Here is a 57,671-nt window from a genome sequence, read left to right on the forward strand (position 1 = left end):
ATAAAGTTAGTTTGTCTAGCATCTAAAAATAAAAATTGACGTTTCACGTTGTTTGTTTCGTTTAGTTTTCAAAGTTCAATATCGCGTTTCAGCGACTTTTATAATATATCATAGTATATTATTTTCGTCAACAAGTTTTTCAAGATAATTTGTATCTCTCATTTGCTGACTCTGCCTATTATATAGACTTTGCTATCACTATGCAAGTATTATTATAAAAAAATAAGAGGGGGGAAAATCCACCCTCTTATTCTTCAGAAGAAACCTCTTCATTAGATTCTTCTTCTTCATCTTTCTGTGCTTTTGCTACTGTCGCTACCTCTTGCTCATCCTCTAAACGAATTAGACGAACACCTTGTGTATTACGTCCCATTTGAGAGATTTGATCAACCGGCATACGAATAATAACGCCTGCGGCTGTAATTAGCATGATGTCTTCTTCACCTGTTACAGACTTAACCGCTACTAACTTACCGTTTTTATCTGTAATGTTACAAGTTTTAAGACCTTTACCACCACGGCTTTGTAGTCGATACTCTTCAACTGGAGTACGCTTACCATACCCGTTTTTCGTTACAATTAAGACATTCGTATCTTCTTCAACAATTTCCATACCTACTACTTGGTCCTCTTCGCCTAATGTAATAGCTTTTACACCAGCTGCATTACGGCCCATAGAACGTACATCTTGTTCATTGAAGCGAATTAACATACCGTTGCTTGTCCCTACGATAATATCTTTATCGCCAGATGTTAAACGTACAGAAATCACTTCATCTTCTTCACGAAGCGAAATTGCAATTAAACCGTTCGTACGTATATTTGCAAATGATGAAAGTGGCGTTCTCTTAGAAATACCTTGTTTCGTTGTAAAGAATAAGAACTGGTCGTCACCAAATTCACGAATTGGAATAATGGCATTGATCCACTCACCCTTATCTACCCCTAATAGGTTAATAATTGGTAGCCCTTTTGCAGTACGACTATACTCTGGGATTTCATATCCTTTCGTACGGTATACTTTACCCTTGTTTGTAAAGAATAAAATATGATCATGAGTAGACGTTGTTAATAAGTGTTCAACAAAGTCATCATCATTCGTACCCATTCCTTGTACACCACGTCCCCCACGGTTCTGTGTTTTGTACGTAGAAGCTGGTAACCTCTTAATATAACCGTTATGAGTTAACGTAATTGCAATATTTTGCTCAGGAATTAAATCTTCATCTTCAATAAATTCCATACCGCCAATTGTAATTTCTGTTCGTCTCTTATCATTGAAACGCTCTTTTACTTCTGTTAATTCTTCACGAATAATCTCAAGAACTTTCTCTTCATCTGCTAAAATCGCTTTTAATTCAGCAATTAAATTCATTAAATCTTGATATTCTTGCTCGATTTTTTCACGTTCTAATCCAGTTAAACGTTGCAGACGCATATCTAAAATCGCTTGCGCTTGTTTCTCACTTAAACCGAAACGTTCCATTAAGCCTTGCTTTGCAATATCAGCCGTTTTTGAACTACGAATTAACGTAATAACTTCATCAAGATGATCTAAAGCAATTCGTAATCCTTCTAAAATATGAGCACGTGCCTCTGCTTTTTCTAATTCATACGCAGTACGTCTACGGATTACTACCTTCTGGTGCTCCAAATAATGATATAAGTTTTGTTTTAAATTTAGTACTTGAGGCTCTCCATTTACAAGAGACAACATATTAATACCGAAACTTGTCTGAAGTGCTGTATGTTTATATAGATTGTTTAATAGTACGTTTGCATTGGCGTCACGACGTACTTCCATGACAATACGCATACCATTTCGGTCTGATTCATCACGTAAATCTGTAATACCTTCAATTTTCTTATCGCGAACTAATTCTGCGATTTTTTCAATTAATCGTGCCTTATTAACTTGATAAGGTAGTTCCGTTACGATAATAGATTGTTTACCATTTGATTTCTCTTCAATTTCAACTTTGGCACGAAGCATAATAGAACCGCGCCCTGTTTCATAAGCTCTACGGATGCCACTTCGACCTAAGATTAAACCTGATGTCGGGAAGTCTGGTCCAGGAATATATTCCATTAACTCCGCTATAGTAATATCCGGGTTATGACTTAATGCCAACACACCATCAATTACTTCGCCAAGTTGATGCGGCGGAATATTTGTTGCCATACCAACTGCAATACCTGTCGTACCGTTTACTAATAAATTAGGAAAACGCGCTGGTAATACAATCGGCTCTCTTTCCGAACCATCGTAGTTATCTTGATAATCAATTGTATTTTTTGAAATATCACGTATTAATTCCATAGAAATCTTAGACATTCTTGCCTCTGTATAACGCATTGCCGCTGCTGAATCTCCATCTACAGAACCGAAGTTACCATGCCCATCTACAAGCATATAACGTTGACTGAAATCTTGCGCCATACGTACCATTGTTTCATAAACGGCTGAATCACCATGAGGGTGATACTTCCCGATTACTTCACCGACAATACGTGCTGATTTCTTATACGCTTTATCAGCTGTAATTCCTAAATCATTCATCGCATATAAAACCCTACGATGCACAGGTTTTAATCCATCACGAACATCTGGTAATGCACGAGATACGATAACACTCATTGCGTAATCTAAAAATGAGGTACGCATTTCATGACTAATATTAATTTCTCGAATTCGTGCTTGTTGTTGATTGTCTGACATCAACGAGCACCTCCTCTTACGTTTCCGTTATACATACATTGATTTATATGTAGAAGACAGGAATACTTAGATTCCTGTCATTACTCATTTAAATATCAAGGTTTTTCACGTATTTTGCATTCTCTTGGATAAAGTTACGACGTGGTTCCACTTTATCACCCATTAAAATTTCAAATGTTTCATCTGCTTCTATTGCATCTTGAAGAGAAACTTGAAGTAACGAACGTACTTCTGGATCCATTGTCGTCTCCCATAGCTGAGTTGGATTCATCTCTCCAAGACCTTTATAACGTTGAATTCCTGGTTTCGGCTGGGCTGGTAACTCAGCTAATATTTTTTCAAGCTCTTTATCATTATAAGCATATTGAATTTTTTTACCTTGTTGCACCTTAAACAACGGTGGCTGTGCTATATATATATATCCACACTCAATTATTTGACGCATATAACGATAGAAGAACGTTAATAATAGGGTACGAATATGCGCACCATCAACATCGGCATCGGTCATAATAATAACTTTATGATAGCGTGCTTTTTCGATATCGAAGTCCCCACCAATATTTGTACCAATCGCCGTAATAATTGTACGAACTTCATCATTTGATAAAATCTTATCTAAGCGTGCCTTTTCAACATTAATAATTTTACCCTTCAGCGGTAAAATTGCTTGAAAATGACGATCGCGTCCTTGTTTTGCAGATCCACCCGCAGAGTCACCCTCTACGATATAAATTTCACTAATTGCTGGATCTTTAGAAGAACAATCTGCCAATTTCCCTGGTAAACTTGAAACTTCTAAAGCACTCTTTCGGCGAGTTAGCTCACGAGCTTTTTTAGCTGCTACACGCGCACGTGCTGCCATCGTTCCTTTATCTACAATCTTACGTGCAACATTGGGATTTTCCAGTAAGAATTTTTCAAAAGCCTCAGAGAATACTGACTCCGTAATCGTCCTCGCTTCACTATTTCCAAGTTTCGTCTTCGTTTGCCCTTCAAATTGTGGATTTGGATGTTTAATTGACACAATTGCTGTTAAACCTTCACGAACATCTTCACCAGTCAAATTACTATCCGCATCTTTTAAAATGTTATTTTTACGACCATAATCGTTAATCACACGTGTTAAGGCAGTTTTAAATCCTACCTCATGTGTACCACCTTCATACGTATGAATATTATTTGTAAATGAGTAAATATGATTTGTATATCCTTCGTTATATTGAAGCGCAACTTCAACTTGAATACCATCTTTTGAACCTTCTACATATACAGGCTCTTCATGAATTGGTTGTTTTGAACGATTTAAATGTTCAACATATGATTTAATTCCACCTTCATAGTGGAACTCTTTCTTTTGCTTATGTTCACGTTTATCTTCAATTGTTAATTTAATATTACGATTTAAAAACGCCAACTCACGCATACGAGTCGCTAGCGTATCGAATTCATATTCTGTCGTCTCTTTAAAAATTTCTGGATCCGGTTTAAAGCGAGTTATTGTTCCAGTTTTATCTGTATCACCGATGACTTTTAAATCTGCAACCGGAATACCTCTTTCGTATTTTTGGTAATGGATTTTACCATCACGATGTACAAATACTTCTAATTCTGTTGATAAGGCATTTACAACAGATGCACCAACACCGTGCAAACCACCAGAAACTTTGTAACCGCCACCGCCAAATTTACCACCAGCGTGGAGGACAGTCATAATAACCTCTACTGCAGGACGTCCCATTTTTTCTTGTATACCAACTGGAATACCACGTCCATTATCCGTTACAAGAATACTATTATCTTCTTCGATACTAACGTTAATTTCATCACAATATCCTGCTAACGCTTCATCGATACTATTATCGACAATCTCCCATACAAGGTGGTGAAGTCCCTTTCCACTCGTAGATCCAATATACATACCCGGACGTTTCCGAACTGCCTCTAGTCCTTCAAGTACCTGTATCTGACTTTCATCATATGCATTTTCTTGCATTTGTTTTTGTTCCATTGACACAAAGATCACCTACTTTTCCATTTAAACAGGGGTTTATGCCCTATCTATTTCACAATCTACCGTGCCGTTCGTTACATGAATTGTTTTCGCATCTTTTAATGTTTCGTGTTCAATTCCGTCGACACTCGTCGTTGTAACAAATGTTTGCACCTTTCCTTGAATTGTATTTAACAGATGTGATTGACGATAATCGTCTAATTCTGATAAAACATCATCCAGCAAAAGGATTGGATATTCTTTAACCTCTGAATAAATTAATTCAATTTCAGCTAATTTTAGGGATAGTGCGGTCGTTCGTTGTTGCCCTTGCGAACCAAAGACTTGAACATTTTTACTATTAACGAAGAATTGTAAATCATCACGATGAGGACCAATTAAAGTCGTACCACGGAAAATTTCACGTTGTTTCACAGATTGAAAACTTTCATAGTATACTTCTTTTATTTTCGACAAATCCATTGATTCTGATACATCTACACTTGGTTTATAGACAATTTCTAACTCTTCTAATCCACGGCTTATACCGCGATGAATTGGAGCTGCCCATTCCTGTAGCAAATGCAAAAATTCAAAACGTTTTTGCAGTATTTTCGCACCATGCTCAATTAGTTGAAGTGTAAATACATCCAACATCGTTTCCTCATTCTTACTATTCCCTTGCATTTTTTTCAACAAGTGATTTCGTTGCGTGAGCACCTTTTGATATTGACTTAATTCATACAAATATATAGGAGCTATTTGTCCTAATTCCATATCTAAAAAGCGTCTTCTTACTTGAGGGCTTCCTTTTACAAGATTTAAATCTTCTGGGGCAAACATGACAACGTTCATCACGCCAATATATTGACTTAACTTTTGTTGTTCAAGTTGATTTAATTTTGCCTTTTTACCTTTTTTCGAAATATTTAATTCCAAAGACAAAGAACTGTTTCTTTTTTGTAATTTCCCTTTTATTTGACCAAACTCTTCATCCCAGCGGATAAGTTCGCGATCATTAGAGGTTCTATGAGATTTCGCCATCGCTAAAACATAAATAGCTTCCATCAAGTTTGTTTTCCCTTGTGCATTTTCGCCGATAATTACATTTACCTTATCTTCAAAGGAAAGCTCTAATTTTTCATAATTGCGATAGTTTTTTAATTGTATTTCTGAAATAAACAAAGGGCTCCCCCTTTATGCCTGAACTTGGAAAGTTCCGCTTCCTGGAATTTCAATAACATCATTCGCATATAGTTTGCGACCTCTTCTATTTTCAAGTTCGTTGTTCACGTACACTTCATATTCTTGTAAAAACCATTTTACAGCGCCACCTGTATCAATTACATCAGCTAACTTTAAAAATTGTCCTAGTGTAATATACTCTGTTGAAATTTTAATATGTTTCATAAAATCGCTCACTTTCTGAAAGTGTTCATTCTTTCATTGTACTAAATAAACTAACATTAGGAAAGTAATACCCAAAAATCAAATAAGGGCCACTAGCATCTTTAAACTAGCAACCCTTATTCCTTACCTAGTAAGTACGAACCGGTAAAATTAATTGAATAATTGAATCATCATTTACTGTACGAATTAAGAACGGTCTCATCGCCCCAGTAAAGCTAACTTTAATCTCTGTACTATCTAGAGCTTTCAATGCATCCATCATATATTTTGCACTAAAAGATATTTTTAACTCTTCTCCATCTACTTTTTCACATTGTACTTCTTCGACAACTTTTCCAATTTCTGGTGAATTCGAGGAAATCTCTAGCATTTCTTGCTCTAAAGTTGATAATTTGACAACGTTATTGCGGCCATCTCTCGCTAATAGTGAAGCACGATCAATTGCTTGTAGGAATTCTTTTGTATTTACAAAAATATCCGTTTTACTCTCTGCTGGAATTAAACGTGTCGTATCTGGATAATTTCCTTCTAACAATCTTGAGAAGAATAATAAATGCTTTGTACGGAATAATACTTGATACTCAGTTATTACAATATCTACCATTTCTTCAGACTCATCCAGAATTTTACTTAATTCGTTTAAGCTCTTACCTGGAATAACAACATTAGCTTGAAATTCATCTGCAATATTATGTCCTTCGATTTTCGCTTTTCGAAGTGCCAGTCTATGACTATCTGTTGCAATACAAGTTAACTCGCTGTTATATACCTTCCAGTTTACACCTGTCAAGATTGGTCTTGTTTCAGAAGTAGAAACTGCAAATACAGTTTGTCTGATCATATGTTTAAGTAAATCTGTTGGTATCTTAAATACATGATGTTCTTCAATCTGTGGTAATAACGGATATTCTGCAGAATCTAAACCATTTAAGTTAAACTCTGATTTTCCAGATTTTATTTTTGTCATAAAATGATTTTCCACAGAAATTTCGACAGTATCCTTAGGTAGTTTTTTTACAATCTCACTAAAATATTTTGCTTGTAAAACAATGCTTCCTGATTGAGCTATTTCTACGATTTCTTTTCCATCTTCTTCGACTGGAATAAACGATTCAATAGAAATATCAGCATCGCTTCCTGTTAATGTAACCCCTTCTTCAGTAGCTACAACTTTAATTCCCGTAAGGATCGGGATTGTTGTACGAGAAGAAACTGCCTTCATTACATCTTGTACACCTCTTACAAGATAGTCTTTTTGTATTGTAAAACGCATAAAGAAAAACCTCCGGTAAGTATAAGATTTTATTTAATTAATAAAGATAAAAAATAGTAGTAATAGTAATAGGGCTTGTGGATATGTGGATAACCCCTTTGAAGGATGTAAAAACAGTCTATCTACATGTGGATAGACTGTGCGTAAAACAAGGTAAGTTATTCACACTATTCAGCTACTACTTTAAAATACCATTAATTTCTTCAACTTGCTTTTGTAATTGCGTATCGGTTTTTAGTAGTTTAGAAATTTTTTCATGGGCATGGATAACTGTTGTATGATCACGTCCACCAAATTCTTCACCTATTTTTGGTAAAGAGGAATCCGTAAGTTCGCGTGATAAATACATTGCAATTTGGCGAGGAAACGCAACTGATTTTGTACGTTTTTTCGCTTTAAAATCTTCTAATTTTACTTGATAAACGTCTCCGACAGCTTTTTGAATATCATAAATAGAGATAATTTTCGGCTTAGAATTTGGAATAATATCTTTAAGTGCTTCAGCTGCTAAATCAGCATTAATATCTTTATTAATTAAAGATGAATAAGCTACAACTCGGATAAGTGCACCTTCTAATTCGCGAATATTTGAATCAATTTGATTTGCGATATAAAGCATAACTTCATTTGGTATATCAAGCCCTTCAGCTTTTGCTTTTTTGCGTAAAATTGCAATTCGTGTCTCTAAATCTGGCGGCGTAATATCTGTAATAAGTCCCCATTCAAAGCGAGAACGAAGACGATCTTCTAAAGTTGGAATTTCTTTTGGTGGTCGATCACTAGAAATTACAATTTGTTTACTTTCTTCGTGTAATGCATTAAATGTATGGAAAAACTCTTCTTGAGTTTGTTCTTTTCCAGCAAGAAATTGAATATCATCTATCAATAAAACATCTACATTGCGATATTTATTACGAAAATCAACAGCTTTATTATCACGAATAGAGTTAATAAATTCATTCGTGAATTTTTCTGATGATAAATATACAACTTTTGCATTTGGATTATGTTCAATTACATAATGGCCAATCGCGTGCATTAAATGCGTCTTTCCAAGCCCAACTCCCCCGTAAATAAAGAGTGGATTATACGCTTTAGCTGGCGCCTCGGCTACAGCTAATGAAGCTGCATGGGCAAAACGGTTACCAGAGCCGATAACAAATGTATCAAATGTATATTTTGGATTTAACATGCTCTGTGGTAAATGAGCTGAATCATCTTGTGCTGGATTCCGCTTAACTGGAGGAAGATCAATGTCCTCTTCCGCTTGACTTTGGGGAATAATAAAGCGAATTGCTAATTTTGCCCCTGTTAAATCGTATAGTGTTTCTGAAATTAGTTCTGAGTAATGAGATTCTAGCCAGTCACGAGCAAATTCATTTGGAGCTGTAATCGTTAATACGTCTTTCTTCAAGTTATGAGCCGTTGTTGATTTTAACCATGTCTCATAACTAGGCTTGCTTACCTTTTTTTCTAATTCTTTTAAGGCACTATTCCATAAATCAGAGATATTTTCCAAAGGTGTCCCTCCTTTACTAAGATGGTAAAAGAATAAGGCTGCGCAACAAATGTACAACCTAATAAATATAAAATGTATATTTATACGAAACGTATTTTAAAACCTAAAAACGTCGTTTGTATATGAGATAGGGTTTTCGACAAAAAAACCAAATGTGGACAACTGTTTACCCACATGTGATTAAAACTGTCCACATGTTATACACAAATTGTGGATAAGATAAAGATGTGGAAAACTTATTCAAAGTGAAAACACAACTATAATATCAAAAAAAAGTGGCTATAGCAATGAATTTAAGAAAGTTATCCACAAAATCAATACCTTGTGGAATAAACTTGTCCACAACACGATATACTGTGTAAAAGTGGGAAAAAAGTTTGTGGATATAAAAAACGTGAAAAAACATTTATCCACAAGGAAATATAGATGCTGTGAAAAAGTATGTGAATAGGTTCAAAATGAATATTTGATGAAAATTTCTAGAACCATTGACATTTTCCTAGTTGATTAACTATAATTTATAGGACTGTCTTTAACAGATATTCCTCAGGGAGGTGTCATATAATGAAAAGAACTTACCAACCAAATAAACGTAAGCGCAGCAAAGTACATGGTTTCCGCAGCCGTATGAGCACAGCGAACGGACGTAAAGTGCTAGCAGCTCGTCGTCGTAAAGGAAGAAAAGTATTATCTGCGTAGACCACTGATCGTTCAGTGGTCTTTTTTTCTAATAATAGTGAATTTCCGCTGATGAAATACAGGAGTGTCAATTGATATGAAGAAAAAACATCGTATAAAGAAGAATGATGAATTCCAGGCGGTTTTTCAAAAAGGAAAATCAAATGCGAATCGTCAGTTTGTTGTATACCAATTAGATAAAGAAGAACAGCCAAACTTTCGCATCGGCCTTTCTGTTAGCAAGAAAATAGGAAATGCAGTAGTTCGTAATCGAATTAAGCGCATGGTCCGTCAAGCTATTACAGAGTTAAAAGATGAGATAGATTCTGGAAAAGATTTTGTTATAATAGCAAGGAAGCCTTGTGCAGAGATGACATATGAAGAAGTAAAGAAAAGCTTAATTCATGTCTTTAAACGCTCTGGTATGAAAAGAATAAAAAAGTAGCGTAAGGAAATGAATTACACTATATACATACCGATACAAGGAGGAGTAGGCTTTGAAAAAGAAATTAGGTTTACTAGCCATGGTCGTTGCATTAATGGCGATTGCCACCGGTTGTAGTGAAACGGGTCAGCCGATTACATCGAAAAGTACTGGGATTTGGAATGAATATTTCGTATATCCGCTTTCTCAGTTAATCACGTATTTTGCCGACTTATTTAACAGTAATTACGGTTTAGCAATTGTTATTACAACTCTTATCATTCGTTTTGCATTATTACCATTAATGATTAAACAAACAAAGAGTACAAAAGCAATGCAAGCGTTACAACCAGAAATGGTGAAGTTAAAAGAGAAATATAGTTCTAAAGATCAAGCAACACAGCAAAAACTACAACAAGAAATGATGCAGTTATATCAAAAGAATGGTGTAAATCCATTGGCAGGATGTTTACCGATATTTGTTCAGATGCCTATTTTATTCGCGTTTTATCATGCGATTATGAGAACAACAGCAATTAGTGAACATACATTTTTATGGTTTGATTTAGGACAGGCAGATCCGTTCTATATCTTACCGGTTGTTGCAGCAATTACGACATTTATTCAGCAAAAGCTTGCAATGGCAGGAACAGCTGGTCAAAATCCGCAAATGGCAATGATGCTTTGGCTTATGCCGATTATGATTTTAATCTTTGCAATTAACTTCCCAGCTGCATTATCACTTTACTGGGTTGTTGGTAATATCTTTGGTATTGCTCAAATGTACTTTATCAAAGGGCCAGAGATTAAGGCTAGCAAAGCTGGAGGCTCAAGCAAGTGAGTATAATTACTGCTAAAGGACAAACAGTCGAGCTGGCAGTAGAGGATGCTTTAAGGCAATTAAATACATCAAAAGATCGAGTAGATATAAATATTGTCGATGAGGGTAAAAGAGGATTCTTAGGTTTATTTGGGAATCGTCCTGCAGTAGTAGAAGTTGTATTGAAGAAAGATCCAATTCAGGAATGTGAAGAATATTTAAGAAATGTTATTCACAATATGGGTGTGGAAGTTGAAATTAGTAAAGTTGTAAAAGGACGCGAGATCGAATTTACAATTTCTGGTGATGATGTAGGAGTTTTAATTGGAAAAAGAGGTAATACACTAAACTCTTTACAGTATTTAACAAAACTTGTTGCGAATCGTAACACGAAGCAGTATATAGGTATTACACTAGATGCTGAAAATTATCGTAGTAAAAGAAAAAGTACGCTAGAATCACTTTCTTATCGATTAGCGAAACAAGTATCTAATACGAAAAAAAGAGTTATTTTAGAACCGATGCCATCTTTTGAACGAAAAATTATTCATCAGGCATTATCAAATCATCAAGGTATCAAAACAACTTCTGAAGGAAATGAACCACATCGGCATGTTGTAATATCTCCTAAATGACCGGTTGCTCAAATGAGTGCCGGTTTTTTTGAGCGAAAAATAGATGTGGATAACTAAAAAACACTAAACTTATCCACTGTGAATAAGTTTAGTGTTTTTTACATGGGGATATAATAAAATGAGTTATTCTTCTTTTGTAGATAGGTTCGTTATGGTATCCTAATAATTTAGTGAAAGAAATAATCATGTTGAAATAGAGATAAATAAGCAAGTGAGGTGAAAGGACATGGAATTTGATACAATTGCTGCGATTTCCACAGCGCTTGGAGAGGGTGCAATTGCCATTGTTCGAGTAAGTGGGGATGATGCGGTTGAGAAAGTTGACCGTATTTTTAAAGGGAAGGATTTAACAGAGGTTCCTTCTCACACTATTCATTATGGTCATATCGTTGATTTAGATACAAATCAAGTTATTGAAGAAGTTATGGTGTCTATTATGCGCGCACCAAGGACTTTTACACGTGAAAATATAGTGGAAATTAACTGTCATGGCGGACTTGTTTCAGTAAATAAAGTATTGCAACTTATTCTAGCGCAAGGAGTACGATTGGCAGAACCGGGCGAATTTACAAAACGTGCTTTTTTAAATGGACGTATCGATTTATCACAAGCAGAAGCTGTTATGGATTTGATTCGAGCAAAAACAGATCGTGCGATGAATGTAGCAATTAATCAAATGGAAGGGCGATTATCTAAATTAATTGGTCGCCTACGTCAAGAAATATTAGAAACATTAGCTCATGTTGAGGTAAATATAGATTATCCAGAATACGATGATGTAGAAGAGATGACACATAATATTTTAATTGAGAAAGCGACGCATGTTCGTTCGGAAATCGAAAAAATATTAGAAACATCAAAACAAGGGAAAATTTTACGTGAAGGTATTGCTACAGCAATTATCGGTAGACCTAATGTTGGGAAATCATCGTTATTAAATAGTCTTGTTCAGGAGAAAAAAGCAATTGTAACTGATATTGCAGGAACAACTCGTGATGTTATTGAAGAGTACGTTAATGTGCGTGGTGTACCTCTTAAACTTATAGATACAGCCGGTATTCGTGAGACAGAAGATGTTGTTGAACGAATTGGTGTGGAGCGATCAAAAGAAATGATGAGCCAAGCAGATTTAGTATTAGTTGTTGTCAACTATAGCGAGGCTTTAACAAATGAGGATGAAGATCTATTCCATGCGGTACAAGGAAAAGACTTTATTGTTATTGTGAATAAGACTGATTTACCGCAAGCGATTGATATGGAACGTGTTACAGAGTTAGCTGCGGGAAATCGTGTTATTACAACATCCTTAATTGAGGAACAAGGAATAGATGAACTCGAAAAGGCAATAGCTGATTTATTCTTTGAAGGAACAATCGATTCTGCAGATATGACATATGTTTCTAATGCGAGACATATTGGATTATTAACACAAGCGGGACAAACAATCGGTGATGCAATTGAGGCAATAGAAAATGGTGTACCAATTGATATGGTGCAAATTGATTTAACAAGAACGTGGGAAATACTTGGTGAAATTACTGGTGACACAGTCCATGAAAGCCTAATTGACCAGTTGTTCTCTCAATTTTGTTTAGGAAAATAATATAGTGATGTTTTAGAAAGATAGAGATTATTAGGAGGAATAAACAATGGGATACAATGCCGGTTCATACGATGTCATAGTAATCGGTGCAGGTCATGCAGGATGTGAAGCTGGTCTTGCGGCAGCACGAATGGGCTCAAAAACATTAATGTTAACAATTAACTTAGATATGGTAGCTTTCATGCCATGTAACCCTTCTGTTGGTGGACCAGCAAAAGGGATTGTTGTTCGTGAAATTGATGCATTAGGCGGAGAAATGGGACGTAATATTGATAAAACTCATATTCAAATGCGTATGCTAAATACAGGTAAGGGGCCAGCTGTACGTGCACTTCGAGCGCAAGCTGATAAATTCTCTTACCAACATGAATTGAAGAAAACAATTGAAGAAACACCAAACTTAACGTTATTCCAAGGAATGGTAGAGCGTTTAATCGTTGAAGATGGTATGTGTAAAGGGGTAGTTACACAAGCTGGTGCAGAATATACAGCAAAAACCGTTGTAATTACGACTGGAACATTTTTACGTGGCGAGATTATCATGGGCGACTTAAAATATTCAAGCGGTCCAAATAATCAGCAACCGTCTATTACATTATCTGAGCATTTAGAGGAACTTGGGTTTGATCTTGTTAGATTTAAAACAGGGACACCTCCGCGTGTAAACAGTAATACAATTGACTACAGTAAAACAGAAATTCAACCGGGTGATGATAAGCCACGTTCGTTCTCTTTTGAAACAACGAAATTTATTATGGATCAAATTCCATGTTGGTTGACATATACAAGTACAGAAACACACCGTTTAATAGATGAAAATTTACATCGTTCAGCTATGTATTCTGGTATGATTAAAGGAACAGGCCCTAGATACTGTCCTTCTATTGAAGACAAAGTAGTAAGATTTAATGATAAACCACGTCATCAAATTTTCTTAGAGCCAGAAGGGCGTAATACACAAGAAGTATATGTGCAAGGTTTATCCACAAGCCTACCAGAAGATGTACAACGTGACATGCTTAGAACAATTCCAGGCCTAGAAAATGTTGAAATGATGCGCACAGGTTATGCAATTGAATATGATGCAATTGTGCCAACACAACTATGGCCAACACTTGAAACGAAAAAGATTAAAAATTTATATACAGCAGGACAAATTAATGGAACTTCTGGTTACGAAGAGGCGGCAGGACAAGGGCTTATGGCTGGGATTAATGCAGCATGCCGTTCTTTAGGTAAAAAAGAAGTTGTTTTAGGTCGTGAGGATGCTTATATTGGTGTCTTAATTGATGATCTTGTTACGAAAGGTACAAATGAACCATATCGTTTATTAACATCTCGTGCAGAATACCGTCTATTATTACGCCATGATAATGCTGATCTTCGTTTAACTGAAGTTGGTCGTGAAATTGGATTAATTAAAGAAGAGCGCTATGAGCGATTTACAAATAAAAAACTACAAATTGAACAGGAAAAGGAACGTTTAAGCAGCATTATTATTAAACCACGTCCTGAGGTTCAAGAATTAATTCGCAATATTGGCGGAAGTGAATTGAAAGATGGAATACGTGCGAGTGACTTATTACGTCGTCCAGAGATGACATATGAGCATATTCATCTTTTAGTACCAAGTGAAGTAGAATTAAGTGATGAAGTTACAGAACAAGTTGAAATTCAGATTAAGTACGAAGGATACATTGAAAAATCTTTACAGCAAGTAGAGCGTATGAAGAAAATGGAGAGTAAAAAAATACCTGTAGATATTGATTATGATGCGATTTCTAGCCTTGCCTCAGAAGCTAGACAGAAATTGAAAGATGTTCGTCCACTTTCAATGGGGCAGGCTTCACGTATTTCTGGCGTAAATCCAGCGGATATTTCCATTTTACTTGTTTATATAGAACAAGGAAAAATTGCGCGCGTATCGAACCAATAAATAGTAAGGAGATATTGCTAGATGAACATAGAACAATTTCAATCTATGCTAGAAGAGAAGGGGATCACCCTCTCTTCTAGACAGTTAGAGCAGTTCAAAATCTACTTTGAAACATTAGTAGAGTGGAATGAGAAAATGAACTTAACGGCTATTACAGAAAAAGAAGAAGTATACTTAAAACACTTTTTTGATTCTATTACAGCTGCTTTTTATTATGATTTTTCAAAACCGTTCTCAATTTGTGATGTTGGTGCAGGGGCTGGATTCCCAAGTATTCCTTTAAAAATCTGTTTCCCGCACTTAAAAGTAACAATTGTAGATTCATTGCAAAAACGTATTAATTTCTTAAATCACTTAGCACAAAAGTTAGAATTAAGTGATGTTGCATTTTGTCATGATCGTGCTGAAACATTTGGGAAAAAAGAAGGTGTACGTGAATCATACGATATTGTAATGGCACGTGCAGTTGCACGTCTTTCTGTATTAAGTGAGCTATGTTTACCACTTGTAAAAGTTGGAGGAACATTCATTGCAATGAAAGGTGCAGCAGCAAATGAAGAAATCGAAAATGGTAAGTATGCTTTAGAGGTGCTAGGCGGAGAGTTAAAAGAGATGTCTACGTTCCAATTACCGTTTGAAGAGAGTGAACGTAATATTTTATTAATCGAGAAAAAGCGCAAGACACCAAAGAAATATCCACGCAAACCGGGAACGCCCAATAAATTACCTATTGAAAAATAAATCTTATTAGACGTAAGATTAAATTATATAAATGAAAACGTAAATGTTTCATAGGAAACATTTTATGGAGAATAGTCAATAGGCCTAAAAGGTGGTGGAATATGTATGAAAAATACGTTTTCTCGTTTATTTGGCTTTGGAGATAAAGAGAGCGAATTCGAATTACAAGACGAAAGCCATGAAGAAATAGATAAAAAGGTATATGAAGAAATACAAGAAATTCCGATAGTAAATATTACCCCTAACCGTTATCAACCAAGAACAGTTTTTGATGATGCGCGTATTGATGAGCTAGCATTAACGATTCGTACACATGGACTTATTCAACCGATTGTTGTAAGGCAATATGAGGATGATAAGTACGAGATTATCGCTGGAGAAAGACGCTTTCGTGCGGCAACAAAGTTAGGTTGGGAAAAGGTTCCTGCAATTATAAAGAACTTAAATGATACAGAGACAGCTTCTGTAGCTTTAATTGAAAACTTGCAACGCGAGGAACTAACGGCAATCGAGGAAGCTGTGGCATATCAAAAGCTGATTGAGTTACATAATTTAACACAAGAAGCATTGGCACAACGACTTGGAAAAGGACAATCTACAATCGCAAATAAGTTGCGATTGTTAAAGTTGCCTGAAGAAATAAAAAGTGCATTATTAGAAAAAAGCATTACAGAACGTCACGCCCGCGCTCTCATTCCTTTAAAAAATGAGGAATTACAACTGAAGGTTTTACAGGAAATTGTGGAGAAACAACTGAATGTAAAGCAAACAGAAGAACGAATTGTGAAGTTACTAGAGGAAGCAAAACCGAAGCGTAAGGCAAAGCAAAAAGCAGTAAGTCGAGATACGAGGATTGCTATGAATACAATTAGACAATCTTTACAAATGGTTACTGAAAGTGGTTTGAATGTTAATTCTGAGGAAGAAGAATTTGATGAGTACTATCAAATTACAATTAAAATTCCAAAGAAAAAATAATAATGACGTGTTAGAGACCTTATCCTATTGGAGAGGTCTCTTTTACTATATTTTCTTGTTAAATGAAGAAGGAGTTTAGAAATAAATTTTGAAGTTTAATAAAGGACGTAAAAGAAAAAGTTTTATTTCATGTTACAATAAACGTAATTGTTATTAGAATAAGATAGAAAGGTTGAAAGTAGGTGACATCATGGGAAAAATCATTGCTATTGCTAATCAAAAAGGCGGTGTTGGAAAAACCACAACATCTGTTAATTTAGGGGCTGGATTGGCGCAAGTAGGTAAAAAAGTCCTTCTTGTAGATATTGATGCTCAAGGAAATGCAACGACTGGTGTGGGAATTGAAAAATCTGAATTAGATCAATGTATTTACAACGTTCTTGTGGAAGATGCAGATGTTCAAGGGGTTATACAGAAAACCGCAACGGAAAACTTAGATGTTCTACCCGCTACAATTCAATTGGCTGGTGCTGAAATTGAATTGGTACCGACTATTTCCCGGGAAGTACGTTTACAAAGAGCATTACAGCCAGTTCGTGATGAATATGATTATATTATTATCGACTGTCCCCCATCTTTAGGGTTATTAACAATTAATGCATTAACAGCAGCAGATTCTGTTATTATTCCTGTACAGTGTGAATATTACGCACTAGAAGGGTTAAGTCAGCTATTAAATACAGTTCGACTTGTACAAAAACATTTAAATAAAAATTTAGCAATTCAAGGTGTATTGTTAACGATGTTGGATGCCCGTACAAATTTAGGGATCCAAGTTATAGATGAAGTGAAAAAGTATTTTAGGGATAAAGTATATCGCTCGATTATTCCGCGTAATGTACGCTTGAGCGAGGCTCCAAGTCATGGGAAACCTATTATGCAGTATGACGCTAAATCAAGAGGAGCAGAAGTATATATAGATTTAGCAGAGGAAGTGATTGCAGGTGGCTAAGGGATTAGGAAGAGGAATTAATGTGTTTTTTCCTGATTTAGATGTGAAAGAAGAGGAAACAATTCAGGAGATTCTTGTAACTGAATTAAGGCCAAATCCATATCAACCGCGTAAACACTTTAATAAAGAGGCTATTCAGGAATTAGCAATTTCGATTAAGGAACACGGTATTCTACAACCATTAATTGCTAGGAAGAGTATTAAAGGATATGAAATCGTTGCAGGTGAAAGACGATTTCGTGCTGCAAAAGAGGCTGGTTTAGAAAAGGTACCTGCGGTTGTAAGACCATTAACTGAACAGCAAATGATGGAATTTGCTTTGTTAGAAAACTTACAACGAGAAGATTTAAATCCTATGGAAGAGGCAATGGCATACCAGATGTTAATGAATGAGCTAAATGTAACGCAAGAACAATTAGCGAAACGTCTTGGCAAAAGCAGACCTTACATTGCAAATTATACTCGGTTATTAAGCCTCCCTTCGTTCGTCCAAGATATGATTGCAAATGGTCAACTTTCAATGGCTCATGGGAGAACTTTACTTACGATAAAAGATGAAGAACAATTGAAGTCCTTATTGAAACGCATTGAAAAAGAAGGATTAAATGTTCGTCAATTAGAGAAAATCGTCCAAGAGATTAATCAACACGTTTCACGTGAAACAAAAAAAGTGAAAAAAGAGCGAAATATATTTTTCGTAGAACGTGAAACGTTCTTAAGAGAAAAGTTTGGCACAGATGTGAAAATCAAAGAGACGAAAAAAGAAAAAGGTAAAATCGAAATTGAATTTTTTAATAAAGAAGATTTGAATCGTATTTTAGAACTATTATCACAAAAAAAATAAAGAGCAAACCATCTTATTATTTATAGATGGTTTGCTTTTTTTAGTGCGGATAATTTTTGATCCGTCTCTTTTATACTTTGTGCGATTACATCGGCCATTTTCATAACTAAACTTAATCTTGTATTTTGAAGAACGAAAAACTCCATAAACCCATTTAGATTGACGATACCGTGTATATGCAGATCACCAACTGCAGGTAATTTCTTATTCATAGCAGCTCCAGGCTTACTAGGGCCCTTTCCAGTAGTGATTGACCCGATATTTTGAGACTTTCCTAAACATGCATCAACAGCAATTATAAATGCAGCAGGATATTCTTTCTGTATATTTTGAATTTTTTCTTCTAAATTTAGCGCATGTACTGGCTCATCTAGTGTACCGAATACTTGGAGGTTTTTGATGTCTATTTGTTCAAGTTTTGTACCAACTAACGGGCCGAGTGCGTCACCTGTAGAACGATCTGTTCCGATACAAACGAGAATGAGTGGTATATTAGTTTTAATAGGAATGTGGGTAAGTAAGAAATTACTGATTATCTCAGAGGCTTCTAGATCCTGGTGCATAACGTTTTGAGTTTCTTTCTCAAAAAATGGTAAGCGAAAACTTCCAATATTCATGAAGCACCCATCCTTTTAATAAATTTTCAATATATGTTATATGGTGAGAAAAATGGAAATCTATAAGTGCGTAATTTTTGCAAAATGTGAATGAAAACGGAAATAATAGTACTAGTATATATATATTCGTTCCATTTTATACCTGAATGGCGGGGGGGAAATAGGATTAAAATCATAAAATTTTTTCAGCAATTAGAGGACTTCTGATACAATAATAAGGATAACTAAAAAGAAATTTTAGCTAGAGAGGTAGAGGTACATGGATTTATTAACGAAGTGGTTTAATTCTACGAAACAGTATTTATTAGATGCTGATCGTTGGGCTCATATTGGAGTTGCGACATTAAAAATATGTATTATTTTAATAATCGGTGCAGTTGTTGTGCGAATTGCAAGAGCGGTTGTACGAAATGCGTTTCGTATGGGGAGTCGTTCTCCAATTCAAATTTCAGAACGTCGTACAGTTACAGTAGCGAAATTACTTGAAAATATTGTAGCGTACGTTGTTATGTTTATTATGCTGATTGCGATTTTAGGTGTGTTTGATATTAATGCATCAGGTTTATTAGCGGGTGCCGGGGTAATTGGTTTAGCAGTCGGATTTGGTGCTCAAAGTTTAGTGAAGGACGTTATTACAGGTTTATTTATTTTGCTAGAAGATCAGTTTTCAGTTGGCGATTATGTTAAAATCGGTCAATTTGAAGGAGTCGTTTTAGAAATTGGACTTCGTACAACGAAAGTAAAGAGTTGGACAGGTGAAATTCATACTTTACCAAACGGAAGTATTATTCAAGTTACTAACTACTCAGTTAGTAATAGTGTAGCATTTGTTGATGTATCTATTTCATATGAGGCTGATATTGCGAAAGCAGAGCAGGTTATTGAAGATTTATTAGTAGAGTTACCTTCAAAGTACGAAAAAATGGTAACAACACCTCAATTATTAGGTGTGCAAACGTTAGCTGCATCAGAAGTTATATTACGCGTTATTGCTGAAGTAGAGCCGATGCAACATGCAGTTATTGCAAGGGCACTTCGTAAAGAGATTAAAAATCGTCTTGATTTACATGGAATTGAAATTCCATATCCACGTATGGTTTTATATAATCGTGAAGAATTGGTTAGTGGAAAAGCAATTTAGTATGGAGAGGAGGAGTTTGAAGAGTGGAGCAAAAGGAATATAACTTGTACGATGTTGTGGAAATGAAGAAAGCACATCCATGTGGCGAGAATCGTTGGAAAATTATTCGTATGGGAATGGATATCCGCATTAAGTGCGAGGGATGTGACCATTCAGTAATGATTACTCGAAGAGAGTTTGATCGTAAGGTGAAAAAAATACTTGTGAAGCACGAAGAATAGAGAGAGAGTAACAGTTACAGTAGGTAACTGTTACTTTTTTTCGTTTGGCGGAAACTTGTCATTTTTTTCGTTACTATCTATAATGATGAAAGATTGAGACATAGGAGTGAAAAATATGGGATTAACGGCTGGGATTGTTGGATTACCTAACGTAGGGAAGTCCACTTTATTTAATGCAATTACACAAGCAGGAGCAGAATCTGCGAACTATCCATTCTGTACAATTGATCCAAACGTAGGGATTGTAGAAGTACCAGATGAGCGTTTAAATAAATTAACGGAATTAGTAGAACCGAAAAAGACTGTTCCGACTGTATTTGAGTTTACTGATATTGCAGGTATCGTAAAAGGTGCTAGTAAAGGTGAAGGTTTAGGAAATAAATTCTTATCTCACATTCGTCAAGTAGATGCAATTTGCCAAGTTGTTCGTTGTTTTGAAGACGAAAATATTACGCACGTTTCAGGGAAAGTAGATCCAATTGATGATATCGAAACAATCAACTTAGAGCTAATTTTAGCGGACTTAGAGTCTGTTGATAAGCGTATCGAGCGTGTTGCGAAATTAGCAAGACAAAAAGATAAAGAAGCTGTATATGAGCATGAAATTTTAGTTCGTTTAAAAGAGGCTTTTGAAGAGGGGAAACCGGCTCGTACTGTTGAATTTACAGAAGAGCAGATGAAGATTGTTAAAGGCCTTCATTTACTTACAACAAAAGAAATGTTATACGTAGCGAACGTAAGTGAAGACGATATTATCGATCCTTCGGAAAATAAATACGTACAAATGGTAAAAGAATTTGCAGAAAATGAAAATTCTCAAGTAATCGTTGTATGTGCAAAAATCGAATCAGAAATCGCTGAATTAGACGAGGAAGAGAAAAAAGTATTCCTTGAAGAACTAGGTATTGAAGAGTCTGGTTTAGATCAATTAATTCGTGCAGCATATGACCTATTAGGACTTGCTACTTACTTTACAGCTGGCGTTCAAGAAGTACGTGCTTGGACATTTAAACAAGGTATGAAGGCACCACAATGTGCTGGTGTTATTCATACAGACTTTGAGCGTGGATTTATTCGTGCAGAAACAGTTTCTTACGATGACTTAATGACAAACGGTTCTATGACAGCTGCAAAAGAAGCTGGAAAAGTACGTTTAGAAGGAAAAGAGTATATCGTAAAAGATGGAGATGTTATGCACTTCCGTTTTAACGTTTAATTTAATATTTCCTAGGAAAAATAAAGATATGAGCTTGGCGAATATATTATATGTTTGCCAAGTTTTTTATGTATTGGTGAGTTGATTCATATAACTTACTATGATATAATCTAAACTCGTGAGTAATTACTATAAATTAATTGCTCCTTGCCCATTATGGGCCGTTTAGACCAAAAGGAGGTGAAAGTGTAATGAGAAAGTACGAAATTATGTACATCATTCGTCCTGGCGTTGAAGAAGAAGCTCAAAAAGCTTTAGTTGAACGTTTTGCAGGTGTTTTAACAAACAATGGTGCAGAAATCATTAACACGAAAGAGTGGGGTAAGCGTCGTTTAGCTTACGAAATCAACGACTTACGTGAAGGTTTCTACATGATCTTAAACGTGAACTCTAACGCAGAAGCGATTAACGAATTCGACCGTTTAGCTAAGATCAACGAAGATATCCTTCGTCATATCGTTGTTAAAGAAGAAGAAAAATAATTGATATATAAGGGAGAGTGGTTCGATTGATGAATCGTGTTATCCTCGTTGGTCGTTTAACTAAGGACCCTGACTTACGTTACACGCCCAATGGTGTTGCAGTAGCTACTTTTACGTTAGCTGTGAATCGCGCATTTGCGAATCAACAAGGTGAGCGTGAAGCTGACTTTATTAATTGTGTAATATGGCGTAAACAAGCAGAAAACGTAGCAAATTATTTGAAAAAAGGAAGCTTAGCAGGCGTAGATGGACGTCTTCAAACTCGTAATTACGATGGACAAGACGGTAAACGTGTGTATGTAACAGAAGTTCTTGCGGAAAGCGTACAATTTTTAGAGCCGCGTAATGGCGGTGGGGAGCAACGTGGTTCATTCAATCAGCAACCATCAGGAGCTGGTTTCGGTAACCAAAGCTCTAACCCATTTGGTCAATCTAGTAATTCAGGTAACCAAGGTAATCAAGGGAACTCTGGATTTACGAAGAATGACGATCCATTTTCAAATGTAGGTCAACCGATCGACATTTCCGACGACGATTTACCGTTCTAATACAGTAAATTTGTTAGTTTTAACAAAGAATGGAGGGAAATAGACATGGCAGGACGCAAAGGTGGACGTGCGAAACGTCGTAAGGTGTGTTTCTTCACAGCTAACGGCATCACTCGCATTGACTATAAAGATGTTGATTTATTAAAACGTTTCGTTTCTGAGCGTGGTAAAATTTTACCTCGTCGTGTAACAGGGACAAGCGCAAAATACCAACGCAAACTTACAGTTGCAATTAAACGTGCTCGTCAAATGGCACTTTTACCATATGTTGGTGAATAATAGCGTATGAAATGCACAGTAGAGTCGGACTCTACTGTGCATTTTGCTATGCTTTTCTTTTTGAAAGAGAGGTTAAAATGTGAAACAAACAAAGTTTATTACAGAAGGTGCAGCGTTATTAGCTATATATGCAATTTTATTGCTTATATCTATGTATGTTCCGATTTTGGGTACTGTTGTAACTTTTGCTTTGCCGTTACCATTTATACTATTAACGATAAGACATAAACTATCTAATGTGCTCATGATTTTTGTAGCATCACTTTTTGTTACTATTATTGTGAGTCAACCTATGAATTTAGTGAAGACAATTATGTTTGGATTGATAGGGATTGTTTTAGGATATATGTATAAAACAAGAAAAAAGTCAGTAGAAATCTTAATAGCGGGGACGCTTGCATACTTAATTGGTTTTGTACTTATTTATGTTGCGAGTATAAAGTTTTTCAACATAGATATAATGAAGCAAATGCAAAGTATGTTTAGTGAAAGTATGGTGCAAAGTGAAAAGATAGTAAGTGCTACAGGTATGCCGATTAGTAAGGAACAAAAAGAGTTACTTACACAAATGAATGATATATTACAATCGTTATTTCCAAGTATACTTGTTCTAGTTTCAGTATGTTTTTCTTGGATTACAGTGATAATATCAGGTAGTGTTTTGAAAAAGTTAAAACATGACATTATACCTTGGCCTAAATTTAAAGATATACAATTACCAAAGAGTATTGTTTGGTATTACGTTATATTTATTTTGTTAGTAACTTTTATAAAAGTAGAACCAACATCATATTTACATATGGTATTTTCTAACCTAAATGTCATATTTACACTATTGCTTGTACTGCAAGGTCTGACATTTATCGCCTTTTTAGCGTATAGAAAAGGTTTTACTAAAGGGATTCCTATTATTAGTTTTATTGCATGCATGTTTATTCCGATGCTGTTTCCTCTTGTGACAATCTTAGGTATAATTGACTTAGGGATTTCATTGCGTTCTAAAATAGGGGGATAAAACAATATTCCTTATACTATTTTAATCTGTTTAACTAACTGGAAGGTGAGTTAGTTTTACTTTATAGGAGTTGTATACATGCCTGAATTTGATAAGAAACAGTGGTTTTTATATCCTGTTTATGTATTGGCATTTTTTGTGTTTGTGCTCATTTCAATTCTCTGTTATTTTCATTTAATTATGGGAATAGCTGCTTTTGTCATTTTTTGTATCGTATTTTTTATCGTTATACGATTTGAACTTAATTTTCAAAGGAATTTCGAAAAGCATACGACAGATATGATTACAAGAGTAAAGAAAGTAAGTAATGAAGCATTTAACCAAATGCCGATTGGTATTTTGTTATACAATAAGGATTATGGGATTGATTGGGCAAATCCTTATTTATCTTCATGTCTGGGACAGCATGCATTAGCTGGATGGCACCTTTACGATGTATCAGAAACATTACTTCTTTTCATTAAAGGAGAAACTTCTGATGATATAGTCTCTTTAAATAATCGAAAGTTTCGCGTTTTTGTAAGGAAAGAAGAAAAGTTAATTTATTTCTTTGATGTAACGGAACAAACAGAAATCGAAAAGATGTATGAGGATCAACGTACTGTTTTAGCTGTAATTTATTTGGATAATTATGATGAAGTTACACAAGGATTAGATGATCAATTACGTACAAATATAACAAGTCTTGTGACATCGCGACTAAATGAATGGGCACTTAAGTATGGTGCGTATTTAAAACGTGCATCTTCAGAAAGATTCTTCGTTGTGCTAAATGAAAGTATTCTGACGCAAATGGAGAAAGGGAAATTTAGTATTTTAGATCAGGTGCGTGAAGAAACATCTAAAAGGAATATACCACTTACATTAAGTGTAGGTGTCGGATCAGGTGATTTACCTTTGTCAGAGCTTGGGTCAATGGCTCAATCTGGTTTAGACCTTGCGCTTGGACGCGGGGGAGATCAAGTAGCTATTAAACAAGCGACAGGTAAAGTTAAGTTCTATGGAGGCAAGACAAATCCGGTTGAAAAGCGTACCCGTGTACGTGCTAGGGTCATTTCGCATGCGTTAAAGGATTTAGTATTAGAAAGTAGTAATGTCATTATCATGGGGCATAGGGCTCCTGATATGGACGCAATTGGTGCTGCGATTGGTATTTTAAAAGTGGCTCAATTAAACGAGCGTAAAGGATATATTGTATTAGATGAAAATGATTCTGATAAGGGAATTAAACGCTTGATGGACAAAGTGAAACAAAATGAGGAATTATGGTCTCACTTTATTACTCCAGAGCAAGCGATGGAATTTGCGAATGATGAGTCATTACTTGTTGTTGTTGATACACATAAACCTTCTATGGTGATGGAACAAAAATTGTTACATAAAATTGAAAATGTAGTAGTTATCGATCATCATCGCCGTGGAGAAGATTTTATTGAAGATCCATTGCTAGTTTATATGGAACCATATGCTTCTTCAACGGCAGAACTGGTTACAGAATTACTTGAGTATCAACCGAAAAATTTAAAGATGACAATGTTAGAAGCAACGGCATTGTTAGCGGGGATTATTGTCGACACGAAAAGTTTCACATTCCGGACGGGGGCTCGTACGTTTGATGCTGCTTCCTATTTACGCTCACATGGTGCAGATACTGTACTTGTACAAGAACTTTTAAAGGAAGATATGGATCAGTATTTACGGGTTGCAAAAGCTATAAAAAATGCGTACATTTATAAAAATGGAATTGCGATTGCTAAAGTTGATAGTGATGATTACTACGATCAAGTGCTTATTGCGCAATCAGCTGACACGTTATTAACAATGACAGGAATTATTGCATCATTTGTTGTTGCGAAACGTGGCGAGAATCTCATTGGAATTAGCAGCAGGTCTTTAGGTGAAGTGAATGTGCAGCTAATTATGGAAAACTTAGGTGGTGGCGGGCATTTGACGAATGCAGCCACACAAATGAAAAATGTTACAGTAGATGAAGCCGAGGAGAAGCTTCGATTTGTTATTGATGACTATTTACAGGGAGGCACACAATCATGAAAGTAATTTTTCTAAAAGACGTAAAAGGTAAAGGTAAAAAAGGAGAAGTAAAAAACGTACCAGATGGCTATGCAAATAACTTCTTACTAAAACAGGGATTGGCTGCTGAAGCAACAAATAGCAGTATGAAAACTTTAGAAGCTCAAAAGCGTAAAGAAGAAAAAGATGCAGCAGCAGAAGTTGAGAATGCAAAAGAGCTGAAAGAAACATTAGAGAAATTAACTGTAGAAGTAAAAGCGAAATCTGGAGAAGGTGGCCGTTTATTCGGTTCTATTACGAGCAAACAAATCGTAGATGCGATGCAAAAATCACATAAAATTAAACTTGATAAACGTAAATTTGAAATGGATGATGCAATCCGTGCATTAGGCTACACAAATGTAACAGTGAAATTGCATCCGCAAGTAACAGCGACAGTAAAAGTTCATGTTAGTGAACAATAAAAATAAATTAAGCAAGGAGGATTGCGTATGAGTAATGTACTTGCTGATCGTACCCCTCCGCATAATATAGAAGCCGAGCAGGCGGTTTTAGGGGCCATATTAATTGATCAAGATGCGTTAACATCAGCATCAGAGTTATTGGTACCTGACTCATTCTATCGAACGAAACATCAAAAGATTTTTGAGGTAATGCTTGGGTTATCTGACAAAGGAGAACCGATCGATTTAGTAATAATGACATCAGCGATGGCTGATCAAGGATTACTAGAAGAAGTTGGTGGAGTGTCTTATCTAGCAGAGTTAGCAGAAGTTGTTCCAACAGCTGCTAACGTTGAATATTATGCACGTATCATCGCTGAAAAGGCACTTTTACGTCGTTTAATTCGAACAGCGACTCATATTGTGTCGGATGGATACGAGAGAGAAGATGACGTAGACGGCCTTTTAAATGAGGCCGAGAAAAAAATATTAGAAGTATCCCATCAAACGAATGCAAAAGCATTTCAAAATATTAAAGATGTTCTTGTAGATGCTTATGATAAAATTGAACTTTTGCATAATCAAAAAGGTGAAGTTACTGGGATACCAACTGGATTTACTGAATTAGATAAGATGACGGCAGGTTTCCAGCGAAATGATTTAATCATCGTAGCAGCACGTCCGTCAGTAGGGAAAACTGCATTTTCATTAAATATTGCACAAAACGTAGCGACGAAAACGGATGAAAATGTAGCGATTTTTAGTTTGGAGATGGGCTCCGATCAGCTTGTTATGCGTATGCTTTGTGCAGAAGGAAATATCGATGCGCAAAGACTTCGTACCGGGTCATTAACTTCTGATGATTGGGCGAAATTAACAATGGCGATGGGTAGTCTTTCAAATGCCGGTATATATATTGATGATACACCAGGAATTAAGGTAAATGAGATTCGAGCGAAATGTCGTAGACTAAAGCAAGAACAAGGTCTTGGTATGGTTTTAATTGACTACTTACAGCTTATTCAAGGAAGTGGGAAATCAGGTGAGAACCGTCAGCAGGAGGTATCTGAGATTTCTCGTACTTTAAAAGGGATTGCGCGTGAATTGCAAGTGCCTGTTATTGCCTTATCACAGTTATCTCGTGGTGTAGAATCTCGTCAGGATAAACGCCCGATGATGTCTGATATTCGTGAATCTGGTAGTATTGAGCAGGATGCTGATATTGTAGCTTTCCTATATCGTGAAGATTACTATGACCGTGAAACGGCAAATAAAAATACGATTGAAATTATCATTGCAAAACAACGTAATGGTCCGGTAGGTTCAGTAGAGCTTGCGTTTGTTAAAGAATTTAATAAATTCGTTAATTTAGAACGACGCTTTGAGGATGGGGCATAAAGGCAGTATAAAAAAGAAACACATTTCTTATAATAAGATGTGTTTCTTTTTTTATGGGATAAAGATAAGGCTTTCATAAGGTGAAAATATAATTCTTACGAACGAAAATGATTTTTAATAAAAAAATGTTCGCTTTTTGGTTGACTTCTTTTTCGGTTTTGGTACAATTATATTGTTTGAATAGATCGTTTGAAAATTGCGGAGGTGCTTTAATAATGTCTTCAGTAGTAGTTGTAGGAACACAATGGGGCGACGAAGGAAAAGGTAAAATCACTGATTTTCTTTCTGAGCATGCGGAAGTAGTTGCAAGATATCAAGGTGGAAATAACGCGGGACATACAATTGTTTTCGGCGGAGTTAAATATAAGTTACACTTAATTCCATCTGGTATTTTCTATAAAGAGAAAATTTGTGTAATCGGAAATGGCTTAGTAGTAGATCCGAAAGCATTACTTGAAGAGTTAAAATACTTACACGACCGTGGTGTAAGTACTGATAATTTACGTGTAAGTAACCGTGCACACGTTATTTTACCTTATCACTTAAAACAAGATGAGTTAGAAGAGGCTAGTAAAGGTGATAACAAAATCGGTACAACGAAAAAAGGTATCGGTCCTGCATATATGGATAAAGCTGCTCGTATTGGTATCCGTATGGCTGATCTTTTAGACCGTGAAGCATTTAAAGAGAAGCTTGAGCGCAATTTAGTAGAGAAAAATCGTTTGTTTGAAAAAATGTACGATACAGAAGGTTTCAGCGTAGAGGAAATCTTTGAAGAGTACTTCGAATATGGACAACAAATCGCACAATATGTATGCGACACATCTGTTGTATTAAATGATGCACTAGATAACAATCACCGTGTATTATTTGAAGGTGCACAAGGTGTTATGCTTGATATTGACCACGGTACGTACCCGTTCGTTACATCTTCTAACCCGATTGCGGGTGGTGTAACAGTTGGAACTGGAGTTGGCCCTGCGAAAGTTACTCGCGTTGTAGGTGTATGTAAAGCATATACAAGCCGTGTTGGTGACGGTCCATTCCCTACTGAACTTAATGATGAAATTGGTCATCAAATTCGTGAAGTTGGTCGTGAGTACGGAACAACAACTGGTCGTCCGCGCCGCGTAGGTTGGTTCGATAGCGTTGTTGTAAGACATGCGCGTCGTGTTAGTGGTTTAACGGATCTATCATTAAATTCTATCGACGTTCTAACAGATATTCCAACTCTTAAAATTTGTGTTGCTTACAAATACAATGGCGAAGTTATCGATGAAGTTCCAGCAAACTTAAACATTTTAGCGAAATGTGAGCCTGTATATGAAGAGCTTCCAGGTTGGACAGAAGATATTACTGGTGTAAAATCATTAGACGAGCTTCCTGAAAATGCAAGAAAATACGTAGAACGTGTTTCTGAGTTAACAGGAATTCAATTATCTATGTTCTCAGTTGGACCAGATCGTAACCAAACGAATATTGTTCGTAATGTATACGAAGCTTAATTGATATTTTTAGAAAAAACTCATGTCCGCATGAGTTTTTTCTTATCTTTTATAAAAAAATGAAAAAAAGTATTGCGAAGAATACAGAATACATGTTATGATACATCTTGTCGTCACGAAAATATGACGTTGGTGAGTATGAGCCATTAGCTCAGTTGGTAGAGCATCTGACTTTTAATCAGAGGGTCGAAGGTTCGAATCCTTCATGGCTCACCATTTTATTTTTCGTGGCCCGTTGGTCAAGTGGTTAAGACACCGCCCTTTCACGGCGGTAACACGGGTTCGAATCCCGTACGGGTCATGTTTTTTTATGCTTATTTTTGGTCCCGTGGTGTAGTGGTTAACATGCCTGCCTGTCACGCAGGAGATCGCCGGTTCGACCCCGGTCGGGACCGCCACTTTTGTTTATACCACCATTAGTGGTTTTATATATAGTTTTGGCTCGGTAGCTCAGTCGGTAGAGCAGAGGACTGAAAATCCTCGTGTCGGCGGTTCGATTCCGTCCCGAGCCACTCTCAGGATATTAAGTGGGCCCACTTAATATCCTTTTTATTTATGTAATTTTACAAAACTGAGTAGTTATTTTAAAATAGAACGAGGAGCCTCTAGCAGTTGAAGCTAGAGGTTTTTCTATAGATCGTATAGGATGCCGTGTAAAAGTGGATCATACATGAGTCTATGAGAATAGAGGAGAAAATACTTAAACAAAGGATGCGGTCATATAGGACATACTATGTAAACATCGATATGTTTAGGGATTATTGACCATATTTTTATAAGGAGGAAATAGACGATGATGGGAAAGAAAATTTTAGTAGTTGATGATGAAAAGCCGATTGCAGATATTTTGAAGTTTAATCTAGAAAAAGAAGGTTTTGAAATAGTAATGGCGCATGATGGTGATGAAGCAATTGAAAAAGCTAATGAAGAACAACCAGATATGGTTTTATTAGATATTATGCTACCGGGTAAAGATGGATTAGAGGTTTGCCGTGAAATACGTAAAAGTTCAGAAATGCCGATTATTATGCTTACAGCAAAGGACTCTGAGATTGATAAAGTATTAGGGCTTGAGCTTGGGGCAGATGATTATGTAACGAAGCCATTTAGTACGAGGGAATTACTTGCTCGTGTGAAGGCGAATTTACGCCGTCATCAACAAGGTGGTTCTGCAGAAAAAGAAGAAAATACAGAAATGGTTATTGGACCAATTGTTATTAATCCAAATGCATATAGTGTAACGAAGCGCGAGGAAAATATCGAGCTTACACATCGTGAATTTGAGTTGCTACATTATTTAGCGAAACATTTAGGACAAGTTATGACACGCGAACATTTATTACAAACAGTTTGGGGTTATGACTATTTTGGAGATGTGCGCACAGTAGACGTAACAGTACGTCGTTTGCGTGAAAAAATTGAAGATAATCCAAGCCATCCTACTTTAATTGTAACTAGACGTGGAGTAGGGTATTACTTGCGTGACCCAGAGCAGGAATAGTATATGAAGAAAGTTGGTTTTTTTCAATCTATTCATTTAAAATTTGTGCTTATATATATGCTATTAATATTAATAGCGATGCAAGTTATTGGGGTTTATTTCGTAAGGGAATTAGAGAAGAGCCTAGTACAAGGTTTTAGGGATTCTTTAACGCAGCAAACAAACTTATTATCATATAACTTGAAACAAGAGTTTAAAAAAAGTTATACAAAAGCAGAAACAGAGTCAACAGATGAAACCATTAAAACTTCTATTCGAAAATTTGCCTCTGATCAAAAGAAAGTTATACAAGAGGTAAGTGTATTTGATTCGCATAGAAAGTTATTGGCTATTTCAGATGAATCAAAGCAGAATAAGGTGAATAGAACATCAACTGATATAGCTGTTCAGCGAGTGTTAGTACAAAAAAAGCCAGAAGTGAAAATTGAGAAGGATGGTAGTACAGGCCATCGTGTTCAAGTTATGCTTACTCCGATTCTAGATGATAATGGCAAGGATGCGCTTGGTGTTATATACATCGTTGCATCTATGGAAGATGTATATAAACAAATGAAGGATATAAATCAAATTTTTGCTACGGGAACAGTAATTGCCTTATTAGTAACGGCCGTACTTGGGATTTTATTGGCTCAAACAATTACAAGACCAATTTCAGATATGCGGAGACAAGCAATCGAAATGGCAAAAGGAAATTATTCGAGAAAAGTAAAAGTGCATAGCCATGATGAAATTGGACAACTGGCATTATCCTTCAATAATTTATCAAAAAAATTACAACAAGCTCGTTCTTCTACAGAAAGTGAAAGGCGTAAATTATCATCCGTTTTATCACATATGACAGATGGAGTAATTGCTACTGACCGAAAAGGGGATATTATTTTACTAAATGACCCTGCGGAAAAGATGTTAAATGTTTCTCGTGAAACAGCGCTCGATCAATCTGTTTTAGAGGTATTAGGGATACAGGAAGAATTTACGCTCGATCATTTATATGAAGAGCCAGATTCTGTGTTATTAGATTTTAGTACGAGAAACGAACCATATATTTTACGTGCTAGTTTCTCTGTTATTCAAAAAGAAACAGGGAAGGCCAATGGCTTAATTGCTGTACTATATGATGTAACAGAGCAGGAGCGTATAGAAGGGGAACGCCGTGAGTTTGTGGCGAATGTCTCTCATGAATTAAGGACGCCATTAACGACGATGCGCAGTTATTTAGAGGCACTTACAGATGGAGCGTGGCAGGATCCGAATATTGCACCACAATTTTTAACGGTTACACAAGAAGAAACAGAAAGAATGATTAGACTTGTAAATGCGTTGTTACAGCTATCTAAACTTGATAGTACAGAGCACCGTTTAATGAAAGAATGGGTCGACTTTACTGATTTCTTTAATAATGTTATTGATCGCTTTGAAATGTCTAAAGAGCAAAATGTAAGTTTCAAACGATCTTTCTCTAAAAAATCTAGGTTTATTGATATGGATACTGACAAAATTACTCAAGTGCTGTATAACATTATTTCTAACGCATTAAAGTATTCACCAGAAGGTGGAACAGTAACATATCGCTTACGTGATCGCGGTGATTTATTAGAAATTAGCGTAAGTGACCAAGGAATGGGTATTCCAAAAGAAAACGTTGATAAAATCTTTGAACGTTTTTATCGCGTAGATAAAGCTCGTTCAAGACAAATGGGTGGTACGGGACTTGGATTAGCAATTGCAAAAGAAATGATTGAGGCACATGGTGGCTCTATTTGGGCGAAGAGTGAAGAAGGAAAAGGGACAACTATTTATTTCACGTTACCAATGGCAGCAGATGAAGAGGACGATTGGGAATGAGTATGGAAAACTTTAAAACAATAGTTTTAATTAACCTAGTCGTAATTAGCCTATTTCTTACTTTTAACCTATGGACGTATGTGCCAGATTCTACATCCATGCAAAACGCGAAATTTGTACAGGGCAATGAAGGAACGAATCAAACTAAAATTGCCGATGTTGTCCGTCCTACTTCTATCATCGTGCATAAAGATAAAAATCATTATGGGAGCAGAAGAGAGGCAGATATAGAATCAATCTATAAGCCTCTGGAAGTAGGGGAACTACATGAGTTTAGAGAGATATCAATCACTAAGGGTGATTTCCTGTCCTATGTGCATGGTGAAGGGAAAATTGAACTTGTTTTCCCTACCGATATCCCATTTGATGCAGTTAAATCCATGTTTAACATGAAAGAGAAAGGTACAGATAAGCCTAAACATTTTAATCGTATTCTTATTGATCCTTCTAGAAGTAAGGATCAAGAAATTAAAATTAACTTTGTTTCTGATGGTGATAACTTTAAAATATATGAGGCAAAATTAAGTGGCGTGTATTTAAAAGATATTGTAAATGCCCAAAATCAATTTATATTATCAGCAAAGCCTTATTTTGATTATCAAATCAATGATATGAAAAAGTTATTTTTACCAGATGGAACGACAGAGTTAAACAATATAACATATATCTCATCTAATTTAGCAGTGGATACGTTTAAGAATGCTCTGTTTAGTGATCCTCGTTATTTAAGTCCAATTACTGAGATATCGAAAGAAACATTTACAGATGGTATTAGATCTATGGAAATTGAAGACGATCTTCACATGCTAAAGTATAAAAACTCTTCTGTCTTAACTGAGAAAACGATAGATAATTTAATGCTGTTACAAAAAAGCTTTGAATTTGTAAGTGGTCACAGTGGAAGTTTGGATTCATATCGTTTGGACTATATGAATAAAGGAGAGACAGTGTTTCGCTTACATGAAGATGGATATTCCGTATTCAATACAGATGGATTAGCTGAATTGAGACAAAAATGGGGATCAGAAGAAGTAATGGAATATGAAAGACCGTTGCTGTCTTTAAATACTAAAGGCATAGAACAGAAGGTTACTCTTCCGTCAGGGCATGTTGTAATAGCATCTCTAGAAAATAATCCAGAGATAAAGAAACAAGTAATTAAGGATATTGGTATTGGATACAAGTTATCACTAGATGGACAAGTAGTTCGACTACAACCAATTTGGTATGTAAAGCTTGTTGAAGGTGAAACAGGTAAACAGAAAATCTATGAGTGGAGTGAGGGGGGACTAAATGGATTGGGATCGGATTAAAACCATATTTATTGTGACCTTTTTTGTTTTGGACCTCTTTCTCATTTTTCAATTCATTCAAAAGCAAGATAGTAATCAATTGGAGCTTATTGCAGAAACAAAGATAGATCAAGAATTAAAGGCAAACAAAATTACTATAGGGAATATCCCTAAGGAACCGAAAAAAGAGTCGTTTATTAGAGCGGAAAATAAAGCCTTTAAAGAAGATGATATACAGTCTTTGAAAAATCAAACGGCGCATATACAAAATATGTACAAGATAGAAAGTAAGCTAAAAGAGCCTTTTTTAAATACGAAATCATTATCAAAAGATAAGTATAATGAATTTTTGAAGAACTATGTATTGGATGGACAAAAGTATGAATTTGGAGCGGTGAAAGACTCTAAAATTTATTTCTTCCAAAAATATAAAGATAAGCCTATTTTCTATAATAATCAGGCGATGATTGTTGTGGAATTAAATGAAAAAAATGAACTTGTTTCATATACGCAGACAATGCTAACTGATTTAAAAGAAATGGGCGAAGGTGAAAAAACGAAAGAGCAAGAAATTATTACGGCTCAAACAGCTTTAGAAAATTTGTATTTAAAAAATAAAATTCATGGAAATACGCATGTTAAAGAAGCACAAATTGGCTATGCCACTCTTACCGCATCTACTTCTAATAACCAAGTACTTGCTCCAACGTGGAATTTAAAAACGGAGCAGAAACAGGACTTCTTTGTGAATGCAATTGAAGGACAAGTTATGGAATTAGGGGAAAAGGAAAATCAAGTGGTTGATGAACATACTGGAGTGAGAAAGAATGGGGTTGCATTTTAGCGTACTTGCAAGTGGAAGTACAGGAAATATGCTATACGTAGGAACCGATGAAAAAAAATTACTAGTCGATGCAGGTTTAAGTGGTAAAGCGACAGAGGCTTTATTTAAACAAGCAGAACTGAATATAAATGATGTATCAGGTATTCTTGTAACACATGAGCATAGTGATCATATTAAAGGGTTAGGTGTATTGGCGCGTAAATATGATTTACCCGTTTATGCGAATGAGAAAACATGGAATGCAATGGAACATTTAATAGGAAATATCCCAACTGAGCAAAAATTCATTTTCTCAGTTGGGGATGTGAAAACATTTGGTGATATTGAAGTCGAATCATTTGGAGTTTCTCATGATGCGGCAGAACCGATGTTTTATGCTTTCCATAACAATAATAGGAAATTAGCACTTATTACAGATACGGGATACGTAAGTGACCGTATGAAGGGCGTTATTAAGGGAGCTAATGCTTTCGTATTTGAAAGTAATCATGATGTGGAAATGCTTCGTATGGGACGTTACCCATGGAGCATTAAACGACGTATTTTAAGCGACGTTGGGCATGTTTGTAATGAAGATGCTGCATTAGCAATGGCAGATGTAATTACAGATGAGACAAAGCATATTTATTTAGCCCATTTAAGCTTAGATAATAACATGAAAGAACTAGCTCGTATGTCAGTATCACAAGTACTAGAGGAAAAAGGATTTGGAGTGGGTGAATCCTTTGAAATTCACGATACAGATCCAAAAATGCCTACAAAAATTCAATACGTATAATTCTTCATTTTAGTAAACAATAAAGGTGAATATAGTTGTTTTCAGGAAGATGGGTGAACAAATATGTCCTTTATTGATGAAGAAAATTATCGTATGAAACGTGCAGGGAAAAAGAAGCATAAAGGTATAGTTCTTTCTAGTATAGCGGGAACAATTGTAGGAGCTTCTTTATTTGCGTTTGGAGCTCCTTTATTTTCAAATTCTGCTGATACGCTTCCGCAAGCTGAAGCAAGCGGAAGTAATATGGCCGAAGCTCAAGGAATTAAACAGATTAGCTTTGTAGATGCTGTTGACCGTGCATCTGAAGCTGTTGTGGGCGTTATTAACATTCAACGAGATAACTTTTCAGAGGCAGATTCAGAGGCTGGTACAGGATCAGGAGTAATTTATAAAAAGACAAATGGTCAAGCTTATATTGTAACGAATAATCATGTTGTAGCTGGAGCGAATCGTATTGAAGTAAGTTTAAGTGACGGTAAGAAGGTTCCTGGAAAAGTATTAGGAACCGATGTAGTCACAGATTTAGCTGTATTAGAAATAGATGCAAAGCATGTGAAAAAAATAATTGAAATCGGCGATTCTAATACTGTTCGCAGAGGAGAGCCAGTCATTGCGATTGGAAATCCACTCGGACTGCAATTCTCTGGAACTGTTACACAAGGTATTATTTCAGCTAATGAACGTATTGTCCCTGTAGATTTAGATCAAGATGGACACTATGATTGGCAAGTAGAAGTGTTACAAACGGATGCGGCGATTAATCCGGGGAATAGTGGCGGTGCGCTTGTAAATGCAGCAGGACAATTAATTGGTATTAATTCAATGAAAATTGCTGCAAAAGAAGTAGAAGGAATCGGACTTGCTATTCCGGTGACTAGGGCTGTTCCGATTATGAATGAACTTGAGAAGTATGGAAAAGTAAGAAGGCCGTATGTTGGGATTGAACTTAGGTCATTAAATGAAATTCCAAACTATTATTGGTCAAAAACATTACATTTACCAGGTACTGTAACAGAAGGAGTTTGTATTTTGGATGTGAAAAGTCCTTCGCCAGGCGCAGATGCTGGTTTAAGAGAACATGATGTTATTGTGGCAGTAGATGGAAAACCGATTCGCGATATTATTGGATTCCGCACGGCCTTATATGATAAGGAAATTAATGATAAAATGACTCTTACGTTTTATCGTGGTACAAAAAGAGTAACAACAACAGTGAAATTAGGCATTCAAAAGTATTAAAAACAGGAGGGCCTACCTCCTGTTTTCTATTGTAGAAAAGTGAGGTGAAGAAAATGAATTTACCTTGTTGTTTAGAACATGTTGAATTAGCGTTAGATATTATTGTGGATGAGTGTGAAGTTGCGCCGGTTATCAACAATGTGGATAACTCAGAAAAAGAGAAAAAAACATGTGAATTTTGTCAAAATGAGGCGACATATGTTGTATCGAACACAGATTCTCACACAATATGTGGGTAGTGTTTGTGGATATGTGGATAAGTTTTGTGGATAACATGTTTGTAAGGTGGATGATACGTGTGAATATCTCGATTATTTCAATTGGGAAATTAAAAGAAAAATATTTGAAACAAGGTATAGCAGAATACTTAAAACGATTATCAGCATACGCAAAAGTAGAAGTAATTGAATTGCCCGATGAAAAGGCGCCAGAAAATTTAAGTGAAGCAGAAATGTTAATTGTAAAGGAAAAAGAAGGTATACGTATACTGGATAAAATTTCTGATGACACGCATGTGATTGCATTAGCTATAGAAGGAAAGCAAAAGTCATCAGAAGAATTTGCGGTAAGTCTAGATCGCCTTGCTACATACGGAAAGAGTAAAGTCGCATTTGTAATTGGTGGATCACTCGGACTAAGTTCAGAAGTGATGAAGCGTTCAAACGAATCACTTTCTTTTTCAAAGATGACATTACCACACCAATTAATGCGATTAGTATTGCTTGAACAAGTGTATAGAGCGTTTCGGATTAATCGTGGGGAACCGTATCACAAGTGATGGTAAACATGAAAGTGGAATTTTTAGAACAAATAAGAAAACAAGTGAAACCATAGAGAATTAAGATAGATTTTTGACAGATAAACGAAATGTTTTTTTGTTACAGTTATGGATTATCCCTGTTTAAAATTGCAATGAAAGAGTTATGCTGTATATATATTTTATTATTATTAGTCAATCTTTTACCTTATAATGAGGATAAGATAAAAGAATTGTATAAAGTTATACAAAGTTCAAAAAGGTGGTACAAAAATGAGTTCATTATTAAATATTATTGAAAAGTTTCAGTATAGGGAAGATTTCTTTTTAAATACTGAGGATTTACCTGAGAAATTAATAAATAAATTATTAAAATGGTATGATGGAAATCCTTATAATAAGTCAGATAAAAGAATAAAAGATGCATTTCATATTCTTTCATGGTGCTATGATAAATCAGATATAGATTATTTACCTCGAGATATGAGAGCGAAGCGATTTGAAGCAGCAGCACAGGCTTTAAACATATCTCATGAAAAATTAGTAAAACTTTTTAATTCTCATACAAAAGTTTTGTTCCCTAGTCCAAAAGAAACAAAGATAATTGCAGTTGAAGGTATTGATGGTAGTGGAAAAACAGTTCAAATGTCTTTGCTAGAGAAACAGCTTAAGGAAAAGGATAAAAATGTAATAATTAAATCCTTCCCTGTGTACGATAGCTTTTTTGGGAAAAATATTGGACAATTTTTATCTGGAAACGAAGAGGTTAATGCAAACAATGTAGATCCTAAATCAATGTCTTTATGGTATGCTTTGGATAGATGGAAAGAATTTGAAAACTCTAATTATATTAATTGTGATTATTTATTATTGAATCGATTTACACTTTCAAGTGCTGTATACCAAAGCTCTAGGGTAAAACCAGAATTAAGAGAAGAATTTATACAATGGATATTTGAGTTAGAGCATTCCCAATTAGGATTACCTGCCCCAGATTTATACATAGTTTTCGATCTTAATACAGAAACTTCTAAAAAAAATGTATCAAATAAAGGGTTTCGGGATTATGTAGGAGAAAAAGCGGATGTATATGAAGAATCTGCTGATATAATGAGTAATGCAAGGGGAATTTATCAAGATTTAGCGAAAAAATATAATAACATTGTTATTATTAATTGTTTGGACGAAAACAACAAGATGAAAACACCAGAAGAAATCAATCAAATTGTGATGAAGGTGATAGAAGATGGGGAGTATTAAGTACGATTCAGATTTAAACGAGTTTTATAGTTCAAGTAGTGATGAAGTATCAATTTTACCACAAATTATATGGCATATTACGGACAGGTGTTTTTTATCCTGTCCTTATTGTTTTGCAACAAAAACTGGTAGAGAGACGGAACTGGATAAGATTGATGATTCTATGGAAGTATTTAAGAAACTTGGGGTTCAAAAAATAGATATTGCAGGCGGTGACCCGCTAACTTATTCACATTTAGATGTAATTTGTAATGCACTTTCTAAATTAGGTATCCAAATGACACTGACAACAAGTGGTGTAGGGAAAAAAGATGTTAAAGAGTGGTTAATTAATAATGCAGAGATATTTAGTTGGATATTAATATCTATAGATGCCCCAACTGCCGAACAACATGATGCTTTAAGAAGAAAGGTAGGAACATTCGAGCAATTAAATAATTTAATAGGGGATTTAAAGAAAAAGCAATATGAAAATATAAGAATAAACACTGTGATAACTAAATTATTTCTTGATGAAGAGATTGTAGAGCAGTTTATAGAGTTAATAGAGTTAATCCAACCAAAAGAGTGGTGTCTAATCCAGCCACATCCAGCAAATAAAAAAGAAAAATATGATGAATATGCAACAAGTGATAAGGAATATGAGGGGGTAGTACGGAATATTCAAGAGAAAATTATGGAAAGGTCTTCTTATAATACGAATATTACGTTAAGATATAATCACAACTATTCTAAATATTGGGTCTTATATCCTAATGGAAAGTTAAAACAGCACACTGAAAATAGTGAAGATCGATTTGGTTTTGAATTTATTCCTAAAAATATCAATAAGATTAAGGAATATGTAGAAGAATATGGTGTATGGCTACCAATGAAGAAAGAAGGAATATAACATGACAAACGTTGAAAAAGTATTAATTGAAAATGTCCAAGAAAATGAATTTGTATCAGATTTACTAAAAGGATTAGAACAGGCCTTACGTAGCGAGACGAGTTCAATTGAAGTGCAAAAAAAAATTCAAGAAAATGCAAAAGGTGAAATAATAACGGCCATTGTTGTAGGTTTAGCAACTAACTTAATTTATGATTATCTAAAGTCAATCCTTAAAATGGATAAACAGCGTGAAGATTATAATGTTAATATTACAATTAAAATTGAAGGTAAAGAATACTCACTTGAGGAAATTGAAAAAAAATAGAATTGCAGGTTAGGAGAAATGAACTATTTAATATCAGTTGGGATTAAAAAGTGTAGAGAAGAGTCAATTGGGGAAATTCCTTGTGCCTATGATGATGCTAATTTAATATATGAAACTCTAAAAAATATTTTAGATACAGATTTCTCAGACAGCCAGAGTATTTGTTTAACAGGACCAAACCTTAAAGAGTTTTCGTCTGTAGTAAAAATGCTAAAAAGAAATTTAGATGAATCAGACAATTTAATCATCTATTTTAGTGGACACGGTGATTTATTAGATAGAGATGAATTGGTCTTATTATTTAGTGATGCTGATGATGGGGAAGAAGGAAGATATAATTTATTACAATTAAAGCAAGACTTACGTCAAGCGAAATTTCAAACTATTTTAATACTCGATTGTTGTTATTCAGGTGCGGGTCTAAGCATTGCTAATAGTACAAATATATTTAGCAATGACAAAATTTCTGTATTGGCTTCAAGTAGTCCATTTAATAGAGCTACGTTTGATGCAGAAGGAAGTATATTCACTAGATCTTTGTGTAATATTCTTAATGGTCTAAATGAATCAGGTAGATTGATTTCGTTGCGTATTTTGGCAGAAGAAATACGAAAAACTGGAAATAAGTGCTATGTAAATATTTCAAATGGTTCACCTGATAATATATTAGTTAATCCCACTATGCTTATTGAGGATAATGAGGATTTTAAAAAAAGGTTTTTAATGAGAATTAAAGAAGTGGATACTACTACTAGGGAAATGCACTGGTATTATTTAATGGACTTACCTGAGATAACAAAATTTGAGGTGTTAAATAGTTACTTTGCAGAAGAGATAAGTGAACCTCATTGGCTAGTGAGGAGGGCAATTGGTTCCGTAATTAGTGAATTCAAGAATTTCAAAATGAAAGAATCTATTATTTTGAATTTATTACGTTCAAGGGACTGGATGGCCCAATGTATTGGTCTTATAGGTGCACGTAGAAGTCTCGATCACGAATCAATTAGGGATGAAGTAAAAAGTATTCTTTTAAGTGATACTCAAATTGATGCAATATGGCTTGCTAATCTATACTTATCAGATTATGGGGATTTGGATATAGATAGTGTTTTATCTTCCTCGCTTTCAAATACACCGTGGGGTGTGCTTGATATATGGATAAGATACTCAGGAAAGATAGATAGGCATAGTCTTTTAGAAAAGATTAAAGAAACAGTAGATAAATCACTGCTTACACCATTATTTATTCATATGTACTTTGAAAGTGGGCATATAGAAGATGAAGAGCTATTAGGGCCAATTAGAAATAGTAAACTAATACCTTTCCTGTATGAACTTAAGAAAAGGGGCGAGACAAAATCTGCAAAACAGAAATGGTTATTCTCTTCCTTATATGGTAACTGGAGAGATCAATTAGATTTAAAATTACGTAATTTTTTCTATTATGCTCGTGATGGAGAAGTACATACTGAGTTAGAATTAGCTTCAAATTTACCGTTAGTAGAGATGAGAATGGCAATATTCCAATATGTAACAATATACCCAGATTCAAAATATTATGACTGCTTAAAATGGGGTATAAGTGATCCACATCCTTGGGTTAAAAGAACTGCTATACGTGCTTTGCAGGAGCAGCCAACCTTGTTAAGGGAGGCTTTTCAGGAAGGAATTAATGGTCAATTATATCCTGGTAAATTCGACTTTATTTTAGAAGCTATATCAATTGGTATTGATTGCAATGATTATACGGCTCAGCATACTCTAAGTAGAAATGAGGAAGAGAGTATAAAATGGGCTACTCAGAACATTATGAAGGAAAGAAGAATATCAATTTAATTGGATGTAATTCTGATTTCTGACCTGGGGAGTAACTAACAAACGGTATAAGAATTGAAAGCCCATGATAGTATAATTTTCATGGGCTTTCCTAGATGGAAAGTTTAATTAGTTTTAGCCTTTTTGTTAATCTTTTTAACTTTGGTGGGCTTTTACAAATTTTTGAGTGACGAAGGAAAAAGTCACTTATCCATTCTAAATAAAAGAAATTCAAGTGAAAAATAAAGATTGGATTTAATATAAGTCATTTTTTAAAAAAGACTGAAAATTCATAAAAATAGGAAAGTAGATGATGATTACCAGATGTATGCATAAATAAGTTTACTAGTAGGATAGAAAAAGGGTGCTTTTATAAGGATAGGACAAAAACAGATGAAGGTGATTTGCAAATTTGGACTTCATGATGGTTGTACCATCATGGACTGCGGGTTATAAGGAATAATAGGATAAAGCACGAGAATAGGTTAAATTTCGACTTTAACAAAGAATGAGGACAAATATATATAACAGGAAAAAAATTATGAGATCGAACCAGCTCGTTGGGTTAAAGCTTATATTTTTTAATATGCATTTAAGTCATGATGATTTTAAAAAAATACTTAGAATACTTTATAAGATTATTATAGCCTATGAAGGATTTTTTGTACTAAATTGGTCAATATTGCTAAGATTACATATAATTTATAAGTACAATAAGTGTTAAATTTACTTAAGTATAAACATGAAGGGGAAATAACTGGTAATCGGTGGATAATAAAAGCTAAAATAAAATTGTTGTTGAAGGAAGGTCCTAGTGCATTAAACGTAAAAAATATATATTCAATATATATTTTTAGGGGGCCAATAATTTGCAAAAATGTGATCTGAAAGAAATGAACACGGTGCAAAAAGGATATTACGGGGAAGGTCTTGCGAAATTAAAATTTAGGCAGTATGGTTTTGAGGTTTTTAATACTGAGTTCAATAATAAAACTTTAGGGTTTAGAGTGAAGAGAAATAATGGTTATTATGATATTAAAGTAAGAACACGTATAGGGGGAGGGTATATATATTTTCCTAAAAAGGTAACCCCATTAAGGGATAATTTATTTGCTTTGTATGTCCTAATTAAAGAAAATAAAGACCCTGACTTTTATCTTATACCATCAATAGAATGGGAGAACCCTAATACTATTTTTAAAAGTTATGATTATAAGGAGGAGGGATTGCAGTCTGATCCAGAGTGGGGAATAAATATGTCGGGTAAGAATTTATTGAGAATGGAAAAATATCGTTTTGAAAAAGCGGTATTAAATATGATTTAAAAATCTAAGGTATTAGGTAATAACGTATAGATGTATGTGAAAAATTAGGACTATGAAATAAGTATAGAATAGAAAAAAATAAAGGGTTTTTGAATAGAGACTTCATGATGGTTATACCATCATGAGTAATGTTACAAATGATAAGGTAGGCAGAGCAAAGGAAAAAACATATTGAGATGCAGTTTGTTAGGTATTAAATACAAATATGAAAAAGAGAAAACTTACGAAATTAAGTAAGTTTGTTGTCCTAAAACTTATATTTGTCAGAGGACGTGAATGATGTCATACTATTGGTGTAGGATATATATTTATAAAAACTTAAAGTCAATTACAAACTTAAAAAAATTATTCACTTAAAGCACTTGATTGTCCATACAGGCAATAGGTGCTTTTTTGTATTTTGAAGTTAATGTTTTTGAAAGCAATATAATTCATAAGTGCAATAAGTATTAAGTTTTTATAATAAAGAATTCAAAAATGATAAAAAGGGTGATTATATGCTAGGGGTAGAAGTAACAATCGATAAGTTTGTTACGGAGTATAAAGATATTCCACATTCAGTATTTTTACATTTGTATATGATTGTAGCGCAGAAATATAAAGTAAGAAAAAAGACATACACAAGTTCATACGGACATGAAATATACATAAGGAAATATAATGGCGCATATATGTACTTGTATTATAAAAACCTTAGGGAAACGGATGGATATTTACACACCTTAAGGATAGAAACAAGACCAGATCATTATGCACAATTTCAAGAAATATTAGGAATGATAGTAGAGAAAGCAAGTCGAATAGAATTTGTAAGTTGTGACGTAGCGTATGATATACCAATAGGAATGGAAGAGGTAGTTGTAATACCAACAGATGTGCGTAGGAAAATGAGTCACTATGAGACAACCCGCTATTTTGGTAAACCCGAACAACGAAAGCAAAATGCATACTGTCGAATTTATGATAAGAGATTGGAATTAGAGCAGAATCAAGGTATTTATATAAAACATGATTTAAGTAGGGTAGAGATTGTGTATAAGGTCAGTGAGAAAGTATTGTTGAATGATATAGTAGAATACCCACCGAAACAGAATGAAAGTTATTTTGCGGCAGTGGTAACGGACTGGGAAGCTTTAAAAAGAAAACAAGTGGAGAGAATAATAAATTTGCGAGATGGAAAAGAGGCATATACACAATATGTGAGAAGAGGGATAAAAAAGAACCTTGCCAACCAGTATCGAGTGGACTTCGACGAGTTAGCAAGGAGGACTTGGGAAAAGTTAATAACAGGGCCTTGTTCAACTATACTTGGAATAGCATAATGAATTTCTTTTTATGTTAATGTAATTTAAGTATATTGTAATTATATGATTTTATTAGAGGGAAAACGACTATAAAGTAGGATATTGTGCAAATTTCTAGTTAGCTTATGTGGTTTGAATTAGATTGATGATTGAGAAAGAAAGGCATATTAATTTTAATATGCCTTTCCTTTGTGATTTTTAACTAACTTATAATAGCTTGTACGCAATGAATACAATTAAGGCTATATTAATTGCACCAAGGCTAGTAGCTATTGTATTTTTTAAGAGGTATTTACCTATTTTAGGAAATAAATTCGGAAATAAATAATTTGTTAGCATAAAAATAAGTGTTATTACTGGTAAGTATGTCATCATAATAAGTTTCTCCTTTAAGAATTGAGACTTTTATATTGATGCATTATAGTCATTTATCTCTCTCTTTTTAAGCCTTTGGGGCCATCTTTTTTTTAAAATTACACTATGATAAAAATGATAGGTTTACGAAACTAATGAGGGAATTAATGAAAGCTAAGCTATATGAAGAAGATGGTTTATTAGAAAAAATATTCGAGATACTTAATGATTTACGTGAACAATGCCGGAAACAATTGGAGGGCTTATGAGGTTATTTACTTAGTTTGTATGAACGTTTTAAATTGTTCAAGTGTAAAACCATTGCTTTGTTTTTAAAACACGATGCAAGGTGAATATAAACGTCATTCTTTAAAACACGTCTAGGCAGTCGTGTTTTTTCTTTTTTTATAAAAATTTTCAATTTTACTTAAAAAAATGAGATTCAATACTATAGGTACTTATGTAGTTAAAAAGAGAGGAGAATAATTAAATGAAACTTAATGTAATTGATATTCAACAAATTGAAGGCGATAAGAAGTTAAAAAGATTTTTAGAGAAGAGTGGTGAAGACCTAAAAGGATTGTCTAAATTAAAACTTAATACATATGTAATTACTAAAAATACCTTTAAGTGTTTAGGGGAAATGAATAAAAAACAAAGAAATCATCTTCTTTATGAGTTGAAATGTGTAGTTGAGTATATGAACCTTACTGAAGGAGAAATGTAATCATTTTGAAAATGGGGGTAGGCTTACTAAAGAATTTTTATAATTTATTACTTGCTATGTAAAAGCTAAAAGGAGAGATAACAGAATGAAAAAAGAAAAACCTTATTTTGACCCTTATGTTTTTCAAAAAGCACTAGAGGACGTGTGGCTTCCACCATATTCTAATCAAGTATTGAAACCATGGAATGTATCAGCAAAGCAGAAATTTCTATTTCGTGGATTTGAAAAAAAGGTAAAAAGGCATCTAGAGGAAGAACAGAAATTAATTAGAAATATTGTGAATGAAGAAATGAGTTATTATCTTTCTTGTGTAGAGGATTATATAAGACCAGATGAAGAGGACAGAAAAAGGTGGTTTGAGAAACTTAGAAGAGATCTTGAATTACCGCCTAATTATAAATTTGAATGAGCCATTATGGCTCTTTTTTTATAACTAGATTTAAAGGAATGTATAAAGAAATTGGGTTTCTAATAATGAAAACTTTAACGAAAAGCCTATAGTTCAATGGTTTAACTATTTATTTTGTATAAAGTATTGTAATTCTTTATATTAAATCGTACACTAAATTACAAATAAATGGAATTTTTTAGGAGGTTATATATGAAAGTAGTTGGATATGTACGAGTAAGTTCGGAATCACAAATTGAAAACACATCAATTGTTGAGCAAGAGGAACGAATACAAGCATATTGCAAGGCTCAAGGATGGGAACTAATAAAGATATTCAGAGATGAAGGTTTAAGTGGTAAACAAACTGAAAAGCGTGTAGGTTACAATGAAATGATTGAATATGTAAAAAGAACCACTGAAAATATAAAAGCAATTTTGGTACTGAAGTCAGATAGAATTCATCGTATGTTAAAGAACTTGCTTGTCATGATACAAGATGAGCTGAAACCTTTGGATATATCCTTTATTAGTGTTACAGAGATGTTTGATACAAGTTCACCACAAGGCATGATGTTTTTACAAATGATTGGTAGCTTTGCCGAATTTGAGAGAGAATTGATTTACCAACGTACAAAGGGTGGACGTATTAGCACAGCTAAAAACAATAAGTTTGCGGGTGGGGAGTTACCTTATGGATATGAAATTGTAGATGAGGGAGTCATAAAACATCAAACACAAGCATCGATTATAAAACGTATTTATCAAGATTACTTAGAAGGGCATTCGATGTATAAGATTGCAAAGAAACTAAATAATGAGGGAATAAGTCCTAAAAGAAGTACTAAATGGACATCACAAGGTATTAAGAACGTACTTTTAAATCAAGTGTATAAGGGAATTAAAATATATGACGGTAAAATCGAAAAAAACGGCATTGTACAAAAGGGAGTATTCCCTAGAATTGTTAGTTCTCAGCTTTGGAACTCGGTGAATGAGGTTATAAAAAAGAGGGGATATACACAGGAAATAAGGCATGAAAATATTAAGGGGGTACGCTTATATGAAGCTAAAGTGTCTAAGTGGTCATGACTTTATAGATAGTTTTGATAAATTTATTGAAGCACCTAAATTCAATAGGTTATTTATAAAAAGGTGGTTCATTGAAAATGACAATGGTTCAGGAGTCTATGTGATATTTAATAAGCAATTTGAGCCATTATATGTTGGCTGTTCTAAGGATTTAAAAACAAGATTGCCATCACATTTATATAAGGGTAAACGAAAATTAGAAGGATACTTTGATGAAGTGCTTTTTATAGGAATAAAATATACGCAAGGTGATCCAACAATATTAGAGCGTAAATACATAAAAAGGTTTGAACCACTTTTAAATCAGTATAGATACCTTTCTAGTTAATAAAAAACCATAAATCATAATATATATAAATTAAATTATAGATATGATTATGGAAACAAATAAAATATGAACTAACTTAAAAAATAAGCCACTTTTCTTATACATACTACTAGAAGATAAATAATTTATATGTTTTTTTAAAGGTATATAGTAAGGGTGGTAGATTTATGGAAAATAATCAATATGTAGCAGAGTTAAAAAAGAATGAAGCAATTAAAGTAATGGCACAGCTTATTAGAAAGTATATGAAGGAATTAACAAAAGAAGGATAGGATTAAATATTAAGGGAAGGGAAAAAAATGAATAAGAAGGTAAAGGCAGGAATTTATATAAGGGTATCAACAGAGGAGCAAAAACAAGGTCATTCATTAGAAGCACAAGAAAGCATGCTAAAGGAATTTGCAGATAGAAAGGGTTATGAAATATATGATGTATATAATGACGGTGGATATTCAGGAAAGAATTTTAATAGACCTGAAATTCAAAGGTTATTAAGGGATTTAAAGGATGATAAAATTGATGTGATTTTAGTATGGAAGGTTGATCGATTATCCCGTAATAATACTGATGTTATGTCACTAATAGATACTGAATTAACACCAAGGAAGAAGAATTTGATTATTACTTCTATTGATATGGATTCATCTTCACCGACAGGACATATGTTTATATCCTTACTTAGTACATTTGCAAGGTACGAAAGGGCAACTATTATAGATCGTGTAAAAGCAGGAATGCAAAAGAGAGCCGAAAAAGGCTACTGGAATGGTGGCTTAATTTTAGGATATGATTCAGTAGATAAAAAGTTAATTATTAATGAGAATGAGAGTGAAATTGTTAGAGAAATATTTCAACTTAGAGCAGAGGGGAAAGGGTATAAATTTATAGTTAATATCTTAAATGACAAGGGGATTAAAACTAAGACAGGTAAAAACTTCAGTATTCCAGCAATTAAAGTAATTGTTAATAATTATATATATAATGGTAAGATGGTATGGAAAAAACATCAAGACTGGAATACAAGGAGGAGAACAGGAAAGTCAGAGCCTATAATTGTAGAAGGTATACATGATGCTATTATAGACGAGGGGTTATGGACAAGGGTACAAAAAGTTAATGAGCTCCAAAAGAATTCATTCTCTTCTAATAGAAATTTTAATGGAAACTTTCTTTTAACTGGAATACTAAAATGCCCCAAATGCGGGGCGGGTACTGTTATGAGTAAAACAAAAAAGAGAAATAGTGATGATTACCATCTATATTATATGTGTCAAGCTTATCACAATAAGGGATCAAGTGTATGTAGCGCAAATTTAATAAGAAAAGACCAAGTTGAACAACAAGTATTAAATATAATATCACTTTTAGTGAATGAAAATGATATTATAAATGCATTGATAGATGAATTGAATAGTGATAATAATAAAACTAATGAGTCACATATAGCACATATAAAAATGTTAAAAAAACAACTTGGCAAAGCATATGACAAACGTAAAAAATTGGATAATGATTACTTTGAGGGAAATATAGAAGGTAGTACTTATAATCGATTAATGAACGAACTACAGTTAGATATTAATAAATTAAAAAGAAATGTTAGAGAATCTGAGAGTGAAATTATAAAAAATGACTCTACGATAAACAAAGAAGAAGTAATATATGCTCTTGGAAATTTTAATAAGCTCTTTAAGATAGTAAATGATGAAGAAAAAAAGTTACTTATAAGGTCTTTAATTAGAGAAGTTCAAATGGAAGCGAATCGGAAAGATGTAAAAGAAATAACCTTCTGGTTTTTACCCAGTAGTGTTTTACCATCTAATAAAGTGCGCAGAACCGTATCACAAGTGATAGTAAAGCGGAAATGGGAGATTGAAATTTGTTATTAGATACTCATTAAAGGATTGCTACCTATTTTTTAAAATTATGGAGATGTTGTATTAAAGTTTGAATAGGAATTATTAACAATTGTTTGGATTAGTAGCTTAAGATAAAATTGTAGAAAAGGGAACGTATTTTCGTTATGCTTATTTTTATAAAAGTTAAGTATAATTGATGCCCGAAAATAAAAAGGTATACTAAAATGTTCCTAAGAGGTGTTTTTAAATGATAGATTATAATGGTATTGAAAAAAGCTTTAATGTGCTTTATCCGGAAATTGAAAATGCAACATATTTAAGTCAAGTTAATTATTCAGATGAATTAAAAAGACCTTACCAACGTTGGTATAGGTATAAAGAGGGTTTTTCAGTTGAGCTTGTTAAAAGATTAATTAAAGAACAAGCTAAGAGATCAACAGGAACTATATTAGATCCATTTTCAGGTAGCGGGAGCACATTAATTGGTGCTAATGAATTAGGATATAAAGGACTAGGGTTTGAGGTTAATCCATTTTCTTACTTTTTAAGCAAAGTTAAATTAGAAAATTATACTTTAGGAGAAATTACGCTTTTTAAGAGCTTGTTTGAAAAGGTGTTAAATGAAGAAAATGGAATATTTCCGATGCCAAATTTATCTTTTGCTGATAAGGTTTTTAATAAAGAAGTACAGGATAAACTTATGTCGATTAAAAAAAATATAATTGACCTTGAAAATGAAGGTATAAATCCAAATGTTGTAAATTTATTGAAATTGGGTTGGTTATCTTCTATAGAAGAATTATCTAATTATAGAAAAGCTGGTAATGGATTAAAAAAAAGAAAGTTAAAGAATCCAATCGTACTAAATAAAGAGGACGTTTACTATAAACTGGATCATATTTATTCGAATATGTATACAGATCTTGAAACAAAGAAGGGTACGCGAAATATACAACTTATAAATCATACATGTATTGATATGGATAAATTTATTGAAGATAGTAGCGTTACAGGTGTTATTTTTTCTCCACCTTATGCTAATTGCTTCGACTATACTGAAATTTATAAGTTAGAGCTGTGGTTTGGGGGCTTTGTAGCAAACTATGAGGAAATGAGAACTCTTAAAAAATCTTCACTAAGGTCACATCTTAATGCTAATTTTAAAGAAGATATAGATAATGTTTATACAATTCCATTATTAGAAGATATATTAAGTGAATTGAAAGAAAAGAAACTGTGGGATAAAAAGATACCGATTATGTTGAAATTGTATTTCCATGATATGTTTAGAGTGATTGAAAAATGCTATTCAGCATTAGAACCAGGTGGTTTTTGTACTATTGTAGTAAGTAATTCTTCTTATGGAGGAATTGTGGTACCAACTGATTTATTGTTCTCAATTTTTGCGGAAAAGATAGGTTTTGAAGTAAGTAGAATTGAAGTTGCACGTTATATAATCACAAGCTCTCAACAATATAATATTACAAAGGAACAAAAAAACTTTTTAAGGGAAAGTGTTATATGTTTAAAGAAGAATTAGCTATTGAGAAAATGGAAGATGAAGTAGTAATAGAAGTTGAAAGCTTACCAATGTGTATAGAAAACGGAAAAACTTATGCAATAAAACAACCAAATCCCAATTCATATACACACGGTTATTTCAAATATCCATGTAAATTTATTCCGGAAATACCAAGATGGTTTATGAATAAGTACCTTGGGGAGGGAAAGGCAAGCATTTTAGACCCATTTAGTGGTAGCGGAACTACATTATTAGAATCCATTATAAATGGACATGATGCTTATGGAACAGAAATAGATAATTTTGCTAAGTTATTAATTAAGGTTAAGACGACTCCTTTAAAGTTACAAGAAATCAATGAAATAATCGATTGGCTAGAAAGAATAATTAAACAATATCAAGAATCTTATATGGATTATAAAAATCCTGTAGTTCCTCAAATAAACAACTTGTATCACTGGTTTTCAGAGCAAAATGTTCAAAAACTAGGTCTTATTAAAAATGAGATAAATGAATTGGAGAATTCAGCAATAATAGATTTTTTAAATGTATGTTTAGCAAGTTCAATTAGGAAATGTTCGAATGCTGATGATGTGTCTCCTAAGCCATATGTATCAAGTAAAATTGAAAAAGTACCTTCTGATCCCTTTATCGTGTTTCCTAATATTGTGAATAAATACTTAGCATATATGGAAGAATTTTTAAATTACACTCTAAGTAATAAGGTAGGAAAAGTAGAAATATTAGAGGGGGATGCTTTAAACATAAAGGCAAATTCAAAAATTGACGTAGCAATTACGTCGCCTCCTTATATAAATGCATTTGACTATGCTAGGACATTAAGATTAGAAAATTTATGGCTAGGCTTAGACTCCGAAGAAACAATTAAGGATAAGAAAAAATCTTATGTAGGTACTGAAAATATAACTACTAAAAAAGTAAAATCAGAATTAGATTTGTCAATTTTAGAACTAAGTAAGCAACTTAAGGAAGTATATTACGATATTGAAAAAATTGATCAAAAGAGGGCACTTATTGTTAAAAAGTTTTTTGAGGATATGCATAAGAACTTAATTGAGGTTTATAATGTGTTAGCAGAAGGTGGTAAATATTGTATTGTTATTGGAAATAGCAGTATAAGGAAAATTAATGTTGAAAGTTGGAGCATTATTTGTGATATAGCGAGAGTGATTGGATTTGAAATTGATACTTACTTTAGCTATATAATTAAAAATCACTATTTAAGAATTCCTAGAGGTAATAAGGGTGGGAAAATAAATAAAGATTTTGTATTTGTTTTAAAAAAGTCTACTTAATGTTAGTTGAGTAGACTTTTTTATTAATATGGTATAATTTGTTATGAATGAAATTTAGGAGGCTATTATGGTACAAAAAAATAGAAGTAAAGAGGTATGGCTTGTTCCAAAAAGAGGAAGTCTTCACCAAACGATTTGTTTAATAGAATCCCTTATAAATAGGAATTATGATCAAACACGTTGGAATGAGCAAAAACAAAATAATATTGGAAATGATTTAAGAAAACGTGGGGCAGTAAGGGAAAAAAGATCCCCTTCAAATCAATCTATTCGTACTTTACTTGCTTCAATTCCACAGTATTTAGGGTTTTTATACATAGATAGCAGTACAACGCCTAATACTGTAAAAATCACAGATGCTGGTAGATACTTATATAATTTTCATAAAGATAGCATTGAAAATATCGGAACCTTAGGGGAAGGTAAAAAAAGTGGAGGTTTAATTGAAACTTCATCGGTATTTCTTGAACAATTTGAAAAACTCCAAATCACTAATCCGGTAATATTAAAAGATTGTGAAAATATTTTAGTCTTTCCATTTAGGGTTATTTTAAAGTTATTAATTGAATTAAATTATCTTGATCGAGAGGAATTGGCGTATTTTGTATTTTCGATTAGGGATGAAAGTGAAATTCCACTTACAATAGAGAAAATAAAAAAGTACAGGAAACAAGATTTAATGGAACGAGATACTGAAATTAAACTTTTTAAGGAAACACATATAGGTAATATTACTCTTGTAAAGGCATCTTCAGCATCTTATTTTGAAAACCTGTGTTATAGTACGGGGATTATTGAGAGATTTAAAATTCAGATACCGAACCCTGGAAGCTCTGATTCCAATAAATTACCTGCAATTAAAATTAAAGATGAACAAGAAGTTTATGTTAAAGAGGTTTTAAGTAGTAAATATGAAAATTCACAAGTATATAATTTTGGTAATAATTTAAAGTTATGGGTGGATTACATTGGAAATCCTAATAGAAAAATACCACCAAGGGATATTGAGATTGAAAATAAAGGAAATAGCAATTTAATAATAATTATTGAACAAAATGGGGTAATGATAAAAGGTGATTTAATAAAAAGTGGTTGCTCATTAGTTTCTCCAATGTTCATAAATGAGAATTATGACATTATTTTTATAAGCCCGATGGATGGAACTGTTTTGGAAAAGGCTACAATCAAGCCGGATTATTTAAGTGGAGAATATGAATTTGATATTAATTCAAACCTTAGTATTACTAATAATGAAAATATAGATGAAATAGGACAAATCATCAATGAACACTCTGCGGCAAAAACATTTGATAAGAATTATTTGTCTTATCTAGGAATTATAGGAGACATTATAGGAGCTGATTTAACTAATAATAAAAACCTTAGGGGAGCTTATTATGAATATTTATTTTATAAATTATTGGAGCAGCTACGAGAAGAAAAAATAATAGATGATGTGTATTGGAATGGTAAAGTAGGGGAATTTGGTCTTCCAAGACCAGCGCCAGGGGGAAGACAGGAACCCCAGATATTATTTTTATTATTAATGATGAATTCTTTATATTAGAATTAACAACAATTAAGGCTAAATCTGCACAATTTAGTGCTGAAGGTTCTTCAGTACCAGACCACATTAAATTATTTGCGGAAGAACATTCTGAGGCAATTGTTAATGGAATCTATACTGCACCCACTATTCATGATCGGAATACATCTGCCATGAAAGCAATTCTTGATCCACTAGGAATTAATTTAAAATGTATTGAAGATAGAGAATTAGTAGATTTGTTATTATCTAAAGATAGAAATCTCATTTACAGTGAATTAAAAAGTGGTAAATAAAAAAGGTCATGATTTTATCATGACCTTTTTATTTTTTATACCATTAAATTCAAGGATAATTTAAGTTTATCAATAGTTTGAACATATTAGTTAAGCATTAAAATAGGAGAGAAGTATTTTAACTTCCTCAGGGTTTATAGTTTTACCTGTTACAGTAGGTTTTGGAAAATTTACGTTTATTTGGTGAATAGGTATTTCTTTATTAAGCCATTTAATTTTTTTAATTAATATATTTCCAATAGGCTGAGCCCACCCTTTTTCCTCATTAGGAAAATTTAACTGATTTAAAAATTCATTAAATGTTTTAGAACCATTTAACATTTCATATTTTTCCCAACATTGTCTGGTTGTATTAACTTCAAATTTATCAAAATAACCGTAACCACGAAGGAATCTACTTTTCTTTTCTACAAAAAAAATAGGTTGATGTTGCTCTATAGCTTTAAAGGTCGTTCTCCTTAACCAAATACAAGCTAGTTGCATATTATTTGAAGATAATGTGTAACACCAAGAAGGATTAGTAATGCAGATAAAGCCTTTGGATAAATCCATTCGGTATCCCCCCAAAAAAACTAATTAATAGTTAGTATATGCAATGGGAATAAAAAGTTTATATGATTATGGAAAAAAGACATTAGATAAGTATATTTTTTAGTTTTTATCAAAATCAATAATTTCTCTAATATCTTTAATGTTAAAAGTTTCTGCAATCTTCTCTATATGTTTAAAGTTAATATTTTGCCTTTTTTGATTAGCTAATTCACTTAAAGCTGCGTGACGGATATCTGTTAATCGTGATAATTCCCTTAAGGAGATTCCCTTTTCTTTAGTTAATTCATGTATTTTTACTATAACTTTTTTTGTCATCTTTATCCCTGCCCAACTTATATCGGTTGACTTTATGGAGAAAGATACCATATAATTTTCTTTAAAGTGGTACGCTTTTGCGTACCGTTATATTCCTTTTATTTAATAAGTATATATAGGTCTCTCGTTAATACCAAAAGAGAAATATTATATTTTTATAACTAAAGAGACGAAGTCTCCCTCTACGTAGTAGAGAAGAAGGTAAGGAAGTATAAGATATAAAGAAAGAAAATTCAATTTATTTAAAGTGGTTTAATTTAAGGAAGGGAAGATGAGAAATTTGAAAGAGGATGTAGTAGTACATAAAGAAGTAAAGAGACCTATTTGGAAAAAGAAAATATTTTGGATTTTAGGTATTATTTTAAGTCTTTTTATTATCTCGAATTTAGGTGGTTCAGCTGATATACCAAGTGGAATAGAAGAAGATTTTTATAAAAGTTCCCTTTATAGTTTTCACGAACTAAATGTAGCAATTGAGGATAACGAATTTCCTGATAAAAAGGTGACTAAGTGGGTGGCTGATCATATGCGTGCAATGGAAAATTATCCGAATGATTATAGCGAAAAGGAAAGGATGATATTAATTCATTTTAGGGGGCTAATTACAAGCGTAGGATTGTTAAAACAATCGGGGGATAGGAATATGTTAGATGAGAAAATTAATGAAGTTCGTTCAAATTTAGCCAATATCTTAGAAGTTGAAGAGGATTATTAACTACAAAACATATAATTATATAACTCAAATAAGAAACCGTCCATTAAAATGGCGGTTTTTTCACATTTTAGACACATTTTTTTAAAAAGTTTAGAAAAAGCATGTGAAACCGGGAGAATGTTTTGTACTTGTTCTGTTTCTTTAGACAAGAAATAAAAAGGAGGAGCAGGATATGCCTGGTTATAATTACAAATTTGTAGAGTTGGGGAGGTTTTTAAAGGTAGTTGAATATGAAAGGGAAGTTAAAACAGGGATAAATAAACATTGTAATAGGCCGTTAAAGAAACGAAATAAATTGAATTTCGTGAGTGAAGGAAAGAAAAAAGAAACAAAAGTAAGGGGATTGAAAAATAAGGAAATCGACGATTTCCACCACCTTTTATATCTTAATTTTAAGAATTATAGGGATCAATTAATTACTTTAACTTATAAGGAAAATGTAGCTGTAGAGAAAGCATGTAAAGATTTTGAAAGATGGATAAAACGTATGCGCTCCAAATTTGGAGATTTTAAATATTTAGCTGTTCGTTCTTTTCAAAAGCGTGGAACAATTCATTATCATGTATTGGTTAACATTCCAAGGGTTCCACTTGAAATGTTACGCAATAAGGAATTTGAAAATATATGGGGACATGGAGGGGTAAATATAACGAAGATATACGATGTAAATGTTGTTTATTCTCAATCTAAACTATCTCAATACTTAGTGGATAATATGCAGAAGTTTAAGAAGGATGAAAGAGGATATGGAAAACAAGCTTACACATTTAGTAAAAATTTTAAAAAACCTAAGGTTAGAACTGGTAACTATGATGAATTTATAAAATGCCTCGAATTGATAAATTTGGAAGCTATAGATGAGAAAGGATATAAAAATGAGTATCGAGGCGATGTAAAAGTAACTATTTATAAGAAAAAAAGTTCTTAAAAAAATAGTTTTAAAACATATTAATTTTAAATAATTGTTTAATCCCCACTAGCTACAAGTATTTAAAGGTATCTTTTGAACAGAGTAATCATTTAAAAGTAAGAGATAAAAATTAATTTTAAATAAAGGGTTGGAATTGAAATGCAAAATTAATATGATTTTAATTGTTAATATTTTACATTTTATTCGAAACGTTACGTTAATTTTAAATATCGTTACGCTAGGGGGATTTTTTGTGAATGTGATTGGCTATGTTAGGGTATCAACCCAAGGACAAGCTAAAGAAGGTTATAGTGCTTTATATCAACAAGATGAGATTAGAAAACTTTGTAAGGATAATGATTGGAATTTGATTGATATATACAGTGACCTTGGTATTAGTGGAGCGAAAGTAGATGAAGAAGCACTTGAAGTAGAACGAGAAGGATTTCAAAATATGCTATCAAGACTTCGGACGAAGGATATAGATTATGTAGTGGTTTTAAATACAAATCGTTTATGGCGCTCGGATATTGTGAAAGTGTTGATACATCGAGAGTTTAATAAGTATCAAGTTGATGTGAAAAGTATTGAACAACCGAATTACAGTATTTATAAGAAAGATCCAAATGACTTTTTAATTAATGGATTGATGGAGTTATTGGACCAATATCAACGTTTAGAAATCGCTCTTAAGTTAGGACGCGGACGTAATAAAAAAGCCCAGGAAGGTGGGTATGCAGGCGGAAGAGTGGCTTATGGTTATAAGGCTAGAAAAGGTCAAAAGTATATTGAGGTTAATGTTAAGGAAGCCGAAGCTGTAAAGCGTGTATTTACCTTAAGAGCACTCTATCCTAAGTGGTCACTATCGAATTTAGCTGAGCAATTAAATACCGAAGGATTTACTACTGCAAAAGGGAAAAAGTTTACGAAAGTACAAGTTAAAAGAATTCTGGATAGAAAATCTTTTTATCAAGGAATGTATAGCTATGGAAATATAAATGTAGAGGGTAAGCATAAGCCTATTATTTAGGAATTAAAAGGGTGAGGAAATTGAAAAAGGAAGAAATGAACTTTAGTCGTAGTCAGCAGGAGTTAGGAAATATGATTATTCCAAGTGTGGAAGAGACAAAATGGAATCAATTAATAGAAATATTAGGGTTGATTGTAATTG

Annotated in this window: 57 protein-coding genes and 4 tRNA genes (1 of these 61 running past the window's edge); 51 read left to right on the top strand and 10 right to left on the bottom strand. The window is 33.7% G+C overall.

The genetic code is table 11. The features are described from left to right. Positions 1–247: 247 nt before the first annotated feature. From gyrA to dnaA, 6 genes are all read right to left on the bottom strand, one after another. Complete coding sequence (gene gyrA / locus ASE54_RS20475) at positions 248–2,719, bottom strand: DNA gyrase subunit A (RefSeq protein WP_001282868.1); 2,472 nt, start codon at positions 2,717–2,719, stop codon at positions 248–250. Positions 2,720–2,807: 88 nt separating this feature from the next. Then, positions 2,808–4,730, bottom strand: coding sequence for a DNA topoisomerase (ATP-hydrolyzing) subunit B (gene gyrB / locus ASE54_RS20480; protein ID WP_000435979.1), 1,923 nt, complete (start codon positions 4,728–4,730; stop codon positions 2,808–2,810). Positions 4,731–4,769: 39 nt separating this feature from the next. Beyond that, complete coding sequence (recF, locus tag ASE54_RS20485) at positions 4,770–5,897, bottom strand: DNA replication/repair protein RecF (RefSeq protein ID WP_000470754.1); 1,128 nt, start codon at positions 5,895–5,897, stop codon at positions 4,770–4,772. Between the two features lie 12 nt (positions 5,898–5,909). Further along, the gene (gene yaaA, locus ASE54_RS20490) at positions 5,910–6,122 is read right to left on the bottom strand and encodes a S4 domain-containing protein YaaA (protein WP_000680510.1); all 213 of its coding nucleotides are present in this window, start codon (positions 6,120–6,122) and stop codon (positions 5,910–5,912) included. Positions 6,123–6,249: 127 nt separating this feature from the next. Then, on the bottom strand, positions 6,250–7,395 hold the full coding sequence (dnaN, locus tag ASE54_RS20495) for a DNA polymerase III subunit beta (protein WP_001212884.1): 1,146 nt from the start codon (positions 7,393–7,395) through the stop codon (positions 6,250–6,252). Between the two features lie 178 nt (positions 7,396–7,573). Then, positions 7,574–8,914, bottom strand: a complete 1,341-nt coding sequence (dnaA, locus tag ASE54_RS20500) for a chromosomal replication initiator protein DnaA (protein WP_000428018.1) — start codon at positions 8,912–8,914, stop codon at positions 7,574–7,576. A 564-nt stretch (positions 8,915–9,478) separates the two neighbouring features. Between dnaA and rpmH the strand changes: the two genes are divergently transcribed. The 10 genes from rpmH to spo0J all read left to right on the top strand — a co-directional run bounded on the left by rpmH (position 9,479) and on the right by spo0J (position 18,525). Further along, on the top strand, positions 9,479–9,613 hold the full coding sequence (gene rpmH / locus ASE54_RS20505) for a 50S ribosomal protein L34 (RefSeq protein ID WP_000831901.1): 135 nt from the start codon (positions 9,479–9,481) through the stop codon (positions 9,611–9,613). Positions 9,614–9,689: 76 nt separating this feature from the next. Further along, positions 9,690–10,037 carry a ribonuclease P protein component gene (gene rnpA, locus ASE54_RS20510; RefSeq protein ID WP_000726621.1) on the top strand — a complete coding sequence of 116 codons (348 nt, stop codon included), beginning with the start codon at positions 9,690–9,692 and terminating at the stop codon, positions 10,035–10,037. 52 nt (positions 10,038–10,089) lie between these two features. Next, the gene (spoIIIJ, locus tag ASE54_RS20515; protein WP_000727741.1) at positions 10,090–10,857 is read left to right on the top strand and encodes a YidC family membrane integrase SpoIIIJ; all 768 of its coding nucleotides are present in this window, start codon (positions 10,090–10,092) and stop codon (positions 10,855–10,857) included. After that, positions 10,854–11,471, top strand: a complete 618-nt coding sequence (gene jag, locus ASE54_RS20520) for an RNA-binding cell elongation regulator Jag/EloR (protein ID WP_000022797.1) — start codon at positions 10,854–10,856, stop codon at positions 11,469–11,471. The genes spoIIIJ and jag overlap by 4 nt, the downstream gene beginning before the upstream one ends. Positions 11,472–11,697: 226 nt before the next feature. Further along, the gene (gene mnmE, locus ASE54_RS20525) at positions 11,698–13,074 is read left to right on the top strand and encodes a tRNA uridine-5-carboxymethylaminomethyl(34) synthesis GTPase MnmE (RefSeq protein ID WP_000393760.1); all 1,377 of its coding nucleotides are present in this window, start codon (positions 11,698–11,700) and stop codon (positions 13,072–13,074) included. Between the two features lie 46 nt (positions 13,075–13,120). Beyond that, a complete protein-coding gene (gene mnmG, locus ASE54_RS20530; RefSeq protein ID WP_000541045.1) occupies positions 13,121–15,010 on the top strand; it encodes a tRNA uridine-5-carboxymethylaminomethyl(34) synthesis enzyme MnmG in 1,890 nt (629 codons plus the stop codon). 21 nt (positions 15,011–15,031) lie between these two features. Continuing rightward, complete coding sequence (gene rsmG, locus ASE54_RS20535) at positions 15,032–15,751, top strand: 16S rRNA (guanine(527)-N(7))-methyltransferase RsmG (RefSeq protein WP_001019628.1); 720 nt, start codon at positions 15,032–15,034, stop codon at positions 15,749–15,751. A gap of 105 nt (positions 15,752–15,856) precedes the next feature. Then, the gene (noc, locus tag ASE54_RS20540; protein ID WP_000799020.1) at positions 15,857–16,729 is read left to right on the top strand and encodes a nucleoid occlusion protein; all 873 of its coding nucleotides are present in this window, start codon (positions 15,857–15,859) and stop codon (positions 16,727–16,729) included. Between the two features lie 190 nt (positions 16,730–16,919). Further along, on the top strand, positions 16,920–17,681 hold the full coding sequence (gene soj / locus ASE54_RS20545; protein ID WP_000516114.1) for a sporulation initiation inhibitor protein Soj: 762 nt from the start codon (positions 16,920–16,922) through the stop codon (positions 17,679–17,681). After that, complete coding sequence (gene spo0J / locus ASE54_RS20550; RefSeq protein ID WP_001051826.1) at positions 17,674–18,525, top strand: stage 0 sporulation protein Spo0J; 852 nt, start codon at positions 17,674–17,676, stop codon at positions 18,523–18,525. Before soj ends, spo0J begins: the two co-directional genes overlap by 8 nt. Positions 18,526–18,545: 20 nt before the next feature. Here the strand turns inward: spo0J and yyaC are convergent, their stop codons facing one another. Continuing rightward, entirely contained in the window at positions 18,546–19,142 is a 597-nt protein-coding gene (gene yyaC / locus ASE54_RS20555; RefSeq protein ID WP_001020711.1) for a spore protease YyaC, read from the bottom strand. Between the two features lie 259 nt (positions 19,143–19,401). Here yyaC and ASE54_RS20560 point away from each other — a divergent pair, with 259 nt between their 5' ends. The 29 genes from ASE54_RS20560 (at position 19,402) to ASE54_RS20700 (ending at position 44,598) form a co-directional block, all read left to right on the top strand. Continuing rightward, positions 19,402–20,283 carry a mechanosensitive ion channel family protein gene (locus ASE54_RS20560; protein ID WP_000365111.1) on the top strand — a complete coding sequence of 294 codons (882 nt, stop codon included), beginning with the start codon at positions 19,402–19,404 and terminating at the stop codon, positions 20,281–20,283. A 23-nt stretch (positions 20,284–20,306) separates the two neighbouring features. After that, positions 20,307–20,504, top strand: a complete 198-nt coding sequence (locus ASE54_RS20565; protein ID WP_000435486.1) for a DUF951 domain-containing protein — start codon at positions 20,307–20,309, stop codon at positions 20,502–20,504. 115 nt (positions 20,505–20,619) lie between these two features. Next, a complete protein-coding gene (gene ychF / locus ASE54_RS20570) occupies positions 20,620–21,720 on the top strand; it encodes a redox-regulated ATPase YchF (RefSeq protein WP_000524658.1) in 1,101 nt (366 codons plus the stop codon). A gap of 191 nt (positions 21,721–21,911) precedes the next feature. Beyond that, entirely contained in the window at positions 21,912–22,202 is a 291-nt protein-coding gene (rpsF, locus tag ASE54_RS20575) for a 30S ribosomal protein S6 (RefSeq protein ID WP_001233781.1), read from the top strand. A 26-nt stretch (positions 22,203–22,228) separates the two neighbouring features. Next, complete coding sequence (gene ssb, locus ASE54_RS20580; protein WP_000981963.1) at positions 22,229–22,750, top strand: single-stranded DNA-binding protein; 522 nt, start codon at positions 22,229–22,231, stop codon at positions 22,748–22,750. A 45-nt stretch (positions 22,751–22,795) separates the two neighbouring features. Continuing rightward, positions 22,796–23,029, top strand: a complete 234-nt coding sequence (rpsR, locus tag ASE54_RS20585; protein WP_000918873.1) for a 30S ribosomal protein S18 — start codon at positions 22,796–22,798, stop codon at positions 23,027–23,029. Positions 23,030–23,108: 79 nt separating this feature from the next. Further along, complete coding sequence (locus ASE54_RS20590) at positions 23,109–24,044, top strand: YybS family protein (protein WP_000814843.1); 936 nt, start codon at positions 23,109–23,111, stop codon at positions 24,042–24,044. A 78-nt stretch (positions 24,045–24,122) separates the two neighbouring features. After that, entirely contained in the window at positions 24,123–26,096 is a 1,974-nt protein-coding gene (locus tag ASE54_RS20595; RefSeq protein WP_001113790.1) for a DHH family phosphoesterase, read from the top strand. Further along, positions 26,093–26,539 (top strand): 50S ribosomal protein L9, encoded by a 447-nt coding sequence (gene rplI, locus ASE54_RS20600; protein ID WP_000864237.1) that lies wholly within the window; start codon positions 26,093–26,095, stop codon positions 26,537–26,539. Before ASE54_RS20595 ends, rplI begins: the two co-directional genes overlap by 4 nt. Positions 26,540–26,566: 27 nt before the next feature. Next, on the top strand, positions 26,567–27,916 hold the full coding sequence (gene dnaB, locus ASE54_RS20605) for a replicative DNA helicase (RefSeq protein WP_000073168.1): 1,350 nt from the start codon (positions 26,567–26,569) through the stop codon (positions 27,914–27,916). A 215-nt stretch (positions 27,917–28,131) separates the two neighbouring features. After that, on the top strand, positions 28,132–29,421 hold the full coding sequence (locus ASE54_RS20610; protein ID WP_000100230.1) for an adenylosuccinate synthase: 1,290 nt from the start codon (positions 28,132–28,134) through the stop codon (positions 29,419–29,421). A gap of 140 nt (positions 29,422–29,561) precedes the next feature. Next, a tRNA-Lys gene (locus ASE54_RS20615) sits at positions 29,562–29,637 on the top strand. Positions 29,638–29,650: 13 nt separating this feature from the next. After that, a tRNA-Glu gene (locus ASE54_RS20620) sits at positions 29,651–29,722 on the top strand. 21 nt (positions 29,723–29,743) lie between these two features. Next, positions 29,744–29,819 (top strand) — tRNA-Asp (locus ASE54_RS20625). Between the two features lie 41 nt (positions 29,820–29,860). Beyond that, positions 29,861–29,933 (top strand) — tRNA-Phe (locus ASE54_RS20630). Between the two features lie 281 nt (positions 29,934–30,214). Continuing rightward, positions 30,215–30,922, top strand: a complete 708-nt coding sequence (gene walR, locus ASE54_RS20635) for a cell wall metabolism DNA-binding response regulator WalR (protein WP_000971869.1) — start codon at positions 30,215–30,217, stop codon at positions 30,920–30,922. A 3-nt stretch (positions 30,923–30,925) separates the two neighbouring features. Then, positions 30,926–32,767 carry a cell wall metabolism sensor histidine kinase WalK gene (gene walK / locus ASE54_RS20640; protein ID WP_000755366.1) on the top strand — a complete coding sequence of 614 codons (1,842 nt, stop codon included), beginning with the start codon at positions 30,926–30,928 and terminating at the stop codon, positions 32,765–32,767. After that, a complete protein-coding gene (yycH, locus tag ASE54_RS20645) occupies positions 32,764–34,080 on the top strand; it encodes a two-component system activity regulator YycH (RefSeq protein WP_000061566.1) in 1,317 nt (438 codons plus the stop codon). Before walK ends, yycH begins: the two co-directional genes overlap by 4 nt. Then, complete coding sequence (locus ASE54_RS20650) at positions 34,061–34,903, top strand: two-component system regulatory protein YycI (RefSeq protein WP_000383719.1); 843 nt, start codon at positions 34,061–34,063, stop codon at positions 34,901–34,903. The genes yycH and ASE54_RS20650 overlap by 20 nt, the downstream gene beginning before the upstream one ends. After that, a complete protein-coding gene (locus tag ASE54_RS20655) occupies positions 34,887–35,681 on the top strand; it encodes an MBL fold metallo-hydrolase (RefSeq protein ID WP_000522837.1) in 795 nt (264 codons plus the stop codon). The genes ASE54_RS20650 and ASE54_RS20655 overlap by 17 nt, the downstream gene beginning before the upstream one ends. Before the next feature lie 63 nt (positions 35,682–35,744). Continuing rightward, a complete protein-coding gene (locus ASE54_RS20660) occupies positions 35,745–36,920 on the top strand; it encodes a S1C family serine protease (RefSeq protein WP_000008032.1) in 1,176 nt (391 codons plus the stop codon). 53 nt (positions 36,921–36,973) lie between these two features. Continuing rightward, positions 36,974–37,159, top strand: coding sequence for a CxxH/CxxC protein (locus ASE54_RS20665; RefSeq protein ID WP_001052827.1), 186 nt, complete (start codon positions 36,974–36,976; stop codon positions 37,157–37,159). Positions 37,160–37,218: 59 nt separating this feature from the next. Next, positions 37,219–37,698: a 23S rRNA (pseudouridine(1915)-N(3))-methyltransferase RlmH gene (gene rlmH / locus ASE54_RS20670; protein ID WP_001027003.1), complete on the top strand. Its 480-nt coding sequence runs from the start codon at positions 37,219–37,221 to the stop codon at positions 37,696–37,698. A gap of 252 nt (positions 37,699–37,950) precedes the next feature. Next, on the top strand, positions 37,951–38,937 hold the full coding sequence (locus ASE54_RS20675; protein WP_000096686.1) for a thymidylate kinase: 987 nt from the start codon (positions 37,951–37,953) through the stop codon (positions 38,935–38,937). Continuing rightward, on the top strand, positions 38,924–39,829 hold the full coding sequence (locus ASE54_RS20680; protein WP_000534848.1) for a radical SAM protein: 906 nt from the start codon (positions 38,924–38,926) through the stop codon (positions 39,827–39,829). Before ASE54_RS20675 ends, ASE54_RS20680 begins: the two co-directional genes overlap by 14 nt. 1 nt (position 39,830) lies before the next feature. Next, positions 39,831–40,136, top strand: coding sequence for a hypothetical protein (locus ASE54_RS20685; RefSeq protein WP_000185982.1), 306 nt, complete (start codon positions 39,831–39,833; stop codon positions 40,134–40,136). An 18-nt stretch (positions 40,137–40,154) separates the two neighbouring features. After that, a complete protein-coding gene (locus tag ASE54_RS20690) occupies positions 40,155–41,972 on the top strand; it encodes a caspase family protein (protein WP_001108412.1) in 1,818 nt (605 codons plus the stop codon). Between the two features lie 848 nt (positions 41,973–42,820). After that, positions 42,821–43,276 (top strand): hypothetical protein, encoded by a 456-nt coding sequence (locus tag ASE54_RS20695; protein ID WP_001168002.1) that lies wholly within the window; start codon positions 42,821–42,823, stop codon positions 43,274–43,276. Positions 43,277–43,773: 497 nt separating this feature from the next. After that, entirely contained in the window at positions 43,774–44,598 is an 825-nt protein-coding gene (locus ASE54_RS20700; protein ID WP_000901846.1) for a hypothetical protein, read from the top strand. A gap of 189 nt (positions 44,599–44,787) precedes the next feature. Here the strand turns inward: ASE54_RS20700 and ASE54_RS35895 are convergent, their stop codons facing one another. Beyond that, complete coding sequence (locus tag ASE54_RS35895; RefSeq protein ID WP_153587238.1) at positions 44,788–44,955, bottom strand: hypothetical protein; 168 nt, start codon at positions 44,953–44,955, stop codon at positions 44,788–44,790. A gap of 469 nt (positions 44,956–45,424) precedes the next feature. Between ASE54_RS35895 and ASE54_RS20705 the strand changes: the two genes are divergently transcribed. The 8 genes from ASE54_RS20705 to ASE54_RS20740 all read left to right on the top strand — a co-directional run bounded on the left by ASE54_RS20705 (position 45,425) and on the right by ASE54_RS20740 (position 53,733). Next, positions 45,425–45,661 (top strand): hypothetical protein, encoded by a 237-nt coding sequence (locus tag ASE54_RS20705; protein ID WP_000775179.1) that lies wholly within the window; start codon positions 45,425–45,427, stop codon positions 45,659–45,661. Positions 45,662–45,746: 85 nt separating this feature from the next. Further along, positions 45,747–46,070 (top strand): hypothetical protein, encoded by a 324-nt coding sequence (locus ASE54_RS20710; protein WP_000711792.1) that lies wholly within the window; start codon positions 45,747–45,749, stop codon positions 46,068–46,070. Between the two features lie 192 nt (positions 46,071–46,262). Further along, positions 46,263–47,141: a recombinase family protein gene (locus ASE54_RS20715; protein WP_014895371.1), complete on the top strand. Its 879-nt coding sequence runs from the start codon at positions 46,263–46,265 to the stop codon at positions 47,139–47,141. Continuing rightward, complete coding sequence (locus tag ASE54_RS20720; protein ID WP_000767941.1) at positions 47,113–47,469, top strand: GIY-YIG nuclease family protein; 357 nt, start codon at positions 47,113–47,115, stop codon at positions 47,467–47,469. Before ASE54_RS20715 ends, ASE54_RS20720 begins: the two co-directional genes overlap by 29 nt. A gap of 299 nt (positions 47,470–47,768) precedes the next feature. Further along, the gene (locus tag ASE54_RS20725) at positions 47,769–49,358 is read left to right on the top strand and encodes a recombinase family protein (RefSeq protein ID WP_001036909.1); all 1,590 of its coding nucleotides are present in this window, start codon (positions 47,769–47,771) and stop codon (positions 49,356–49,358) included. A 217-nt stretch (positions 49,359–49,575) separates the two neighbouring features. Further along, positions 49,576–50,868 carry a DNA methyltransferase gene (locus ASE54_RS20730; protein ID WP_000568379.1) on the top strand — a complete coding sequence of 431 codons (1,293 nt, stop codon included), beginning with the start codon at positions 49,576–49,578 and terminating at the stop codon, positions 50,866–50,868. Continuing rightward, positions 50,850–52,166 carry a modification methylase gene (locus tag ASE54_RS20735; RefSeq protein ID WP_000471796.1) on the top strand — a complete coding sequence of 439 codons (1,317 nt, stop codon included), beginning with the start codon at positions 50,850–50,852 and terminating at the stop codon, positions 52,164–52,166. The genes ASE54_RS20730 and ASE54_RS20735 overlap by 19 nt, the downstream gene beginning before the upstream one ends. Positions 52,167–52,233: 67 nt before the next feature. Next, positions 52,234–53,733, top strand: a complete 1,500-nt coding sequence (locus ASE54_RS20740) for an AlwI family type II restriction endonuclease (protein WP_000250264.1) — start codon at positions 52,234–52,236, stop codon at positions 53,731–53,733. A 365-nt stretch (positions 53,734–54,098) separates the two neighbouring features. On the opposite strand, the gene ASE54_RS20745 is transcribed toward ASE54_RS20740, so the two are convergent. Continuing rightward, positions 54,099–54,560, bottom strand: coding sequence for a hypothetical protein (locus ASE54_RS20745; RefSeq protein ID WP_000365980.1), 462 nt, complete (start codon positions 54,558–54,560; stop codon positions 54,099–54,101). Positions 54,561–54,659: 99 nt separating this feature from the next. Then, positions 54,660–54,875, bottom strand: a complete 216-nt coding sequence (locus ASE54_RS20750; protein WP_000163335.1) for a helix-turn-helix transcriptional regulator — start codon at positions 54,873–54,875, stop codon at positions 54,660–54,662. Positions 54,876–55,146: 271 nt separating this feature from the next. Between ASE54_RS20750 and ASE54_RS20755 the strand changes: the two genes are divergently transcribed. The 4 genes from ASE54_RS20755 to ASE54_RS36445 all read left to right on the top strand — a co-directional run. Beyond that, positions 55,147–55,590, top strand: a complete 444-nt coding sequence (locus ASE54_RS20755; RefSeq protein WP_001245108.1) for a hypothetical protein — start codon at positions 55,147–55,149, stop codon at positions 55,588–55,590. A 172-nt stretch (positions 55,591–55,762) separates the two neighbouring features. Next, positions 55,763–56,518: a hypothetical protein gene (locus ASE54_RS20760; RefSeq protein ID WP_001119713.1), complete on the top strand. Its 756-nt coding sequence runs from the start codon at positions 55,763–55,765 to the stop codon at positions 56,516–56,518. A 235-nt stretch (positions 56,519–56,753) separates the two neighbouring features. After that, a complete protein-coding gene (locus ASE54_RS20765) occupies positions 56,754–57,530 on the top strand; it encodes a recombinase family protein (RefSeq protein ID WP_001100731.1) in 777 nt (258 codons plus the stop codon). 11 nt (positions 57,531–57,541) lie between these two features. Beyond that, positions 57,542–57,671, top strand: partial view of a hypothetical protein gene (locus tag ASE54_RS36445; RefSeq protein WP_002073734.1) — the 5' portion only. It continues 32 nt past the right edge of the window; the window shows 130 of its 162 coding nt (coding positions 1–130); its start codon is at positions 57,542–57,544; its stop codon lies off the right edge, out of view.

It is taken from the genome of Bacillus sp. Root131 (assembly GCF_001429475.1).
GTDB lineage: Bacteria > Bacillota > Bacilli > Bacillales > Bacillaceae_G > Bacillus_A > Bacillus_A thuringiensis_S.

Excerpts from the sequence above, each read along its gene's own strand:
- gyrA (WP_001282868.1), bottom strand. The coding sequence starts at position 2,719 with ATGTCAGACAATCAACAACAAGCACGAATTCGAGAAATTAATATTAGT.
- gyrB (WP_000435979.1), bottom strand. The coding sequence starts at position 4,730 with ATGGAACAAAAACAAATGCAAGAAAATGCATATGATGAAAGTCAGATA.
- yaaA (WP_000680510.1), bottom strand. The coding sequence starts at position 6,122 with ATGAAACATATTAAAATTTCAACAGAGTATATTACACTAGGACAATTT.
- dnaN (WP_001212884.1), bottom strand. The coding sequence starts at position 7,395 with ATGCGTTTTACAATACAAAAAGACTATCTTGTAAGAGGTGTACAAGAT.
- rpmH (WP_000831901.1), top strand. The coding sequence starts at position 9,479 with ATGAAAAGAACTTACCAACCAAATAAACGTAAGCGCAGCAAAGTACAT.
- rnpA (WP_000726621.1), top strand. The coding sequence starts at position 9,690 with ATGAAGAAAAAACATCGTATAAAGAAGAATGATGAATTCCAGGCGGTT.
- mnmE (WP_000393760.1), top strand. The coding sequence starts at position 11,698 with ATGGAATTTGATACAATTGCTGCGATTTCCACAGCGCTTGGAGAGGGT.
- mnmG (WP_000541045.1), top strand. The coding sequence starts at position 13,121 with ATGGGATACAATGCCGGTTCATACGATGTCATAGTAATCGGTGCAGGT.
- rsmG (WP_001019628.1), top strand. The coding sequence starts at position 15,032 with ATGAACATAGAACAATTTCAATCTATGCTAGAAGAGAAGGGGATCACC.
- noc (WP_000799020.1), top strand. The coding sequence starts at position 15,857 with ATGAAAAATACGTTTTCTCGTTTATTTGGCTTTGGAGATAAAGAGAGC.
- soj (WP_000516114.1), top strand. The coding sequence starts at position 16,920 with ATGGGAAAAATCATTGCTATTGCTAATCAAAAAGGCGGTGTTGGAAAA.
- yyaC (WP_001020711.1), bottom strand. The coding sequence starts at position 19,142 with ATGAATATTGGAAGTTTTCGCTTACCATTTTTTGAGAAAGAAACTCAA.
- ASE54_RS20560 (WP_000365111.1), top strand. The coding sequence starts at position 19,402 with ATGGATTTATTAACGAAGTGGTTTAATTCTACGAAACAGTATTTATTA.
- ychF (WP_000524658.1), top strand. The coding sequence starts at position 20,620 with ATGGGATTAACGGCTGGGATTGTTGGATTACCTAACGTAGGGAAGTCC.
- rpsF (WP_001233781.1), top strand. The coding sequence starts at position 21,912 with ATGAGAAAGTACGAAATTATGTACATCATTCGTCCTGGCGTTGAAGAA.
- rpsR (WP_000918873.1), top strand. The coding sequence starts at position 22,796 with ATGGCAGGACGCAAAGGTGGACGTGCGAAACGTCGTAAGGTGTGTTTC.
- ASE54_RS20595 (WP_001113790.1), top strand. The coding sequence starts at position 24,123 with ATGCCTGAATTTGATAAGAAACAGTGGTTTTTATATCCTGTTTATGTA.
- rplI (WP_000864237.1), top strand. The coding sequence starts at position 26,093 with ATGAAAGTAATTTTTCTAAAAGACGTAAAAGGTAAAGGTAAAAAAGGA.
- dnaB (WP_000073168.1), top strand. The coding sequence starts at position 26,567 with ATGAGTAATGTACTTGCTGATCGTACCCCTCCGCATAATATAGAAGCC.
- ASE54_RS20610 (WP_000100230.1), top strand. The coding sequence starts at position 28,132 with ATGTCTTCAGTAGTAGTTGTAGGAACACAATGGGGCGACGAAGGAAAA.
- walR (WP_000971869.1), top strand. The coding sequence starts at position 30,215 with ATGATGGGAAAGAAAATTTTAGTAGTTGATGATGAAAAGCCGATTGCA.
- walK (WP_000755366.1), top strand. The coding sequence starts at position 30,926 with ATGAAGAAAGTTGGTTTTTTTCAATCTATTCATTTAAAATTTGTGCTT.
- yycH (WP_000061566.1), top strand. The coding sequence starts at position 32,764 with ATGAGTATGGAAAACTTTAAAACAATAGTTTTAATTAACCTAGTCGTA.
- ASE54_RS20650 (WP_000383719.1), top strand. The coding sequence starts at position 34,061 with ATGGATTGGGATCGGATTAAAACCATATTTATTGTGACCTTTTTTGTT.
- ASE54_RS20655 (WP_000522837.1), top strand. The coding sequence starts at position 34,887 with ATGGGGTTGCATTTTAGCGTACTTGCAAGTGGAAGTACAGGAAATATG.
- ASE54_RS20660 (WP_000008032.1), top strand. The coding sequence starts at position 35,745 with ATGTCCTTTATTGATGAAGAAAATTATCGTATGAAACGTGCAGGGAAA.
- ASE54_RS20665 (WP_001052827.1), top strand. The coding sequence starts at position 36,974 with ATGAATTTACCTTGTTGTTTAGAACATGTTGAATTAGCGTTAGATATT.
- ASE54_RS20675 (WP_000096686.1), top strand. The coding sequence starts at position 37,951 with ATGAGTTCATTATTAAATATTATTGAAAAGTTTCAGTATAGGGAAGAT.
- ASE54_RS20680 (WP_000534848.1), top strand. The coding sequence starts at position 38,924 with ATGGGGAGTATTAAGTACGATTCAGATTTAAACGAGTTTTATAGTTCA.
- ASE54_RS20685 (WP_000185982.1), top strand. The coding sequence starts at position 39,831 with ATGACAAACGTTGAAAAAGTATTAATTGAAAATGTCCAAGAAAATGAA.
- ASE54_RS20690 (WP_001108412.1), top strand. The coding sequence starts at position 40,155 with ATGAACTATTTAATATCAGTTGGGATTAAAAAGTGTAGAGAAGAGTCA.
- ASE54_RS20700 (WP_000901846.1), top strand. The coding sequence starts at position 43,774 with ATGCTAGGGGTAGAAGTAACAATCGATAAGTTTGTTACGGAGTATAAA.
- ASE54_RS35895 (WP_153587238.1), bottom strand. The coding sequence starts at position 44,955 with ATGATGACATACTTACCAGTAATAACACTTATTTTTATGCTAACAAAT.
- ASE54_RS20705 (WP_000775179.1), top strand. The coding sequence starts at position 45,425 with ATGAAACTTAATGTAATTGATATTCAACAAATTGAAGGCGATAAGAAG.
- ASE54_RS20710 (WP_000711792.1), top strand. The coding sequence starts at position 45,747 with ATGAAAAAAGAAAAACCTTATTTTGACCCTTATGTTTTTCAAAAAGCA.
- ASE54_RS20715 (WP_014895371.1), top strand. The coding sequence starts at position 46,263 with ATGAAAGTAGTTGGATATGTACGAGTAAGTTCGGAATCACAAATTGAA.
- ASE54_RS20720 (WP_000767941.1), top strand. The coding sequence starts at position 47,113 with ATGAAGCTAAAGTGTCTAAGTGGTCATGACTTTATAGATAGTTTTGAT.
- ASE54_RS20725 (WP_001036909.1), top strand. The coding sequence starts at position 47,769 with ATGAATAAGAAGGTAAAGGCAGGAATTTATATAAGGGTATCAACAGAG.
- ASE54_RS20730 (WP_000568379.1), top strand. The coding sequence starts at position 49,576 with ATGATAGATTATAATGGTATTGAAAAAAGCTTTAATGTGCTTTATCCG.
- ASE54_RS20735 (WP_000471796.1), top strand. The coding sequence starts at position 50,850 with ATGTTTAAAGAAGAATTAGCTATTGAGAAAATGGAAGATGAAGTAGTA.
- ASE54_RS20740 (WP_000250264.1), top strand. The coding sequence starts at position 52,234 with ATGGTACAAAAAAATAGAAGTAAAGAGGTATGGCTTGTTCCAAAAAGA.
- ASE54_RS20745 (WP_000365980.1), bottom strand. The coding sequence starts at position 54,560 with ATGGATTTATCCAAAGGCTTTATCTGCATTACTAATCCTTCTTGGTGT.
- ASE54_RS20750 (WP_000163335.1), bottom strand. The coding sequence starts at position 54,875 with ATGACAAAAAAAGTTATAGTAAAAATACATGAATTAACTAAAGAAAAG.
- ASE54_RS20755 (WP_001245108.1), top strand. The coding sequence starts at position 55,147 with ATGAGAAATTTGAAAGAGGATGTAGTAGTACATAAAGAAGTAAAGAGA.
- ASE54_RS20760 (WP_001119713.1), top strand. The coding sequence starts at position 55,763 with ATGCCTGGTTATAATTACAAATTTGTAGAGTTGGGGAGGTTTTTAAAG.